This window comes from Nisaea sp. (genome assembly GCF_039990255.1).
In the GTDB taxonomy this organism is placed as follows: domain Bacteria; phylum Pseudomonadota; class Alphaproteobacteria; order Thalassobaculales; family Thalassobaculaceae; genus Nisaea.
On sequence record NZ_JBDXGG010000022.1, the window covers coordinates 343,141 to 393,720 of the forward strand.

Sequence of the window (50,580 nt, forward strand, 5' to 3'; positions counted from 1 at the left end):
GCCGACGATCCGCACCTTATGCAGGGGCTGAACGTTCACTGTGGTGATATCACCTACAAGGCGGTCGCGGACGCGCATGGCATGGCGTTCAGGACACCACAGGAAGCACTTGGGCTGTAGAGGGTATTCCGGACAGCGTTTATTTCGACAGCCCGAGCACATCCCTCATTTTGAACCAGGCCATGCCTAGGGCAAGCAGGGCTGTGCGGGCGGGGCCCCCGGGGAAGCGTAGATTGGGGAGGCGGGCGAACATATCGAGCCTTTCGGCATCGACCGCCACTGCTTCGGCGATGATCTTGCCCGCAAAGCCGGTGAGGGCCAGGCCGTGCCCGGAGAAACCCTGCGCGTAGTAGATATTGTTTCCGACCCGCCCGAAGTCGGGCATCCGGCTGGTGGTGATGGCGATTTTTCCGGACCAGGCGTGGTCGATCGCAACCTCGCTCAATTCCGGATAGACCTTGCCGATCTGCCGGCGCAGTGCATTGGCCGCATTTGTGATCGGGCGGCCTGAATAACTGGCGATCCCGCCGAATAGCAGCCGGTTGTCGACTGTCTTACGGAAATAGTTGAGTGCAGTATTGCAGTCTGCGACGGCCTCTTTGCCGGGCAGAATACGGGAGGTCTGATCGGCGCTCAACGGGGCCGTGGCGGCAACGGCGCTGAGCACGGGGGCAACGCGGTAGCTGATTTCCGGCACGAGTTCGTCGAGATACGCATTGCCGGCCAGCACCAGTATGCGCGCTTTGACCCGGCTGGTATCGGTTTCGATTGTGACTGTCGCGCCCTTCCGGATTGCGATGGCCCGGCTTTCCTCGAAGAGTCGGGCTCCCGCAGTCTGAGCAGCTTGTGCCAGGCCGTAGAGGTAGCCGAGCGGGTTCATGTGCCCGCTGCCGTGTTCCAGCAATGACGCGCAGTAAAGTTGTGAGCCGGTTGCCGCTTGCGTCTCGGCGCGGTTCAGCATTTTGAGATCGGTGAAGCCGTAGGTTTTCGACCAGGACTCGGCCATCTCTTCTAGGCCGCGCTCCTGCCGGTTGTTGAGAGCTGCGTGAATATAGCCGCGCCGGTAATCCGCCTTGATGGCGTGGCGGGCAATGCGGACCTGTATATCCTCGATGGCCTCGTTGGCCATAACCCAGAAGCGCTGCGCCGCCTCAAGCCCGGCTGCGCGTTCGAATACCTCCATGCCGCTGCTATAGCCCATGCAGATCTGACCGCCATTGCGGCCCGACGCCCCGTCGCCGATCCTCCCGGCTTCCAGCAGGACCGCGTCGTATCCGCGCTCCGCCAGATGCAGTGCGGCGGACACTCCCGTCAAGCCGCCGCCGATAACGCAGATATCGGCTTCTATTTCATCTGTGAGTCGCGGACGCTGCTCGTGTTGGGATGTGAATGCGTGGTAATAGGTTGCGGAAGTCATCGCACTTGCCCGTTCTCGGTATATCGGAGCCCTACCATGCTTGTCGGCCCTGGGCGAGCTGCATGATCATGTCGAAACGGCTTACGGAGCATCTATGTCAGTCGATCTTAAATCCTGGATCAGTGATAGGCGGATAACGGAAGTCGAATGCATGGTTTCGGACCATGCCGGTATCCCCCGCGGCAAGATCCTGCCTGCGGCTAAATTTCTGGACGGGATTGGAGAACGCGGTCTGCGCTTGCCGGAGGGCATCTTTGGTCAGGATGTGACCGGCAGCTATATAGAAGAGAAGGATTTGGACCCGCGCCGCAGTGATGTGTTCCTGGTGCCGCAGGCGGATACTGTGCGCGTGGTCCCCTGGTACAAGGAGCCTACGGCCCAGATTATCAACGACGCCTACTATCAGGACGGTCGTCCGGTTGATATATCGCCGCGCATGGTGTTGAAAAAGATCCTGCAGCTTTATGCGGATAAGGGCTGGCGGCCGGTCGTTGCACCGGAGCTGGAATTCTTCCTCGTAAAGGTGAACCCCGATCCGGATTATCCGCTCGAGCCGCCGGTCGGCCGTTCAGGGCGTCCAGAGACTGCGCGCCAGGCTTTTGGCATTGACGCAGTGAACGAGTTCGACCCCCTGTTTGAGGATATCTACGACTATTGCGAGGCGCAGGAGATCGACATCGATACGCTGAGCCATGAATCCGGCGCCGCGCAGATGGAGATCAATTTCAACCATGGTGATGCGCTTGACCTTGCGGATCAGACCTTCCTGTTCAAGCGGACGGTCCGGCAGGCGGCGCTGGACCACGGCGTCTACGCCACCTTCATGGCAAAACCCATGCAGGACGAGCCGGGCAGTGCGATGCATGTGCACCAGAGTCTCTATGATGTGACCAGCGGTCGGAACCTCTTCGCGAATGAGGATGGCAGCCATTCCGAGGATTTTCTGCACTTCATCGGCGGTTTGCAGAAATACCTGCCTGCGGCCCTGCCGTTTCTTGCGCCGTACGTGAATTCATACCGGCGTCTTATCCCGGACAGCGATGCGCCGATCAACATGCATTGGGGCGTCGATAACAGGACCACGGGCCTACGTGTGCCTGTCTCGCCGCCAAACCAGCGGCGTGTGGAAAACCGGGTCGCCGGTGCGGACGTTAATCCCTACCTGGCATTGGCGGCTTCCCTGGCGTGCGGCTATCTCGGACTTGTCGAGAAGATCGAGCCTTCCGCGCCAATTGAGACCAGCGCCTATTCGCTTGCCGCGAAATTGCCGCGCCATCTGGAAGACGCATTGTTGCGGCTGAACCGGGCCAAGCCGCTGAAGGAAATTATGGGGCAGCGTTTTGTCGATGTCTTCACGTCCGTGAAGCTTGCGGAATCAGCAGCCTATCAGAAGGTCATCAGTGCCTGGGAGCGGGAGTATTTGCTCCTCAATGTCTGATTCAGGTGAATTGGGGCTGGTCCCTACAATTGAAAGTACTGGCGGTACAGAAGAGGTTTCCGAGATGGCGGACGGGGTCCGGATCCGCATCGCCCGGTTCCCCGAGCCGAAGGGGAAAGGGGCTGGCACTGTTCTGATGCTGGCCGGCTTCACCGAGTTCATCGAGAAGGGGCTGGAGAGCATCGCGGCTCTCCGCGCGCGCGGTTACGGTGTCATAACGTTCGACTGGCGCGGGCAGGGACTTTCCGACCGGTTGTTACCCCATCGCCGCAAGGGCCACATCCCCGATATGCAGCATTTCCTCAACGATCTGGAGGAAGTCATACGGATTACGCGGTTTGCGGAGTTGCCGGGGCCGCATGTGATCATGGGGCACTCCATGGGCGGGCATCTGGCCTTGCGTGCGGCACACGATCATCCGGATCTCTTTGAACGGGCTATTCTGTGCGCTCCAATGGCCGATATTCTTACCGGAACATGGCCGCGAGTGGCTGCCTACGGGGTGGCCAAAACGGCGGTACGTCTAGGTCTGGGGGAATGCTTCATTCCGGGAGCAGGTCCTTACGTGCCCGGACAGATGAGCTATGAAAACAATCCGTTGACCACGGATAGAGCCCGCTTCGAGCGAATTCATGAACAGATCAAGATCAACCCGGATGTTGCCCTGGGCGGGCCGACTTTTGCCTGGGTTTACTCGGCGTTCAGGTCGATCCGGTTGGTGAAGCGACCCTCTTATCTCTCGCAGATCCGCATTCCGGTGCTGATCCTGAGCGCTGGCCGCGAGCGGATCGTCAGCAATGCAGGGCAGAGGGATGTCGCGGCGATGTTGCCGGATGCTCGGCTCGTCAGCTTTGCCGAGGGTGCGCACGAGTTGCTGCTGGAATGTGATGCGGTGCGGCATGCGGTCTGGGCCGAGATTGACGGCTTCCTGGAGTGTTAATCTCAATCAGACTAACGCTTATGCTGTATGCGTTCCGGATCCACCGGTGCTCTTTCCAGTCAGGAGCGTCCCCATCGGTGCAAGAGCTAGTGCAAGCCCTGAAGCAGCGGTCCTGTTTGTCGACCTGATGATCGGAGACCTTCAGATCCGGCGTGTGATCGGTGTGCTGGGGGAGCTAACGGCGGATCAGATCACCAAACGGGCGCATACGTCTTTTGCCGCTTTTCTGGAGCTAGGCGGGATGCCTGAAGGAGCTTAATCCGTTTCAGATCATTGAACGGATTGTTCGCGAATAGGCTTAGGTACATGGCTTTCTCTTCGCCTGCCCATATGTTTTGATATCCGTGAGGGACGTACGAAAACGTACTACTGGAGGAAACGCCATGCTCTTGATCGAACGGGTATTCGTCAGATTCACGATCTGGCTTTGCGATCTTATGGACCTGACCCAGGTCGATATTGACCAGTACAAGCAGCGTGAATTGGGCATCAGGGCTGTGCCGAACCATGCTGAAAGTATGGAAGCCGCGAGACGGGCTCAGCTCGTCGTGCGCTTCAAGAGGTAGAGGAAGCACTCTTGATGTCCGCGGTTATGTTTATTTTTTGAATGGCGGTTGTGTTAAGACTTAAACTATTGATTGAGCGAAAATTTGAGAGGGCACAATAAATGACGATGCGCCCGCACGGTTATCGTGAAATCTGGACGGAAGGACGTATTTTCTTTTCTAGAAATTCGGGCCCCTTCAATTTGGAACTGTTTCAGAAGGCGGGTGAAGAGTCGCGCGCGGAGCGCATACGCCTTACGAAATCGGGTCCATGGGGCTCTATAGCGATTGTGAACGACAATGTGATGTTCACGCCGGATGCGCTTGATTTGCTCAGGCGTAATCTAGCCGATCAAGAGCGCAATGCGAATCTCGTGGCTGCAGCTTTTGTTGTTCCTCCGGAGACGGAGGGACGGCTGTTCTGCGAGGGAATATTCTCTCCAATCTATGCCGGGGCCGGGGCGGAATTTCGACTCTTCGAGACGCTAGAGCCGGCCAAAACCTGGGTCACCGGGATGATCGAATCGGCGGCTGGTCGATAGCTTTCCAAACCAGTGATTTATTACCGAGTGCAATCTCACCATTCGACGAACCAAACTCTTACCATAACCATCGCCGGATCATTCGAAACGCGAGCGGTGCCAAGATGACGATGAAGGCAATTCGGAACAGATGGTGGGTGGCAACAAAGGCCACATCTTGCCCGATACCCAGAGCGACCATGCTCATCTCCGCCAGTCCGCCCGGGGCGTAGGCCAGCACCAGAACGTACCAGGGCAGACCGGTAATATCCTGCAAAAACAATCCGGCTCCTACGGCTGTAACCAGCAAAATGACCGAGGCGCCGAAAGAGGTTCGGATGATCTTCAGGACTTCACTGACGGCCGTGCCGGCGAAGCGGCAGCCAACGCCGGTGCCGAGGACAACCTGAGCAGCGGCAATGAGCATGCTCGGCGGCGCGCTTTTGCTGAGTCCGGTCAGATGGATGGCCATGCTCAGCACCATGGCGCCAAGTAGTGGTGCTGCTGGAAGCTTCAGGCGCATGGCGATGATCGGTCCGATCACCGCGCAGCCGGCCATCAAGGCCCATTCATGGAGTGGCAGGTCGAATCCGGAACCGGGCGGCAGCATGCCGGTCTGCGGGGTATAGCCGCCGAACATCCGGAACAGGAACGGAATGATCATCACGACAATCAGGATACGGGAGGCATGGGTCAGGGCAATGATCCTGTCATCCCCGCCCATCGCTTTGCCGACGATCACCATTTCGTTCAGGCCGCCGGGGGATGATGAGAAATACGCGGTGACCGGATCATATTTGGCATAACGCCGAAGAAAAAGCAGGACCAGAACCAGCGCAACCACGCCATAGACGAGCAGGCCGGCCACGGAAATCGCCCACTTACCGATATGGTCCAGCAAAGACGGCGAGAAAGCGCTTCCGAGCATTACCCCGAGAATGGCGACCATGGCCATGCGCAAGCTGGACGGCAGGCTGATCTTGAGGCCGGCGATGGAGCCAATCGTCGTCGAGACCATGGCCCCCATCATCCAGGGCAGAGGCAGCTTCAGATAAGCGAAGAGGAAACCGCCCGCACTTCCGATAGCGAGGGCTAGCAGCGCGCCGGGCAGATCTGTCGGTTTTCTCTCTTTGTGAGGGGAGTCTTTGACGGAATTGTGGGCTGGTGCGTCGGGCGCCTTGGCTTCGGTCAATTATTAACTCGCTTCGGCAGTGGCCGAACGCTTTCTTGAAAGTCTGTGTATTTACATAACGGGGCGGGACAGCAATCTTAGAGCCATTCGTTGTCTTTATTCAATAAATCGACCGAGTCTGACTGCTGTCAGGCCGAGGCTCAGGCGCCTGGACGGCATGACAAGGACGCAATTGTCATGCGGCGTTCGTATGGATTTGTGGCCGTCGACACCGATTTCCGTGCCTGCCTTCGGGATAACTTCCATGCCCATATAATCGTCGTGGAAAGAGAAGGACTCCGTCGTGACCGTTATCAACTCTGTGATCTCGATAACGGTTTGAGAAGGTGCGACGGGCTGGACGACATGGCGTTCCAGGAGGGCGTCGTCGATCATCTCCATTGCATGCAGAAAGCGATATGTGACATCTACTGCGACATTGGCGGCGGAGCGGGACCAGTGCTGCCCACATTCGACCAGTAGGGATGTGCGCGGGTCTGCGTGATCGTCGAAGAAGGTGTAATCGCGCATTCTGCGGCCGGAAGCGTGGCCTGCGTCGTGAACGATCAGGCGCGGTACGCCGACCTTTTCGGCAAGACGTCGCCCTTTCTCATGGCGCCCGGCCAGAACAAGCGGTTCGGTTGCGTTCTGCATGGAGTGAATGTCCAGCAGGACATCGGCTTCATCGACGATCGGGCGGATCTCGCGCGCTCTTGCTCTTTCAAGGCTGTGGCTGTCTCTATCCAGAATATCAAGATCCCAGACTCGATTAAAATCTTCGTCAATGAATCGAGAGAATGCCGGGTAGTCGGCCCGGAATTCAGCATTGGCCGCCGCGTTGCAAAAGCCGAGTGTGAGTGACCCGACGAGCGGTCGAACATCGTTCCGGAACAGGTGATCCAATGCGATAGCGCCGCAAAGCTCGTTGCCATGCACAAGGGCGGTGATCAGAACGTTCGGCCCGGGAACGCCGGATTCGAATGTGGTGAAATAGGGTATTCCGCGATTGCCGTCTCTGTATGAGGAAATATCCGGAGCCTCTATTTCCACGGGATAGTGGATCGGGGCGGTTGCCGGGACTACGTCAAACATACGCGATTTCCTTAATTGGTGCGCTCCGAGCAGGCATCCGGTTTACCCTATGATGGTAAACCGAAGACTTTCCCGGCGGCAAGTTGTCAGGGGCTGATTTGGTGTGTCCAGCACTCTTGCCGCATTTCCCTTTATGGGCCATTCTCCCCGGATCAAATGGCACCGGAACAATATCAAACCGGGGCAAAATCAAATTGTGATGTTGAACAGGAGGCAGGGATGAAGGCACTGCGCAAGCTAGGCCTTGCGGCCGTGGCGTTGTCCGCGATGACCGCAAATGTGATGGCGGCCGATATCGTTATTGGTATCCGGTCCGAGCCGTCCTCAATGGACCCGTATTTTCACAACCTGACACCGAACAACGCCATGATCGGTCAGGTGTTTTCTCGTCTGGTTGACTTCGATGCGAAGCAGCAGATTTTTGGCAGCATCGCCGAGTCATGGAAGCCGGTGAATGATACCACTTGGGAATTCAAGCTGCGTAAAGGCCTGAAGTTCCACGATGGTTCTGATCTGACGGTTGACGACGTTATCTATTCCTTCGAGCGGGCTGATGGGTACGAAGGCGGTAATTCCAGTTTCCGGACCTATACCAAGGGCAAGAAGCTGGTGAAGGTCGACGATCTGACTTTGCATATCGTCACCGAAAGGCCGTATCCGCTGATGGCTAATGACATGACGACAGTCATGATCATGTCCTCGGATGCCAAAGGCACGGATAGCTCCGGCAAGAACAAAGGGATATCCGCAAAGGACTTCAACGACGGTTTGGCTACAATCGGTTCGGGTCCCTACAAGTTCGTTGAGTGGAAGAAGGGTGAGCACATCATCCTTGAGAAGTTCGACGGATATGTTGGTGAAATCGCCCAGCCGTGGGACAAGGTGACCTTCAAGTTCATCAAGTCCGAGCCGGCTCGCGTGGCGGCCCTGCTCGCGGGTGACGTCGATGCCATCGACAATGTGCCGACGATTGATGTCGAGCGCATGAAGAAGGATCCGCGGGTTACCGTCAGTTCCGGTATCTCGAACCGTGTGATTTACCTGCACATGGATCAGTTCCGCGAAGACTCGCCGTTTGTGACTGCCAAGGATGGCAGCAAGATCAAGAACCCGCTGCTGGATCCGCGTGTCCGCAAGGCACTTTCCAAAATGATTAACCGGAAAGCGATCGTGAAGCGGGTGATGGAAGGCGTTGCTATTCCTGCCGGCCAGTTGCTGCCGGAAGGTTTCTTCGGCGTTTCACCGAATCTTGACGTTGAAGCCTATGATCCGGCTGGCGCCAAAAAATTGCTGGCGGAGGCGGGCTACCCGGATGGCTTTGCTCTGACAATTCATGGCCCGAACGACCGCTACATCAACGACGCCAAGATACTCGAGGCGATTGGCCAGCTGTTCACCGGTAACGGTATTCCGACCAAGGTCGAGACCATGACCAAGAACGTCTTCTTCAAGCGGGCGTCCTCTGGTGCAGAAGGCCTGCCGGAATTCAGCTTTGTGCTGGTCGGTTGGGGCTCCGGCACCGGTGAAGCGTCTTCTCCGATCAAGTCGCTTCTGGCAACGCACGACAAGTCCAAGGGTATGGGGGCGTCCAACCGTGGCCGTCATTCCAACCCGAAGATGGATGCTCTCTTACTTGAAGCTCTCGCGACGGTAGACGATACGAAGCGCGCTGAGCTTCTGGCGAAGGCTACGGACATGGGCATTGGTGAAGACCAGGGCATCATTCCGTTGCACTATCAGGTTAACACTTGGGCCACGAAGAAGGGCCTGAAGTACAATCCGCGCACTGACGAGCGTACGATCGCTTCGGACTACGTGCCGGAATAAAGGAAATACGAATTGCAGCCGGGTCATGTGACCCGGCTGCGTTCTTCAACATGCTGGTGTCGGGATAAAGAATGACCGTTTTCGTCATTCGTCGCCTTTTGCAGGCGGCTCTAGTTGTACTTATCATGTCGCTGCTTGTGTTCGGCGGCGTGTTTCTCGTCGGCGACCCCGTAGAGATGCTGGTCGCGGACGACGCTGACCAGGCGGAGCGTGAGGCAATCATCAAGTCCATGGGGCTGGATCTGCCGTTCTACATGCAATATCTGCGGTTTGTGGGGAACGCCCTGCAAGGGGACATGGGGAATTCCTTCGTGTTCCAGGAATCGGCAATGCATCTGATCGTAGAGCGCATGCCGGCCACGTTCGAGTTGGCATTCACCGCTTTGTTTATCGCGGTCGCCTTCGGTATTCCGCTCGGGATCTATGCCGGTCTGAACGCAAATTCATGGATTTCCAAAACCATCATGACGACGTCGATCCTCGGCTTCAGTCTGCCGACTTTCTGGGTCGGTATTATGATGATTCTGTTTTTTGCCGTGATCATGGGCTGGCTGCCGTCTTCTGGCCGGGGCGACGCAGTGGAGGTGTTGGGCATTCCTATAAGTCTGCTCACGCTTGACGGCTTGTCGCATGTCATTTTGCCAGCGGTTAATCTCGCTCTTTTCAAACTCTCGATGGTTATTCGCTTGGCCCGCGCCGGAACCCGAGAAGTCGTGCATCAGGACTATATCAAGTTCGCCCGGGCCAAGGGGCTCAGCGATACACGGATCATCGGGGTGCATTTATTCAAGAACATTATGATCCCGGTGGTGACGGTACTCGGGCTTGAGTTTGGTGGTCTGGTTGCCTTTTCGGTTGTGACCGAAACAGTTTTCGCCTGGCCGGGAATGGGGAAATTGTTAATCGATTCGATCAATTTCCTCGATCGACCAGTGATCGTCGCTTACCTGATGTTCGTCGTGGTGCTGTTTGTCGTGATCAACCTTATCGTCGACGTTCTCTATTCGGTTCTTGATCCGCGTGTGCGTCTCCAGGAGATGAAATCATGAGCGCCGTTCAGGAGAATACAGCCCTTGAGACTTCCGGGACCACCGCTCAAGCGGTGGAAGTGGAAACACCCTTCCGCCGTTTCGTCGCGGATTATATGGAAAACAAGATTGCCGTATTTGGAGCGGTCAGTGTTTTTCTTGTGGTCTTGATCGCATTATTCGGCCCGTTAATCTCGCCGACCGATCCGTACGATCTCGCGTCTGTCACGTTCATGGACAATAAGCTCGAGCCGGGTGAGCAAATGGGCAGTGGCGTGATTGCGTTGCTGGGCACCGACGGTCTTGGCCGGGACATGGTAAGCGCGATGATCTACGGCTTGCGCATCAGCCTCGGTGTCGGGATTGGCAGCGGTGTCATTGCCTTGTTCATAGGCGTGACATTCGGGCTCTGTGCGGCTTATTTCGGCGGCAAAGTCGACACCGTGATCATGCGTATCGTCGATATCCAACTTAGCTTTCCGGCCATCCTCGTGGCTCTGGTTCTACTCGCTACTTTGGGCAAAGGCATCGACAAGATCATCGTCGCGCTCGTTGTAGTGCAATGGGCCTATTACGCTAGAACAGTCCGCGGTTCCGCTCTTGTAGAACGCCGGCGTGAGTATATCGAGGCGGCGACCTGTCTCGGTCTGTCCAAGCCCCGTGTCATTTTCCGGCATATGCTTCCAAATTGCCTGCCGCCCCTGATTGTGGTTGCCACCATGCAGGTTGCGCACGCGATTTCGCTGGAAGCGACCTTGTCCTTCCTCGGTCTCGGCTTGCCGGTGACGGAGCCATCGCTTGGTCTGCTGATCGCGAACGGCTTCGAATACATCATGAGCGGTATGTACTGGATCAGCGTCTATCCCGGGCTGGCCCTGTTGTTCACTATCGTAACGATCAATCTTGTTGGTGACCGTCTCCGTGACGTTCTCAATCCCCGTCTTCAAAAGTAGGCCCAGGTCAGATGAGCGATCAAGCGACCCTTGAGGTCCGTAATCTCCAGACCCATTTCTTTACCAAAGCCGGTGTCGTCAAAGCGGTCGACGATGTCAGTTTCTCTGTTGGCAAAGGCCAGATCCTTGGCCTTGTGGGTGAGTCGGGTTCCGGCAAAACCGTGACTGGATTCTCGATACTCGGCTTGGTGGACGAGCCGGGCCGGGTGGCAGGAGGCGAAATCCGCTACCGCGGTGAAAACCTTGTCGGCGCAAGCGACGAGCGGATGCGGAAGCTTCGTGGCAACAATATCGCCATGATCTTCCAGGATCCTATGATGACGCTGAACCCGGTCCTGCGGATCGATACGCAAATGATCGAGGCGATCAAGGCGCACCACAATGTGAGTGACGACGACGCCCGCCAGCGCGCCCGAGATGCCCTTGGCCAGGTTGGTATTCCGGCTCCGGATGAGCGACTGAAGAGTTATCCGCATCAGTTCTCCGGAGGCATGCGCCAGCGTGTCGCCATTGCTATTGCGCTGCTTAACAAGCCAGACCTCATCGTTGCTGATGAGCCGACCACGGCTCTTGATGTCACCATTCAGGGTCAAATCCTCTACGAAGTGCAGAAGCTTTGCGCTGAGACAGGCACAGCGATGATCTGGATCACCCACGATCTTTCCGTTGTTGCCGGGCTCGCGGATGAGGTGGCGGTGATGTATGCGGGCCGTGTTGTTGAATCCGGCAAGGTGGATGACGTGTTGGACTCGCCGCAGCATCCCTATACGGCGGGTCTCATCGGCTCGGTTCCCAGCCGGAACGCGCGCGGCAAGCGTCTGCAGCAAATCCCGGGCATGACGCCGTCATTGCTCAATCTGCCCGCCGGCTGTGCCTTCACTGCGCGCTGCAGCTATTCCACGCCGGCCTGCGAGGCAGCGCCGGTTTTGTCCGAGGTAGCCGGGGACCGTCAGGTCCGGTGCCATCACCCGCTCGCGACCGAGGCGGCCTAGATCCATGACAATACAAATGAAAAACAATGCTGCAGCGAATGATGCACCGATTCTTCGACTCGATGGCATTTCCAAGCGTTTCGTGAAGCATCTCGATTTGGCTGGGAAGATAGGCCAGAGGTTGGGTGCCAATGTGCGCGAGGAAACCGTGCACGCAGTCGATAGCGTGTCTCTCTCCATTGCTGATGGAGAAGTGGTCGGTTTGGTCGGCGAATCAGGTTGCGGGAAATCAACACTCGGCCGTGTTGTCGCCGGAGTGCATGAGCCGAGTGAAGGTCACATGTTCTATCGTGGTCAGGACGTAACCGAGCTTAGTGTGGCAGATGCTCGTGAGACACAACTCAAGATCCAGATGATCTTTCAGGACCCGATGAGTTCTCTCAATCCGCGGCTGCGGGTGCTCGATATCATCGGCGAGGCGCCGCGTGTGCACGGTATTGTCTCGAAAGGCGAGATTCAGGAGTATGTTGAAAGCGTGATGCTGCGCGTCGGTCTCGACCCAAGCTATGCAAAGCGCTATCCGCACCAGTTCTCCGGCGGCCAACGGCAGCGTATCGGGATCGCTCGCGCTCTTGCGGTGAAGCCTGATTTTCTGGTCTGCGACGAGTCTGTCGCTGCCCTTGATGTTTCTATCCAGGCCCAGGTCCTGAACCTGTTCATGGATTTACGCGAAGACCTCAATCTCACCTATCTCTTCATCAGTCACGATCTGGGTGTGGTTGAGCATCTGAGCGACAGGGTTGTCATTATGTATCTCGGCCGGGTGGTCGAGAGCGCGCCGACGGACGAGCTTTTCCGTGAGCCGAACCATCCCTATACCAAAGCTCTTCTCAGCGAAGTGCCACGGCTGGACACGCGTAAGCGTAAGTTCGTTCCGGTCAAGGGTGAGATCCCGTCGCCGATCGACCCGCCGCCGGGGTGTCACTTTCACCCGCGCTGCCCGAACGCCATCGAGCGCTGCCGAGTCGAGCAACCGGCACTCCGTGAAATCGCACCGGGCCGAATCTCTGCCTGCCATCTGAATGATGGCCTCTGAGACGCGGGAACCAATCAGGATCCGACGATTAGATGGCGTTCTGACGGAGCGCCATCCTGTTTCCGTGACGGTGCCGATCCTATTCGACTCTCCCCACTCAGGTCGCACAATTCCGCATGATTTCGTCACCGGCGTGAGCCTGGCGCAACTCAGGACCGGTGAGGATGCGTTTGTGGACGAACTGGTGTCGGGATGCGTTGATTACGGCATCGGGTTGGTTCAGGCGGAGTTCCCGCGAACCTATATTGATGCCAATCGTGCGGTCGACGACATCGACGAGAGCCTGCTGGCCGAACCCTGGCCCGACGGGGCCGATCCGACGGATAAGAGTGCTCGGGGAATGGGGCTGATCCGCAAGTATATCCTGCGCGATGTGCCGATTTACTCCGCCCCTCTTTCCGTGGATGAGGTCTCTGCTCGAATTGCGAACTTTTACCAACCCTACCACGATGCCGTCCGGGATAACCTTGACCGGCTCCACACCGCTAATGGAGCGGTCTGGCATGTCGACTGGCATTCAATGAAGCCTTTTGGCAATCCGATGAATGTGGATGACGGGCAACCGCGTCCGGATTTTGTGGTTAGTGATCGTGAGGGGGAGACGGCGGATCCCGACCTTGTTGATGCCGTGGCAGGCTGGTTCAGCGCGCGAGGCTATGCTGTGTCGGTGAACGATCCCTATAAGGGCGCGGAGATGATCCGCCGGTATGGTGTACCGTCGGATGGCCGCCATTCCATTCAGATAGAGATCAACCGGAGGCTTTATCTCTATCCGGACCGGATGACCAAGACAGATGGGTTTATCCGTCTTAAAGAAAATCTGGATGCATTCTCCGCGTGGCTCGCGGGGTATGTGCAGCCCGTTGAGGAGGCGGCCGGAGTCGCTCCCTGTCCGGAGATTACTTCTTAGCCAACGCCTTGCGGTGTGCTTCATCGATCTGTTGAAGCTTCTCAATGTGCTCCTGGGCCTTTTTTGCGGTCCGCAAATATCGTGCGGCGCGCCTTTTGCGATCCTTTATATAGGCCTCAAGATCTTCTTTGCTCGTGGGCGTACTCTCGTAACTATCCCAATAGTCGGTCATGACTCTTCCCCACAAGGCTCATGCCATATTTTTTTAGGTTTAGTCGGGTTGGTATTCTGACTTGATGGTAACCATTTGGTTAATTTGCCTCAGGAGAGCGTATTTTTCCAATAGAATAAATTTTCAGGCGAATTTTTTAACTATCTGATTGATATATAGATTTTTATGTTAATCGCCTTAAGGTGGAGCTATGCGGTCATTCCCGCGTCCTGTCTGGCGAGGACGCCCATTGCTGCGGAAATCAACCCTGCCGTTGCCAGTCCGCCCAATCCATCGATGTCCGCTTCCGGTACATATTCAACGAAATCCATCGCGGCGATGCGGCCGCACCGTGCCGCTCCCGCGATCAAGTCCAACACGTGATGATATGTGAGGCCGCCTGGGGAACGCCCGATGACACCCGGCACGATGGACGGGTCGAGGGCGTCGACATCGATACAGAGGATAATGTTCGCGCCGTCAGGGATGCGTGCCAATGCTGGTGCGACACCTGATCGAAGAATGTCGTGTGCCGTGAAGAACTCGACGCCCCAGGCGACAGCATCGGCATGGTCGTCGGAATGGGCGGAGCCAGTGCCGCGGGCGCCGACCTGAACAATGCGCTCAATATGAGGCATTTCTGACGCGCGGCGCATCGTCGAGGAGAGACCGAGATCTTCGTCCATATGGGACTTGCGCCAATCGATATGAGCGTCGATCTGCAGCACTGTATAGATCAGTCCAGTGGTCGAAAGCGCTTCCAGCATAGGGATGGGCACGGAGTCATCACCACCGACAAGGATTGGGACGGTGTTTTTGCCAACGATTTTCTTGACGGCGTCCTGAATGACTGTCCGGTTCCGTCCGAAGTCAGTTTCGTCGAATGGCAGATCGCCGCAATCGACGGCTCTTCGCGTGCCGGCGGGAAAAACCGGCCCTCCCAGGTCAAAGTTATGCCGGTCTATATTTGCCGTTAGCGATGAGGTGGCGTTCCGCAAGGCCTCGGGCGCATTTCGGCAATAGGCGCCGACGCTGCCATATGGTGTTGCGCCGGGCGCGCCGATGAAAGCCGAGGATGCGTCAATACGGTCCAGATCGTCGCACTTCTCCAGTCCGAGAAATGTTGAAGTGGGTGTCGCGCCGAAAAGGGCGCCGAGATCTGGTTTTCCGGTCATGGCAATGTTCCGTAAGCTGGCAGGCTGCGAACGAGAAAGATCTTCAGGGAGCAAACTGCTCTTTGAGAACCCGTTCCTCGAGATTGTGCTGGGGGTCGTAGAGCAAGGTCAAGGCGATGGTCCGGTCCTCGCGGACGCGGACACGGACGATATCCCGCACTTCGGTCGAGTCCGCTGTAGCGCTGGTCGGGCGTTTTTCGGGATTAAGAACCTCGAACTCGATCTTCGCCTCATGTGGCAATAGCGCGCCGCGCCAGCGCCGGGGGCGGAAGGCACTGATCGGAGTAAGAGCAAGAACACCGGCGCCGAGTGGCACGATAGGGCCGTGGGCGGAAAGATTATAGGCAGTGCTGCCCGCTGGCGTAGCTATAAGCACGCCGTCGCAGACCAATTCTTCCAGCCGGACGATCCCATCGATGGTGATCCTAATCTTCGCGGCCTGGGCTTTTTGTCTGAGAAGCGAGACTTCGTTGATCGCGAGTGCCTGGGTTACCGTCCCGTCCCGGGATTCGGCATCCATGCGGAGAGGGTGCAGTGTGACCTGTTGCGCGGCTGCGATACGCTGTTCCAGATCCTCTTCCAGATACTCATTCATCAGGAAGCCGACTGTGCCGCGGTTCATGCCGAAGACTTTCAGCGGTCTTTCGAAATTATCCCGCAGGGTTTCCAGCATGAGGCCATCACCTCCAAGTGCGACAATGACATCCGCATCTGCGGCGGGATAGTTCCCGTACCGCTTGGTCAATATGTCGAACGCATCCTGCGCGTCCGGTGCCTTTGAAGAGGTGAAGCAGATTTTCATCCGGGCCAATCCGATTGAAAGCCGGTCAAAGCGGCGAGGAGCGATAAGGAAGAGCGCTTCGAGCTTTATTCATCCGGCCGGACTATGCATGATCCAACAATGCGCGACCACGGAAAGATGGGTCGTCTCAAGAAAGAGTAACAGGGAAATATGGCATGAAAAGCCGACGACTGCTCCGCCTTATGGCTGCCCTCCGGATCGTCGTGGCGCTGCCGGTATTGACTTTGCTTGGGTCCGTGGCCGATGCCTCGGAAAGGCACGCAGGATACTACTATCCGGAAAGCGTGACCGAAGAGCGCTATGTCTCACATGCCCAGAAGATCCCTGCAGCCACGCGCGAAAGCCGCCTGGCCTTCGTCTCCGGAGTGGCGAAAAGCGCCAGTGAGCGCCCGTACCCGCCGCAGCGCGCCATGTTTGCCAAGGGGGCCGATGCCAGCAAGCTGATCATTGTGAGCCTTTACGATAATCATATGACAACGCTCGCGCAGGCGCGCGCCATTCTGGCCTTGATGACGGGGGTGGCGCGGACCACCAAGATTCTGCGTGACCTGCAGGTAGAATCGATCTTCAACTTCCTCGATTTCTGCAAGATGCTCGGTTTCAGTGAACTGACGATCAGTGACGGTCGTACTTACGCGCACCGCTTTGTTCTTGAGTGAGCTGCTGGATATACGGTCCGGGTGTCTGATGTAATCGCAACGGAGGCTTCGGTTTCGGAGCATTAACCGGCTGGTTTATCCGCCGGTCACGCTCATATGGCGGCTGACCGCGGGGCCGTTATGGCGCCTGTCGATGATGAAATCATGGCCCTTTGGCTTGCGACCGATGGCTTCCTCGATTGCGGCGACCAGGGGGGCGTCGCTCTCACTCGTCCGGAGCGGCGCCCGCAGGTCTGCAGCATCATCCTGGCCGAGGCACATATAGAGCGTGCCTGTGCAGGTAAGGCGCACCCGGTTGCAGCTTTCGCAAAAATTATGGGTCAGTGGTGTGATGAAGCCTAGTCGGCCGCCGGTCTCACCGACGTCGACATAGCGGGCAGGGCCGCCGGTTTTGTATTCGTTGTCCGTCAGGGTGAAGCGCTCTGCGAGCTTCGCCCGGACCATGGAGAGCGGCAGGTACTGATCGACGCGATCCTCGCCTCCGATATCGCCCATCGGCATGACCTCGATCACGGTCATGTCGTAACCATTGTCGCCACACCATTGCAGCATGTCGCCGAGTTCGACGTCGTTCACACCCTTGAGCGCAACGGCATTGATCTTGACCTTCAGGCCAGCACGCTTGGCGGTTTCGATGCCTTCCAGCACTTGATCCAATCTGCCCCAGCGGGTGATTGCCCGGAACTTTTCCGGATCGAGCGTGTCGATGGAGACATTCACCCGGCGCACGCCGCAATCGTAAAGTTCATGCGCGAAACGGCCGAGTTGGCTGCCATTTGTTGTGACCGTGACTTCTTCCAGCGCGCCGCTTTCGAGATGGCGCTGCATGTTCCGGAACAGGCTCATTATATTGCGGCGGACCAGAGGCTCGCCTCCGGTGAACCGTAGTTTGCGGACGCCGAGGCCGACAAAGGCCGAACACATACGGTCCAGCTCTTCCAGACTGAGAATGTCTGACTTAGGCAGGAAGGTCATGTTTTCGGACATGCAATAGACACAGCGAAAATCGCAGCGATCCGTCACTGAAACCCGAAGATAGCTGATGTCACGCCCAAACGGATCGAGCATTGATCCTCCCTAATGGTCGCCTGAGTCGTTTCCGGTGACCGATATGTCCCGTCTGATATAGCGCTCAGCGTTCCCGCCTTCAATATCGCGCTGAATTTCTCCGGCGTCGACAGGATGATTTACCGCGATGCGGATTGCCTGGATCGTGCGGTCTGCCCATAGTTAGATCATGAAAGATGATCTTCCAGAATACCTTGTCGGGCCGCGGCCCAACGATCCACGCCTGACACGGCGCCTTTCCGGCCTTGATCATGAGGGCAAGGAGCAGGAGATATCCGTCATCATGGAGCGGCCGCTGACGATCTTTCTGAACGGCCAGGAAATCGTGACAGCCATGACCATCGGTGACTTCCCGGATTATCTCGCCGTCGGTTATCTGCTCAATCAGAACATGCTGCGCCAGGACGACCGGGTGAACGGGATCGATTACGATGATGACCTTGAAACCGTCGTAGTTCGTACCGAACGCGAAACGAATTACGAAGAGAAACTGCAAAAGAAGATTCGCACGTCGGGCTGCGCCCAAGGCACTGTTTTCGGCGATCTTATGGAAAAGTTCGAAGATATTGTGCTGCCGCAGGATGCGTCACTTCGTACATCCTGGGTCTATACTCTTTCCAGGCTCATCAACAATACGCCGAGCCTCTACCTCGAAGCCGGGGCAATTCATGGCTGCGTTCTATGTACGGAAGACAAGCCGCTGATTTATATGGAGGATGTTGGCCGGCATAATGCTATCGACAAGATTGCCGGCTATATGTTCCTGAACAATATCGAGGCGGGCGACAAGATCTTCTACACAACCGGACGTCTGACCAGTGAGATGGTGATCAAGACCGTGCAGATGGGAATTCCGATCCTGATTTCCCGCTCCGGCTTTACGGCCTGGGGGGTGGATCTGGCGCGCGAGGCCGGGCTGACCTTGATCGGCCGGGCCAAGGGTAAACGCTTCATTGCCCTCTCCGGTGACGACCGGCTGATCTACGATGCTGATTGGTCGGCAATTGCGGATGAGCCGCGACGGAGCGGCCGCAAAGCCGGTATGACATCTGATGGCTATTGATATTGGTGAGGTCGTCGGCGTGCTGCTCGCCGGTGGGCAGTCCCGGCGCATGGGCGGTGGTGACAAGTCTCTGAAAAGTCTCGGCGGGCGACCGATTCTGGAGCATGTTCTGGAACGTGTCAGAGGGCAGGTCGGCCGTTTGGTGCTGAACGCAAACGGCGATCCGGAACGCTTCGCGGAGTATGGCCTGCCGGTCGCCGAGGATGTCGTCGATGGTCAACCCGGGCCTCTTGCTGGCGTGCTGACCGGAATGTCCTGGGCCCTCAAAAATGCACCGGACGCTCAATGGATACTGACGGTCGCGACGGACGCACCTTTTGTGCCGACGGATTTGGTTACGCGGCTCGGTGAGGTTATCGAGCGGGAAAATGCTGATCTCGGATGCGCATCATCCGGTGGGCGCCATCATCCTGTCATCGGTCTTTGGCCGGTTGCCCTTGCCGGTGCGCTGAAGAGTGCGATTGAAACAGATGGTATCCGGAAGGTGGATCGGTGGACGGCCGGATATCGTCTCGCCGTAGTTGATTATCCCAACGAACCGGCAGATCCGTTTTTCAATGTGAACAGGCCTTATGATATAAAAGAGGCCAAAATATTGTATAAAAGTTATTTTATATAGTTTGTATATTTTCGGATTTTAGTAGAACGACTTCTATTCTTGAGTGCTTAGGAGTAAGGTCCGATCAACTAAATTGTCTTTCACTATGGTGATCGGTACTCAAGTGACGCGCTTAAATTTAACAATGTTAACCATGGCTTTGCTTGTGGGGCTGACCGGCTGTTTCGGAGAAGAAGAGAAGCCGGGTCCGAAGATGGACTTCATAAATATCAGAAACGATTCCTCCACAGAGGTCAGCGTCAGGGTCAAGCTCTGGACCAAGGAAGCGCTTCCCATACAAGCTGGCGATTCCGGACGCATCGAGTTCAAGGCCGGATCCCGGACTGTTCAGGTCGATGCGCGCAGCCGAAAACAGTGGGACGACTGCTGGGTCACCATGCAGATCGGGGAAACTCTTGTGGTCTTCAACGCGACCGAACGGATCGGTTGTTCTGTGGAGTAAACGTTGCGTCGTTTGAGGTGTTGCCCCTGTAGCAGCTCTAATCGGCAGACAGCACGATCTGTTCACCAAATTCCTTGAATGCCTTAACACCGCCGCCGCTTGCAATCGCCGATCTGACTGCGTCACGATCGATAATTCTGAACCCGGCCAGTTTCTTTATGCCATAGGCATGAAGTGTGGGTGTAAGCGGGGTGCCGGGACCAACCAGCGTTACGGGTACCTCTCTCGCCAGCCTTAAGAGGCCTGGCAGAGTTCCGTTGCACCAGGCTGAAGCGGTAATCAAAAGTTCTCCCGCGCCTGGAAGGACATGCGGTGCGGCGCCGGCGGGCATGTCTTCCGGTCCTGGTGACATCTCCAGCACGATTGCATCCGGCCTCTTAGTTTGCAGCGCTGGGAAGCGCCCGACAATCACCGTCGTCCGATCCGGATCAGCTTCGTCAGAAAGCAGACCGTCCCCTGGCACCGCGTCCGGCGAGGGGGGGATGGCTGCATTCACAGCGGCACAAGCGATGGTTCTCCGCATTCCAACCAGCTCTCGGAGCCCTGCCGCAGCTTTGTTGAGAGGCATTCCGATCATGCTCATTGGGTCGACGCTTTCCGCTTGATCCGCAGGGGGGCCCATCGGATGCGTCATTGCGGCGAGCCCAATGCTCTCGCTCGTTTCGACAATGGCCCAGTTACGGCCGAGTGTGACCGACGTTATTGGGAGTGGAGGGGTTGTACGGATCAGCTCTTCATCCATTCGCTCCGGTCCCCACCAGTGCGGCAGGTCGCCCGGGGTCAAGAGCATCGGTCTCAGGAAGAGCTGTTTACTCATCTTGGTGATCAGCTCTGCCGGTCCGTGAAACAGGATGGGAACGGACTGTTTGAGGGCGTTTCCGATAGTTTCATCGAGAGCGGCCGGAATCTTCTCTGTTGTCAGGTCTACAAAGAGAAGGTCGCCAGCGTCAGCGAGATCTCTTGAAGTGCCTGGAAGGCGCAGCACGTTCCAGCGGTTGTTGGACAGGCGTGCAACGAAAGCATCAAACGATGCATCCTCAGGATCATTGGTTTCCGATATAAGCCAGCCTGGCTGAAGGCGAGGGAGAGGTAAAATCATAGGCCTGCGGGGCTCTTCGTGTCCAAGTCAGCCCATGCGTGCAACGCGACGTTCTTCGACAATGTCATCTGCGGCAATGAGATCGACTTTGGAACTGTTGATCAGTTGTTTGCCGCGATGTTCGAAATTTACCGTTATTCGGTCACCGACCACAGATTGTATCTGCCCAACTCCCCAATCGGGCTCATCGGCCAGCAGCACGAAACTTCCAGGTAGCAGAAAATGGGGCATCGCATCCTCGGTCGCGGTTGCGTTCCAGTGCTATCAAGCCAGAAAAAAATTCGCTCGATTAATGAATTGTGAAGGAAAGCGGAATCAAACTTCAACAGATTTTCATGCGGGGCTATTCATAAGCCGAGAAAAAGTACGTGATCCGACTTAGGTTACGTTGGAAGCGCCGCTAATCAGATCGAGGATTGATTGTGCATGCCTGACCATATGACATTGATCGATATGCTTTTATCGCGTCTTTTCCATGACCTGATCAGCCCGGTAAGCGCGACTGTAAATGGAGCAGAGCTGATTTCGGATCTTGGCGGGAGCGGAACCGAACTCGAAGAAGAAGCGCTCGCACTTATCGGGACCAGTGCCCGGCAGGCATCGGAACGGCTTTCTTTTTTCCGAGTCGCATTTGGTGGGGCCGGTTCGAACAATGATCACTCTCTTGCCGACGGGGCCAAACTTGCCGCTCCCTACCTGAAAGCGCGAAAGATCGACTTCAGCCTCGATTGCCCTGTTGAACCCAAGCTGGTGCGCCCGGCACCCGGTGGGGTTAAGGTCATTCTCGGCCTGATATGCTTTTTGTGCGAATGCTTGCCGCGTGGCGGAAGCATCGCTCTTAACTCTGTTGGCGAACAGGGTCAGAATTTCGTCCTGAGTGCTGATGGTGACGGGGCAAATGTGCCTCCTGACGTGAGATCGGCCCTTGAGCCGAACGTCACCGCGAGCGAGCTGACCAGCAAATCAGTCGTGGCGCATGTCGCGGCCGTTAATGCGGGCCGCTTCGGATTCCGGTTCGCGGTGGGAGAAGAACCTGGCCGGGTCACAGTCAATCTGAATTTCATCTGAAAGAGGCGGGAAATACATTCGCCATGAATTGTTCCCGCGTCGTAAATGGGTTAACGCTTTCTTTAATGGTTTGGCCTAGGTTGTGATCGAATAGCAGAGACACTAACCGCTCGGCGCAGTGATGCCTGCGGGCCATCTACAGGATGGTCGTCGAAGAACGAGGTAGATTGGGGTAATACGTATGGATGAGCTACTAAGCGAATTCCTCACGGAGACTTCCGAAAACGTTTCGGAACTCGATGTAGAACTGGTCCAGTTGGAGCAAAATCCAAACGATCAGGGTCTGCTCGGGAATATTTTCCGCCTGGTCCACACTATCAAGGGGACTTGTGGTTTCCTTGGGCTTCCCCGGCTTGAAGCAGTTGCACACGCGTCGGAGAACGTTCTCGGCAAGATTCGTGATGGAAGCCTAGAGGTTTCTGCCGATGCGATCACGCTGATCCTTGAATCCTTTGATCGTATCAAGTGGTTGCTCTCTTCGCTTGAGGAGAATGAAGTCGAGCCCGAAGGGGATGACCAGGACCTGATCGATCGACTCAATCACGTTGCCGAGGGCGGTACGCTCGATGACGTTGCGGCGCCGGAGGCTGCTGCCGAGCCAGAGCCGGAGCCGGAGCCGGAGCCCGTAGAGGAGCCTGCTGCTCTTCGGCCGGGTGAGGTCAGCATGGAAGAGCTGGAGCGCGCCTTTTTGGAAGCGCCCGGACCCGATGATATGCCGTCCGATGAACCGGAGGCCGATGCGGTTGAAGAAGCGCAGGCCGAAGAGGTCGCTGAACCTGCTCCCGCACCGCCGGAGCCGAAAAAAGAAGTGGCGGTTAGTTCTCCGAAAGCCGTCGCGAAGCAGCCGGATAAGGACAAGCAGGTCCGTGAATCCGCAGTTGCCAATCAGACTATCCGTGTGAACGTCGATCTGCTTGAGAACTTGATGACGATGGTCAGTGAACTGGTGCTGACCCGTAACCAGCTCATGCAGATCTCACGTAATGAGAAAGACAGCGAATTCACTGTGCCGTTGCAGCGTTTGAGCCAGGTAACCTCGGAGCTGCAAGAGGGCGTGATGAAGACGCGCATGCAGCCGATTGGGAATGCCTGGTCGAAATTGCCGCGTCTGGTTCGTGATCTTTCGATCGATCTGAGCAAGAAGATTGATCTGCAGATGCTCGGCGCCGATACCGAACTTGACCGTCAGGTCCTTGAGCTAATCAAGGATCCGCTGACCCATATGGTTCGCAACTCGGCCGACCACGGCATCGAGGACGGCCCGTCACGTTTGGCGGCCGGGAAGTCCGAAACCGGTACTGTAACCCTGAACGCCTATCACGAAGGCGGCCATATTATCATCGAGATCAAGGATGACGGTAAGGGGCTCGATCCTGAGAAAATCAAGGCGAAAGCCGTTGCGAACGGGCTGGTCGCGGAATCCGAAGCGGACTCGCTCTCGGAACAGCAGATCCAGCAGTTCATTTTCCGGGCCGGGTTCTCGACGGCAGCGGAGGTCACCTCGGTTTCCGGACGTGGCGTCGGCATGGACGTTGTTCGGACGAACATCGAAAAGATCGGTGGTACGATTGAGCTGAAGTCGGTTTTCGGCAAGGGGTCGACCTTCATCATCAAGATCCCGCTGACGCTCGCGATTGTCTCTGCGCTGATCGTCGAAGCTGGCGGCGAACGGTTTGCCATCCCGCAGCTCAGTGTCGTCGAACTGGTCCGTGCTTCGAGCAACAGCGAGCACAAGATCGAAGAAGTTCACGGCACGCCGGTCTTGCGCCTGCGAAACCGTCTGCTCCCACTCGTTTCACTCCGGCGCTTGCTGCGCCTGGATGAAGGCGACGAGGAAACCCCGCAGGAAGCCTTCATCGTCGTTCTGCAAATCGGCACTTATTCGGTTGGCATCATGGTCGACCGGGTGTTCGACACCGAGGAAATCGTGGTCAAGCCGGTCGCACCGATCTTGCGCAACATCACGCTCTTCTCGGGCAACACCATTCTCGGCGATGGCAGCGTGATCATGATCCTCGATCCGAACGGGGTCGCGGCCGCCAGCGGAGAGCTCAAGATGGTGGATGAGGACGGACAGGATACGGCCCGTCACCTGACGCACCGTACCGATGTTTCATCGCTGCTTCTGTTCCGCGCCGGTGGGCAAAGCCCCAAGGCTGTGCCGCTTGCTCTGGTCGCCCGTCTGGAAGAAATCGACCTGGCTTCGGTCGAGTATTCCGAAGGCCGACCGCTGGTGCAGTATCGCGGTCAGCTAATGCCGCTGGTTGCGATGGACGACGACGTCAAGCTTGAGAGCGAAGGCCGTCAGCCGGTACTGGTCTTTACAGACAACGATCGGTCAATGGGACTCATTGTTGACCAGATCGTCGACATCGTCGAAGACCGGATCAACATCGAGGTGAGTCCGGACGCTCCATGGTTGATGGGGAGTGCGGTTATTGCCGGTAAGGCGACTGAAGTGATCGATGCCGGCTTCTACTTGACCCAGGCCTATGGCGATTGGTTCGGTTCCGCCGATGCGGATAGTCAGGAAGCGTCCGATCCGCGGCGTGTTCTGCTGGTGGATGACAGTGCTTTCTTCCGCAATCTGATCAAACCGCTGCTTTCAGTGGCGGGCTACGACGTGACCGCTGTGGATCACGCCGAGGCTGCGCTTGAGTTGTGTGAAGGTAACGCCGAATTCGACGCCATCATCAGCGACATCGAGATGCCGGGAATTGACGGATTTGAATTGACCCGTCGCCTGCGTGAGATCGCCCGCTGGGAAGATACGCCGATCATCGCCTTGTCCTCCCACACAGCTCCGCGTGACCTGGATAGGGGCAGGGAAGTCGGTTTCACGGATTATATCGCCAAACTCGACCGGGATGCGCTGCTCGAGACGCTAGCGCAAACCATTGACGCGTGAGGGAATGATGTCAGATTTACCAGCTACACAATCCACCGGGCAGAGCGTGGTCGCGCTTGGCGAGTTGAAACAGTTCGTTTCGATCATGATCGGCAAGCAGCTCTTCGGTATTCCGGTGCTTCAGGTTCATGACGTGCTTGGTCCTCAGCGGATAACACGGATACCGCTGGCACCCAAAGAGGTCGCAGGATCGCTCAATCTGCGCGGGCGTATTGTGACGGCGATCAATATTCGCAGCCGGCTCAACATGCCGCCTTACGAGGGCGATCACGAAGGTATGAGCGTCGTTGTCGAAGATCAGGGCGAGCTTTATAGTCTGATGGTCGACTCTGTCGGCGAGGTGCTGTCGCTTGATGAGGCGATGTTTGAGCAGCATCCCGCGACGCTGGACGGGAACATCCGCGAGGTTTCGACGGGCATCTACCGGCTCGATAAAAGTCTCCTGGTTGTATTTGATGTTCGGACTTTGCTTCGCTTTCAGGGCGAAGAAGCAGCATAGTGTGCAAAGCCTGCAACCTGTGTGACAATTGACGCGTGAAGATTCGCGGAGCTTTAAATGAAAACCTGCTTGATTGTGGATGATTCAAAAGTCGTCCGAATGGTGGCTCGCAAAATTCTAGAAGAATTGAAATTCGAGACCATTGAGGCGGAAGACGGCCAAATAGCGCTTGATTCCTGTAAGGCCGAGTTGCCGGACGCTGTCCTTCTTGACTGGAATATGCCGGTCATGAGCGGGATTGAGTTTCTGCGAGAATTGCGAAAGCTGCCGGAAGGCGATACGCCTCTGGTGATATTCTGCACCACTGAGAACGACATGGCACATATCCAGGAAGCGCTGTCTGCCGGGGCGAATGAATATATTATGAAGCCTTTCGACAGCGAGATTATCGAAACTAAATTTTCTCAAATCGGATTGCTGTAGATGCGTGGACAAAGTGCGTCTGCGGATGCCAAACCGCGGTCGTCGGATCCTTACAGGGTAATGCTTGTTGATGATTCAGCGGTGATCCGCGGGCTCTTCACGCGATTTCTGGAGGCTGATCCGGACGTGAAGATCGTCGCCTCCGTGGGCGACGGTCAACGTGCTATCGATACGCTGAAGAATAGCGATGTTGAGATTATTGTGCTCGATATTGAGATGCCGCGGATGGATGGAATCACCGCGCTGCCGGAATTGCTGAAAGTGAATCCGAGCGTTCAGGTCGTCATGGCCTCGACTCTCACGGCCCGGAATGCCGAGATTTCCCTCCGAGCGCTCGCGCTTGGTGCCCGTGACTATCTCACCAAGCCGAGTTCCACGTCGGAGATGACGGGAGCCGCAGATTTCCCGAGTGACCTTCTGAGCAAGGTCAAGGCCTTCGGGGCCCAGCGCAGACGCAAGGCCGGCGCTGCCGCTCCCTTGGCCAGCGCGACGAGAGTTTCTCCGAAGAGTGCTCCCGCTGCGGCCCGTTCGACTGCGAAGCCATCTTTGGCAGCGCGTCCAACGGCAACTGCACGCAACGAATTTGCATTGCGTAAGCCGAGTGGCAGGCGGGCCGAGGTGATTGGTATTGGAAGTTCCACTGGTGGGCCGCAGGCGCTGTTTCGTGTGCTCACGGATCTTACGAAAACCATTAAGCAACCCATTCTTGTGACACAGCATATGCCTCCGACCTTTACGACAATCCTAGCGGAGCACATCACGAAAACGTCTGGATGGGTTTGTGCCGAGGCAAAAAGTGGTGATGTCGTATCACCGGGGCGGATTTACCTTGCCCCAGGCGGCTATCACATGACTGTGAAAACCGATGGTGCCGAGAAGGTGATCGCGTTGAATCAGGACCCACCCGAAAATTTTTGCCGGCCTGCGGTTGATCCGATGATGCGAAGCTTGATCAAGTCGTATGGGCGTGTCCTCGCGGTGATCCTGACCGGTATGGGACATGACGGGCGTGAAGGATGTCGCGCTGTTGTGGAAGCGGGGGGCGATGTGGTTGCACAGGATGAGCATAGCAGCGTGGTCTGGGGTATGCCGGGCGCGGTGGCCCAGGCAGGGTTATGTTGCGAAGTTCTCCCGGTTTCGGATATTGGCGCCAGCGTTAGTCGGCTGGCGAGGGGGTAGACAGGTATGAACAGCTCTGATTTCGAATTCCTGTCCAGCCTGTTGTACAAGCAATCAGGCTTGGTATTGACGCCGGACAAAGGCTATCTGCTTGAGACAAGGTTGCAGCCGGTTGCGCGCAGCCACGGTCTCGTTTCCATTGAGCAGATTGTCTCCACACTCAAAACGCGACGGGATGAAAAACTCGTCGCCTCGATCACTGATGCAATGACAACGAACGAGTCATTGTTCTTCCGGGATCGAACACCGTTCGATCAGTTCAAGACGGTTGTTTTACCGAGCTTGCTGCAATCCCGGGCTGCGAAGAAGTCGATCCGGATCTGGAGCGCAGCATGTTCTTCCGGTCAGGAGCCCTACTCGTTGAGTATGGTTCTGGACGAGCTGGCATCCAAGCTTGTTGGCTGGAAGGTAGAGATTGTTGCTACGGATATTTCGACGGAGATGGTTGCCCGGGCTCGCTCCGGCGTCTACTCACAGTTCGAGGTTCAGCGCGGCCTTCCGGTTCAGCTCCTGGTGAAGTATTTCCAGCAGGATGGTGATCGTTGGCAGCTCAGTGAGAAGATCCGCCGTATGGTCACCTTCCGCGAGTTCAACTTGCTGCAAGACCCGCGTCCGCTGGGCAATTTTGATATCGTCTTCTGCCGGAACGTCCTGATCTACTTTGATCAGGATACCAAGCGGAAAGTCCTGGAAGGGGTTTCCCGGCAGATTGCGCCGGATGGATACCTTTATCTCGGTGGCGCCGAGACGGTGATCAGCATTACGGACAAGTTCCAGCCGGTAAAAGGGCAGCGCGGAATGTACCAGCCGACTGCCAAAGAAGGCCAGAAAGCAGCAATCTGACGCGAGGCCTGCTAAGGTCAGAAGCTGAATGAGGCGATAATAGAAAAGGGCTGAACCATCTACTGGTTCAGCCCTTTTTGCGGGGTCTTGTAGGCCTAAATGCCAGCAACGCTTATTCTGCCGGTTCCTTGACCTTCTCGGCTGCTTTGGACGCGGTGTCTTCGTCTGCGTCGCGCAGCACGTAGCCGCGTCCCCATACAGTCTCGATGTGATTATTGCCGCCGGTGGCCTTCGAGAGCTTTTTGCGGAGCTTGCAGACGAACACGTCGATGATCTTCAGTTCCGGCTCGTCGATCCCGCCATAAAGATGGTTTAGGAACATTTCCTTGGTCAGGGTCGTACCCTTGCGCAGGGAAAGCAATTCGAGGATGGCGAACTCTTTGCCGGTCAAATGTACCGGCTTTTTGTTGACTTCCGCGCTGCGGGTGGAAAGGTTTACGGCAATCGGGCCGGTTTCGATTACCGAATCAGAATGTCCCTTGGAGCGGCGGATAATTGCCTGCATCCGTGCGATCAGCTCTCGGCGGTCGAACGGTTTTGTCAGATAGTCGTCCGCACCAAAGCCCAAGCCCTTGATCTTGTTGTCCAGCTCCGAAAGGCCGGAGAGAATCAGGATTGGCGTCTCTACCTTGGAGCTTCGCAAACGGCGTAGAACTTCATATCCATCAAGATCCGGGAGCATAAGATCGAGGAGAATGATGTCGTAGTCGTACAACCGACCAATCTCGAGACCGTCCTCTCCATGTTCCGTTACATCAACCACGAATCCTTCTGCCTTCAGCATGAGCTCGATGCTCTGGGCTGTGGCGAAATCGTCTTCTACTAAGAGTACACGCATTGGACTCTCCCTCTGTGACCTTAGACTAAAAGTTAACGGGGTAAGATAAACAAACCGTTAACCTGCCTTGGCGCCCGGTCGAAAGCGTGCCAGGCGTTCTCAATGGTGTTAAACTCATAGTGTAGAGCAGTTAACGGCGCACTCAAAGTGCTCGCCGAGTTAAGGAGTGTATACGGGTGGTCACTGCCCTCGGAAATCTGGCTTCGGAAGTCGACAAGATTGCTGAATTTCGGCTTTACGGTCGGGTAACCGCTGTTCTCGGCATGATGGTCGAGGTTGGTGGTGTGGACAGGGCACTTTCCATTGGAGATCGCTTGCATCTCCAGGCCCGGAGCGGGACGCGAGTCAGTTGCGAGATTGTCGGCTTCAAGGACGGCCGCGCCTTGGCCATGCCATTTGGCGCTCTCGACGGGATCGGTATCGGGAGTCGGGCCGAGATTTCGGACGCGGCACCAGTGATTTTTCCACATGAGGGATGGCTCGGACGTGTTGTTAATGCAATGGGCGATCCTGTTGACGGCAAGGGACCTCTGGGCGACGGCCCCCGCGGATGCCCGATAAAGACACAGCCACCAGCGGCGCACACACGGCAACGGGTCGGTGAGAAGCTCGACCTTGGTGTGCGTACCATCAACACATTCATGTCGGTCTGTAAGGGCCAGCGCATGGGGATCTTCGCCGGCTCGGGCGTGGGTAAATCCATGTTGATGTCAATGATCGCCCGCTTCACTCAGAGCGAGGTGAACGTCATTGGCCTGATCGGAGAGCGTGGCCGGGAGGTCCAGGAATTCATCCAGGACTATCTTGGTGAAGAAGGCCTGGCTCGCAGCGTGGTCGTTGTTGCGACATCAGACGAATCTCCGCTGATGCGGCGTCAGGCGGCTCACATGACATTGTCCGTCGCGGAGTATTTCCGCGACGAAGGCAGGACCGTCATGTGCATGATGGACAGCGTGACCAGGTTCGCCATGGCGCAACGTGAAATCGGCCTCGCCACCGGGGAGCCGCCAGCTTCCAAAGGTTATACGCCGACTGTGTTTGCCGAGCTGCCGAAACTGCTGGAACGGGCGGGGCCCGGTGCGGGAGAAGGCACAATCACTGGTCTTTTTACCGTTCTCGTTGAGGGTGACGACCACAATGAGCCTATCTCGGATGCGGTGCGCGGAATTATCGACGGTCATATCGTGCTGGAGCGGGGGATCGCAGACCGGGGGCGGTATCCGGCCATCAATGTGCTGCGCAGTGTGTCTCGGACCATGCCCGATTGTAATTCGGCCGAGGAAAACGCGCTGGTCCGCCGCGCGCGTTCTTTGATGGCCTCTTACGACAACATGGCCGACATGATCCGCTTGGGCGCTTACCGCAAGGGGAGTGATCCAGAAGTTGACGAGGCAATAATGTATCATGCCTCGCTCGAGCGATTTCTATCCCAGGACAAGAACGAACCCGCGTCTTTAGAATCCGGTTATGCCCAGCTCGATGCCATTCTTTCCATGGTTGGAGAGAGCGTGGAAATTGCGGAAGAGCAGGCTGATCAATGAGCCAGTTCGAGCAACTCATCCGGCTCCGGACCTGGGAGCTTGACGAGAAGCGCCGTGCGATGGGCGTGCTGCTTCAAGAAGAGGCGGGGCTGCTCGCCGAATCCGACGCAATGCAGCGCGAATTCGATCGGGAGAAGCAGGCCGCCGCCGGATCACTGGAAGCTCGCCGAACTCTTGAAGCCTATATGCAGCACTTCAAGGCCCGGGTGCATGCCCAGAACGAGCGGATCGAGGCGAAACGCCGCGAGATTGATGCAGTGAATGAAGAAGTCCTCGACTCCTATCAAGAGCTTTGTAAAGCAGAGGCCGTTCGGGATGAGTACAACGCCCGCGAGGCGGAGCGGATCGGGCGCCTTGAACAGATGGAGATCGACGAGATCGCCCTCAACATGATGAAGCAGCGCCGCGGTTAGACTAGGCCACCATCAGGTGAACCGATTTTCAGGCATAGACATCCGGGTTCTGTCGACCATCCGGCATGAGATCGGCGATGGGCAAGGGCGGGAATTCCTTTTGCACCTTAAAGCTCACTGCGCCGGACATACCGGTACGTCCGGCCGCTTTGTCGAAGATCTCTATGATCTCCGCCCGCATCTCTTTTGGCAGGGCACGCCGCGTCCGGATAAGAAGCGACATTGATTGTTTGGCAACCGATCCGTCGATCTGAAAGGGGCCGAGACCACTGAGCATCAGGTCGACGACGAATTTGGTCTCCCCCTCGCCACCGCTTTCGTCGTTCTCGCCATTTTCCACATCACTCTCATCGCCAGTGTGTTCGAACGACGGCGGCAGGATGAAAAGCCGCATCTGCTCAAGTGCGTCCTGGGTCTGAACTGGCATAAAAAACGCGCGCCATCCGGCAGTGTCTGGCCCGCCTTCGCTTGCCCGTGACATGGATTGGAAATCGCCGGAGAGGGTCGAAAGCAACCGGCCGTGTGATTTTTCGAGAGCCTGACCCGCGTCTTTTCCCAGCCACCCGCCAAGGGAGCCACCGCGTACCGCAGCCAGAAAAAACAGCATGGAAGCGGTCAGTTGCGGGCCCGGCCGTGCGATCGTTGCGGCAAACTGCGCCGCGCTCTGCGGCGCCGACATCTCAAGGGCGCGGAGGCTTTCTTCCAGCGCAGGCCATTCCCGGGAGAGAATGGAGAGCGGTGTCTGACTTTGCCCATCGATCCGGCCGCGCATGTCGCTTTCCGAGCGGCCTAGTATTTCCATGCGGATGGCCGATTGCAGCTGCCCGCTCTCTGCGCGCGCCGCGACATCGAGCAATCCGACAGACGAGTTCACAATGGCCTGGCCGTTTCCGCCGGTGGCAACGATTGTTCCGGATATCACGGTACTCCCGCTGCCCGGTTGTGACGGCAATGCGTTGCTTGTCTGCGCACCTACGGACAGAACCCGGACGGGAAAATCCGTCCCGGGAGGGAGCGCAGTTCCTGGCTTGGGAGCAGAGGTCCCAGCAGTGGCGGATGTCGTTACCGCTTGTCCGGCAGGTATTGTGCCTGCTTGTGCTGACGTTGCTCGGCTTTCTGTGGCGCCCTGAGTTGCTGCCAAAGAAGACTGAGGCGGTGCGCCGCTTTGCCCGACCGTTACCGGACCGCTCGTTGCGGCTGGTACTGCAGATACCGATGCGGTTTTTGTCGCAGGGGCTTGTGATGATTGCGATGCTGCAGCACCGGATGATGTCTGTGCCTGAGTAGGCGCAAGTGAAGGTGGTCGTGTCGTGACAGGCGCGTTTTGCTGGACAGCCTCCGACTTCGCTGCCGGTTGTTGTGTTGGCGATGTGGTGGTGGGAAGAGGTTGGCCGCTAACGGGGAGCTGCGGTGAAGATGATATTGCTGCAGTGGCGCTTTGCGAGGCTGACGGTAAGGCACTGGATGGCTTCAGATACGGGCTGGAGGCGAGCAGATACCTTGCTGCAGCCTGGGCAGCCTGTTGAGGCGTGATGCCGCTTGCCGTCTCTGGGATCGGGCCGGCGGAGGCGCTCTGCGGCAACGAGGTCGGACGCAACACGATAGCACGGGCAATTTGCCCATCGGTTAGTGGCGGCAATGTCCGTTGGGTGGGGGCCGTTGTGGCAGGCGCGTTGCCCGTTGCTCCGGACGCGGCTTGCTGGGCGCCGGATGCTGTACTTGTTTGCGCCGAAGAGCGGGGTTGGAGGAGCGCCTGCAGTCCGTTGTCTGATCGCTGCAGGATCAGGCTGACAATTGTTCCTGGGCGTACGAAGGCCGGAATTTGCCGAGGGTTGATCTCTATCGTCGCTTCGCCCGAAGCTGCTCTGACACTAACGGTTCCGTCAGTTCTAACCCGCGTGACGGTAACATCCTGGGCCGTTGGCTGTTGAGCCTGAGGCTGAGCCGGTTGTTGGGGTTGGGATGTTGGGGGTTGAGGTGCGGGCGCAGGCGTTGACGTCGCGCGGCCTTGCCCGGATGCGCTTTCGGCAGGCGGACGGGCAGAGGCCTGAGATGCGGCGCTCGGGGGCGCGGAGTTTTGCGCAGGCGGTGGTGCAGACGATTGTGAAGGCGACGATTGGCGGGGCGCTTGAGAGACGGGGGCTTGCTGCCCTTGTGCTGGTGATCCTTGAGGCGGCTGCCCTTGGGAGTGTTGTCTCTGAGTTTGCGGAGCCTGTCCCTGTGAAGCTTGCACCTGAGCAGATTGCGCTGCTGAGCCTTGAGCTGCCGGCCCTGCCTGATTGCCCGATTGGAGTGCGGCTGCGCCACTGGTCACCCGTCCCGCAACCGGCGCATTGGCCGGCTTTGAGGAACTTGTCGCCTGCGGGGCAGGCGCGGTGGGTTGTACGGTGCTCAATATTCTCTCTTTGACCGCTATAGCAGGGCGTCGACGATGGCCTCCACGTCGGTCGCCGCCGGGGCCGCCGGGTAGCGGCTCAGGATCGGACTCTGATGCCGGATCGACTCGATGACCTTGCGGTCACGGCGGATGATCCCGAGCAATTTCGGCTCGAACTTAAGAAAATTCATCGCCGCCTTGCGCAGCGTATCGTAGGTTTTCCGACCGTCATTCACCGAATCTGCGCTGTTCACCACGATAGAGACTTCGCAATTAGGATCGCTCTGGTGCGCGACTTTGACAAACGCATAGGCATCGGTAAGCGATGTCGGCTCTGCGGTCGTGACAACGATGACTTTGCCGGCCCGCGCCGCAAGCATGCGGACAGTGCGGTCAAGACCGGCTCCGAGGTCCATGACCACGCGGTCGTAGGTATCGGAAAGTTGAACGAGTTCGGTACCCAGAGATTGCAGTCGGTTCGAGGGCAGGGTCGCAAGGCTGCCGGAGCCGGAGCGACCGGCAATGATGTCGAAATTGCCGGCCTCATAGTGAATTTTTGCCTGCGCAAGGGACAACCGACCGGCGATAACACCGCCCAAATCGCGTTGGGGCATCAGGCCGAGCTGGATATCGACATTGGCGAGGCCAAGGTCGGCATCGAACAGCAATACCTTCTGGCCCATTCTGCTGAGCCCGTGAGCGAGGGTCACCGAGAACCATGTCTTGCCCACGCCGCCTTTGCCGGAAGCGATGGCGAGAATTTTCGCGCCTTTGGTCACAGAACCGTTGGCCGTGGTGGGGCGAGGATTGTCTGCGGGCGACATCATTTGATTGATCCTTGGGTCCGTTCCATCATAGCGACCTCAACCATAGGCGCCTCGTGCCGTTTGCTGTTCGTCGTCGAAACTCTCCACCACTGATTTGGGGAGCAACAATCGTGCCAGTGTCACGGGGTTCATGGGTCTGAGGCCGTCGGCCACACTGGGGCCGACACCCACTTCGGTCATTTGCAATCCTGTCAGCGCGGCTGCGCTCAGATAGGATCCGAAGCGGCGCGTCATATCTATTCGGGTAAGAAGGAGGCGGCGCGCACCGAGCTCTCGGTAAATGCCTGCTATCTCGGCAGCTTCCATTGGGTCGACGCCGCCCGCCATAACCAGAACCACATCCGCGTCTACTGCCTTTATCAGGCGTGCTTGCCTGTCGATATCGTCATTGTCGAACGGGTTTCCGCCAGGGCAGTCGATCAGGATATGCCCGCGGCCTTCGGCTCCGGCAACGGCGGTCCTCAGCTCCCCGGGGGTCCCCGCGCTGATCAGGTTCAGCTTCAGGATCTTTGTGAAGGCTTCCAGTTGAGCATAGCCGCCAGCGCGGACTGTGTCGGTGGTAATGACACGCACCGCTTTCTTCTGCATCACAAGCCGCGTTGCCAGTTTGGCGATGGTAACGGTTTTCCCGGCGCCGGGCATGCCAACCAGCAGAATTGGCTTGTCTGCCGTGCCGAGCGGCATCGGCGAGAAGGCAAAATACCGATCAAGAGCGCCAGCCAGGGCGAGGATCGGGTCGTCCATCGAGATTTCTTCGGCGGCGCTGATCAACTCGTCGGATATCTGCGGCGGTACGCCGTTATTGAGGAGAGCGTCCGTGATGATCTCGACAGGATCATCATAGGACTCGTCGTAATTGTCTTCCTCGAACTCGAATTCGTCTTCGACCTGATCGATGGCGGCGGTTATACGAACGCCGACGCCATCCTCACCGGTCTGGGTCGAGACGATGATGGCCTCTTCGCCGAAATGCTCTTTAACGAGCATCATGGCTTCGTTCATCGTGTCTGCGGAAAAGGTTTTCAGGCGCATGGAGTTCTCATCAGCAATGCGCTCCCGTTATGCGCCCTAGACAAAAGCTATACTTGGCCAAGAGTCTTGATCCGTGCCTTGGGGTGAATTTCATTCTGAGACATTACCACAGTCTGCGGCCGGAAACGCTCGACGATCGAGCGTACATAAGGCCGGATACCGGGTGAGGTGAGTACCGTCGGGAATTCACCAACCTCTGCAAGCTGATCGAGCGCGTTTCGGAGCGCTGTAATGAAGTCCTGGAGCTGGCTTGGCGGCATGGAGAGCTGCTGCTCTTCGCCTTGCCCGATGATTGAATTTGCGAAAGCCTGCTCCCAATCCGGAGATAGAGTGACCAGATGGATGACGCCATCATCCGCGGTATTCTGCTCGCTGATCTGACGTGCGAGGCGGGTGCGGACATGCTCGGTGATCAGGGTGATATTGCGTGTGAAGGTGGATGCTTCGGACACACCTTCCAGAATTGTGGGCAAATCCCTGACGGAAACGCGTTCGCTCAGCAAGTTTTGCAGGATGCGCTGAAGGCCGCCGACGGAAATGTTCGACGGCACCACGTCTGTGACCAGTTTCTGATATTGATCCGGCAACTCGTCGAGCAACTTCTGGGTCTCGGTATAGGACAGCAGATCGCGCATGTTGTCGCGAATCAGTTCCGTCAGATGTGTGGTGACCACGGTTGAAGGGTCGACCACGGTATAGCCCTTGAAGAGAGCTTCCTCGCGCTGCTCGGGGCCAACCCACATGGCGGGCAGGCCGAAAGTCGGCTCCCGTGTGTCGGTCCCGGCAAGATCGATCGGATTACCTCCGGGATCCATAACCAGCAGACGGTTAGGCCGGATATCGCCGCGCCCGACTTCGATCTCCTTGACCCGGATGACATAGGTATTGGCGGGGAGCTGCAGATTATCCTGGATGCGGACCTGCGGCATGATGAAGCCGCTTTCCACGGCGAGCTGCCGGCGCAGCGCCCTGATCTGATCTGTCAGACGTTGGCCCTCGGTAGTCTCGTTAACCAGGGGCAGCAGGCCATAGCCAAGTTCCAGCCGGACAAGGTCGATATGCAGTGCGGCCGAGATAGGCTCTTCAGGTGGCGGTGCAGCTGCTTCATCCACCTCGGCTTGGACCACAGCGGCCGCGGCAGCTTCATGCTGGCTGTAGATCAAGTAAGAGAGACCGCCGACGACTGCGGCAAGTGCCAGAAAGATCAGCGTCGGAAAGCCAGGAAGCATCGAAAGAATAACCAGCAGCACTGCACAGAGCGCGAGCGCTTTGGGATACCCGCCGAGCTGCCCGAACACGGCTTTTTCGGTGGTGCCTGTGGTGCCGCCTTTGGTGACCAGCATACCGGCGGCGGTCGAGACGATCAGGGCAGGGATCTGGCTTACCAGACCATCACCGACGGTCAGCAGCGTATAGGTGGAAAAGGCGTCGGAGAAACTCACACCCTGCTGGGCGATACCGATGACCATGCCGCCAATGACATTGATCACTGTGATCAGCAGACCGGCTACGGCGTCTCCGCGAACGAACTTGGAGGCACCGTCCATGGCGCCGAAAAAGGTGCTCTCCGCGCTCAGTTCCTCGCGCCGGTTCCGGGCCTGATCCTCATTGATCAGACCGGAGGAAAGATCGGCGTCGATTGCCATCTGCTTGCCGGGCATGGCGTCGAGACTGAACCTTGCGGCGACTTCCGCAATACGTCCTGAACCCTTGGTGATGACGATGAAGTTAACGATCACCAGTATGGAGAAGACGATGATGCCGATGGCAGCATTGCCGCCCATCATGAAGCCGCCAAAAGCCTGGATGACGTCACCGGCGGCATCGGTGCCGGTATGCCCCTCCGCAAGGATCAGGCGCGTCGACGCCAGGTTAAGGGACAGTCTCAGCATTGTCGCGATCAATAGGATCGTCGGGAAGGCATTGAAATCAAGTGGTTTTTCGATGAACAGCACAGTCATCAATATGATCACTGACAAGGCGATCGATATCCCGAGAAGGATATCGAGCAGCACTGTCGGAACCGGCAAAATCAAAACCGAAAGGATGCCGATCACACCGAGAGCGAGATAGATATCGCCCCGCTGAGCAGCGGATTTCAGGCTTTCAAAACTGAAGGATGGCAAGGCTGTGCCTGATCCGCCGCCTTCCGGCTGCGGAGGTTGATTGGAGGCGTCGGTCATTCAATGCCTCTCATTATGCTTGCTCTTATCTCCATTGCGGATTGCCTGACATTGTCCGGCCGGGTGTCAGACTGTCGCCCGATCGGCTTCACCCGGCGGCGGCACATTAACGCCTTCCTCGGAATAGGCCTTCAGTTTGTTTCGCAGTGTCCGGATGGAGATGCCAAGGATATTGGCGGCATGGGTCCGGTTGCCGAGGCAATGGCTAAGGGTATTGATAATGAGCTGGCGTTCGACATCGGCAACGGTGCGACCGACGAGATCCCCATTGGCTTCGCTGTCCGGTGCTGCCGGGGTGGCAGCCTGTGGCGGAGGTGTGGGCGCTGCTTCCGGCTCGTCAAAAGCTGCCGGTTGGAATGTCGTGGGGGCCGCCGGAGCGATTGGCTGCGGAGCTGGTGTTGCCTGCAAGGGCGGTGCTTCCTGAGCAGCTGGTGTCATCTGCTCCCCGGTCAGGATGATCGCGTCTGTCCCGATCTCGTCGCCTGAAGCGAGCAGAACGGCCCGGTGCAGAGTGTTTTCCAGCTCGCGCACGTTGCCACGCCAATGATGGCCTTGCAGGCGGGCAACGGCCTCATCGCTGAGCGGCCTTTCCGCAACGCCATTGGCTTCGGAATATTTTTTAGCGAAATGGCTGGCGAGCAGCTTGATGTCTGCCGGACGCTGGCGCAGCGGCGGAAGTTGGAGATTGAAGACGTTGAGTCGGAAATAGAGATCCTCGCGGAAATTGCCTTCCCGAACGTGACGCTCAAGATCCCGGTTTGAGGTCGCGAGGAGCCGGATGTCTACTTTTACCGGCTGGCTGCCGCCGACCCTGTCGATCTCGCGTTCCTGGACCGCCCGCAGCAGCTTGGCCTGCAGGCGGATATCCATTTCGCTGATTTCATCAAGCAGCAGGGTGCCGCCGTTTGCTTCCTCGAACTTGCCGATGCGGCGGGCCAAGGCACCGGTAAAGGCGCCTTTCTCATGGCCGAACAGTTCAGACTCCAGGAGATTGTCCGGGATCGCCGCGCAGTTCACCGATACGAACTGCTTATCCGACCGTTTGCTTTTCTCGTGCAGGTACCGGGCGAGAACTTCCTTACCCGTACCGGATTCACCGGTGATCAGAACACTGGCATCTGACGGTGCAATCTGGTCGGCGAGTTTGAGCACAGCGCCCATGATCGGGTCCTGAAAAATCACCGAGCTCTGTTCTTCGGCAACGGCGGCGAGCACCGCGGCAATCAGCTCGGCGTTCGGGGGCAGGGGAATGTATTCTTTTGCGCCGGCCTTGATTGCGGCGACGGCCGCGTCAGAATCATTTTCCAGCCCACAGGCGACAACCGGCGTGTTGATCCGCTCCTGGCTCATCGCCCGGAGCAGTTTTGCTACCGGTTGGGCCACGTCGATCATGACGAGGTCAGCGCCCTGGCCGCTGCGCAGGGCATGCATTGTACCCTCGACATTGTCGAGGTGACTTACTTTCGCGCCCTTTTTCAGGGCGATCTGACCGGCTACGCTAATATGTCCGCCAAGTGTGCCGACGATCAGCAATCGCATCTGTCAATTCTCCCGTTTGGGCGGCTATGTCCGTGCCGCCCCTAATCTTCAATCGTAGTAGTCGAGCCGCTGCGAAGACGGCAGTTTGGTATTCAGCATCCGCTCGAGAAGCCGCGGGTTCTCTTGCCGGGCGATTGACATCGCACAGGCATGATAGATCTCGCATTCGAGCAATTCTGCTTCCGCATTTCGTTCCAGCTTGGCCGCAATAGGCGCCAACACCATGTAAGCGAGGATGGCACCGTAGAAGGTTGTAAGCAGGGCGACTGCCATAGCCGGTCCGATAGAGCCCGGATCATCAAGGTTTCCGAGCAACTGAATGAGGCCGATCAATGTGCCGATCAGGCCCATGGACGGTGAAACTTCGGCGGCTCTTCTGAGCACACCTGCGTGACGATGGCGAATGTCCTGAATAGCATCGATTTCCTGAGCGAGTACCTGATCGATCTGGTGCGGCGTTGCGCCATCCACCGCCATCGCCACAGCGCGCTGCAGGAAAGGCTCGCTGTCGACGGACGGAATTACGGCGTCGAGAGCAAGCACCCCGTTGTCCCTGGCGATCGCTGCGAGATTGAGCGACCGTTCGCCGGCGAGCCGCAAGTCATGACGCTGCGGCAAGAGCGTTCCCAGAACGGCAGCCATTGCGCCGAACAACTCTGAGATGCTGTAGGAGACGAGGGTCACGGCAAATGTGCCGATGAGAACGATCAGGACTGCGGGGAGATTGTAAAACGAACCGACAGACCCGCCAAGAACCAGTGCGGTCGCGACCAAGCCGAAAGCGACGGACAATCCCAGGATCAAAGCGATATCAAGTGTGCGTCCGCTCGCTGGAACGTCGAACGTTCTGGTGCGTGCCGGGCGCGGACGGGCCCCGCCATTCTCAACGGTCGCGCGATCTGCCATAGACTTTTCCCGATCCTGCCGCTTAGCCGGTTCTGTCGGATTTGATGATTTCCGTCATAGTCACGCCAAGGCGTTCATCGACGATAACGACTTCACCACGGGCCACGAGACGGTTGTTCACATAGATGTCAATCGCCTCGCCAACCTTGCGGTCCAGTTCGACGACGGCGCCACGGCCGAGTTTGAGGAGCTGGCTGACCTGCATGCTGGACTTGCCAAGCACAGCAGAGACCTGCACCGGGATATCGTAAACGGCTTCAAGTTCTCGTGCGCTGATCTGCTGACGGGATTCCTCCGGGACAACCTCCGGCGGTTCCTCCGCGGCCTGCTGTTCCATGGCAGCGGCCATATCCAATTCTTCGAGATCTTCGAAATCGACGTCGCTTTCGTCGGACATATCATTCTCCTCTGGCGGCCAGGCGGCGCTAGTTCTGGATCAATTCAGCTTCGCTGGGATCACCGTCCGCGTCCATACTCTCTTCAAGCGTTTCCGGGACTGCGTCGGATAGGTCGTGGGCGGGTATATCGTCTGCTGCATGCTCTTCGATTGCCGGATCACTCGTGGTCTCGGGCATGGAGACGGACTGTTCTTTGGCTGCTATCTGATCGTCTATCTCGACTTCGATATCGCCGGTGGTTTCGCTGGCCGGTTCCGGCGGCGTGTCCGAGCCGATATCGGAACGGGCAGGTAGGGAGGATAGGGTGCGCTCCACCATTTCGTCGATCTCGCCCCAGGTTTCGTCCAGCGCGCGCTCAACCGCGCCCGCCGCCCAAGAAACGCGGCAATCAGTTGCGACGAGTTCCGGATCGCCGACCAGGACCACCTCGCCCTCGTAGCCGACGCGGGAAGCCATCAGCTGGACCTTGTCGCGGAGCGGCGCTTCAAGTTCGGCAGCGACACGGATCATGACCTTTGGCTGCTCTGTCAGAAACTGGAATGCCTGATTGATAACATGCTCGATCTGCGGAAGTTCCGTTCCGCGCGTCAGTTCGGGTGCCATCTTGCGCATAATGGTGGCAGCGAGACGAACCGCATCGCGTTGAATTTCCGCCGTCCATTGACGGTGTACCTGGCTGAGTTCGCCAACCTTGCTCAGCACCCCCTCAAGCGAAACGGAGACCTGTTGTTCAATCCCGGCCATTGCTGAGGACATGCCCTCCTGTCGGCCAAGCTGGTAGGAAGCTTCTTTGGCCTCGTCGACCTCTTCCTGGGTGTAGGTCGGCGGTGCGTGCTCTTCGGCTTCAAGCTCCGCCATGCGCGCGGCCTCGGCCGCGCGGCGCATCTTCTCCTGATATTCCTCGTCGAAGATGTTGTCGAACAGGAACCGTGCTTTCTGCGTTGTCATGCCACCTGACCTGTTAGGTATGAAGCAACGAAAGCGTTATTAATGATCGTCAACCGCCGCCTCCGGCATTGCCTGCTTCCTGGTACATCCAGTTGCGGATGATTGCGACAGCTTCCTCTGGGTGTTTCTCGACGATCTCGCCAATTTTTTTCAGGGAGGATGCGCGAACCCGGCCTTCGACCTGATTGATGTCAATCATCTGGTCGAGCAGGCTTTCTTCTTCGTCTTCGCCTTCCAAAAGTTCGGCCATGTCGGCGGTAGCGCCTGGGCCGGTCAACTGGGCGATAGCGTCCGCACCAGCGATCATCCCGCCCGGGCCGCCGCTGGCGGCGAGGGTCGTGGGCATGGATTCAAACAGGCGCGTCAATACAGGACGCACGACCAGCAGGATCACGAGAAGTCCGACAACGGCCAGAACCAGAACCTCTGCGAGTTGCAGGAATTCATCTTTGGAAATACCAAACAGGAGCGAGCCATCGCCAAGGTCGAGCGGCTCCAGTTTGACGAACTGCATGTTCACGACTTCGACCGTATCGCCACGGCTGCCATTGTATCCGACGGCGGAGCGAACGAGCGTGGCAATCTGTTCCAGCTCTTCCTCGGTCCGGGGTTGGTATACCTTGTCGCCATCCTCGTTCTCGACATAGCGCCCGTCTACCAGAACCGCGACGGAAAGATTTTGGATTTCGCCAGCTTCCTTGACGCGATTGCGGACAGTTCGGCTGATCTCGAAGTTCACAGTCTCCTCTGTCCGGGCAGATTCAGAGAGGGCCGAGAGATCGCCGGCTCCAGCGTTGGCTTCGGCCTCCGGGAGGTTGTTCTCTACTGAAACAGTGTCTTGATTGTTCCGTTCCTGAGAACTCTCGCTCTCTTCGATGGTCTGAGTTGAACGGGCGACCTGACTGTCCGGATCATATATTTCGGATTGCTCTGTGAACCGGTCATAGTCGATATCGGCACTGATTTCTGCCCGCACGCGGCCGAGACCGACAATGCGCTCGACCAGTTCTTCAACAGAGCCGCGTATGCGATTTTCAAAGGCCAGACGCATTTCTTCTGAGCTTTGGCCGGGGAGAGTCCCGTCCTCGTCATTGGTGCCCCGTGCGAGAAGCTGGCCCCTGCTGTCGAGGATGGAAATGTTCTGCGGTTCCATATCGGGAACAGCGGCGGCGACCAGATGCTGGATCGCCAGAACCTGTTCGCGCCCAAGGCGGCCGGCGCCCTGAACCTGCAGTACCACAGAGGCACTCGGCTTGCGGCGCTCGCGGCTGAAGAGTTCGCGTTGCGGCAGCACCAGATGGACACGGGCGCCGCGGACATTGTTCATCGCCCCAATGGTCCGTCCGAGTTCGCCTTCAAGCGCGCGGACCAAATTCACGTTCTGAACGAAATTTGTGGTTCCGAGGCCGTCGGACTTGTCGAAAATCTCATAACCCATAGTGCCGCCGCCCGGCACGCCTTGTTCGGCGAGGGTCACACGGAGTTTAAGGACCTCGTCTCCGGGTACGAAAACTTGCTGACCGCCAGCCTTTAGCTCATACGGAATATTGCGGGCTTCGAGTTCCTTGACGATGGCGCCGCTGTCAGCCGGATCAAGATCGCCATAAAGCAACGACATCCCGCCGGTTGAGAGACGGGAGGCAAGGAAAATGAAGAAGCCAAGGACCGCGACTGCTGTGCCTACAAGGGCGGCAATGCGGATAGGGCCAAGATTACGAATCAGATCCACGAGAGGATTCATGGGTTATAATCCCCGCAATTGCGAACAGTAGGTGCCCGAAAACAGTTTCGGAGGTTCTCGCCAATACATTGCATTTTATATGTATCTTTCGAAAATTGAAAGAACCTTCTGGGCAAAAACTGCCTAGTGAATATATCTGACAATGAATCGAAAGAGAACAATTAATTAGCGGCGGAACTTGTGGTATTGGTTAAGGAAATCTCGAGTGAGAATATCATTCCTCGAATTGATTTGTCCGTAGTGAGCGCCGTGGAGCAACGATAATGGCGAAAACTGAATCTCCAAAGCAAACGCCCAAGGGTTCGCAAACCGGATTGCCTTTCAGGGGGGCGGTGGATATTTCGCGTACCCGTCACATAACCATGGCAAACAAGGCGACTCATTTCTTGAGCGCCGGGGACCTTGAGTCAGCCCGAAAATTGTTCACGGAAATCCTGAAAGAGAACGAGGACGATGTGTACGCGATGCATGGCGTTGCCCTCGTTGCGCGCGATATGGGGCGGTTGCCGGTGGCTGTTGAGTTGATGAAGAAGGCACTCGCCCTGGAACCGAGAAATCCAATGATTTCCAGCAATCTTGGGACCATTTATGATGCGATGTCCGATTATGAGACGGCGCTGGTCAGCTATAAAAATGCGATAAAATGGGGTCTCGATGATGGCGTTATCCATAATAATCTAGGCAGCGTTCTGTCAAAACTTGGACGTCGGACAGAGGCTTTGATCTCTTTTCGCAAAGCCCTGAAAGCAGGCGCCGAATTTCCAGAAGCCATGACCAATTTGGCGACGATGCTTGGAGATCTCGGTGATTATGAACAGGCAGGATATTATTTCCGTCGTGCGCTAGAGCTTGATCCGGAAGACCCACATACGCATCATAATTTTGGTGTGATCTTGCTGCGTCAGGGTGAATGGGAAGATGCTTGGTACCATAGTGAGTGGCGCATGCTGGCAACGAACAAGGGGGTTCCTTGGCGTAAGTTTTCGCAACCGCTCTGGAACGGAAACCAGTTTCAGGGAGCGCGTCTTATTCTCTATGCGGAGCAGGGCATTGGTGATGAGCTCAGACATGCGAGCATGCTCCCAGAAGCGATCGCACGGGGTGGTGAGGTCGTGGTTGAATGTGCGCCGCGTCTAGTCTCGCTCTTTCAGCGCTCTTTTCCACAAACGAGGGTGGTTCCGGCTAAATATTGGCCGGCGGAAGAGGGGGTTGAGCCATTTGATATTGCCTGCCCGCTTGGCACGCTTGGGCGGTTGTTTAGGAATAGCAAAGAGAGTTTCCCGATGCATTCCGGCTACCTCAAGCCGGACCCGCGACTGGTCTCGATGTTTAAGGAACGTCTTAAGGAGGCGGGACCGGGGCCTTATGTCGGAATATGTTGGCGTAGCGGTGTTTTGGGGGCGTACCGGGCTGAACATTACTCGACGATTGAAGATATGAGGCCGGTCATGAAAGTGGACGGGGTGACCTACGTGAATTTACAATATGACGCCAAATCTGAGGAATTCGACATTGTGAAGTCGGAGTTTGGTGTCGATCTTGTCGATTGGGACGACGTCGACCTTAAAATGGAGCTTGAGAAAGCGGCCGCGCTCACGAGCTGTATGGATTTGGTGGTGAGCCCTGGAACATCGGTTGCGGTCATGGCTGGGGCGCTCGGTGTGGAAACCCTTGAGTTCAGGCCATTTCCGATACCTGAGACCTATTTTAAGAACGGCCGTTGCCCATGGTTTCCAAGCGTCCGGTTTTTCGCAAAACGACAGTCGGAGAAATGGAACAAGCTGTTCCGAAAAATCGCTGCCGAGATCGAGGCCCTTAGAGCTGCGTCAACTGTCTGACCGAAGCCTCCTAGAAGCGCGACGATAGTCCTGAACGCGCGTAGCGCGCAGGGCTCGGGTTCCATGTGCCTTGATCAATTCCCGCCAACTTGCGAACTCCTCACGGCTGAGACTGTATCGCTCGCAAGCCTGCTCAAGTGTAATCAGATCATCTTCGACAGCTCGAACGACTTGGGCTTTCCTACTGACGACCCAGCGCTTTGTGCTTGCAGGCGGCAATCGAGCAAACGGGTCATCCGATGTCTGAACGGGCTCTGTTGAGTTATCGTTCAATTTCTTGTCCTGATGTTTGTCTGCGGTCATCTTTTCAACGCATCATAAAAATGCCGGTTATTCGAAGTTAATGGCTGCTCCCTAAAGAATCCTTAAGACCCAGCGCTTTCCGAGATGGCTTCGAGTAAAAAAAAGCCCCGGCAAAAATGCCGGGGCAAAAGAAAATCGGTAGAAAGTGAACGGTGACAGCGTTTACCGCTTGATACGGATAATCTCGTCAAGCAGCTCGTCACCGGTTGTGATTATGCGTGTTGCGGCAGAATATGCCCGCTGCGTTACAATCAAGTCAGTAAACTCGGTCGCGATGTCAGTGGTAGAGTTCTCGAGTGCGCCCGACTGAATTCGACCAGTGCCACCGTTGGTCGGGATGCTGAGAACAATGTCACCAGAGGTTGACGTGACGCCATATGCGTTGCCGTTCAGTCCGCTCAATTCAGTCGCGGCTGGAACTGTGCCAAGTGGTAATCGATAAATGATCCTCGATTGTCCATTGGCGAAGTTTGCTGCTACGAGCCCATCCTCAGAGATTGAAACGCCTGTCAGAGCTGACGGGCCGGAGCCATCCTGGTTCAACAATGAGGTTTCGAATTCGCCGTTGAATTGAGACATCCCGGTCGGTTGTCCGAATGTTCCCCAATTAAGGGTAATAGTGGCTGAATCGACCGATCTACCGAATTGGGTCGAACTTATCGTTAAGGTCTCAGTTGCGGGATTGTTGGCCGTGCCTGCGGTGCCGGCGCCAACAGCATTCAGGCTGCCATCGGGGTTAAAGACCATGGTTCTCGACGGCGTTCCGACTGCCACGGAGGCTGCGGCGGCCGTGCCGGGGTTGCGGATCAGGGTGTAGTCATAGGTCCAGGTGTTCGCTGCAGCAGACTTGGTCCAGGTGGTCCGCAGTAGGTAGTCGAACCCTTGGGAATCATAGATAGTAAGATTCGTTACGACCGTTGCGCCCGCGGTGGTGTCGGCAGGCAGGTTGGCATTGATCGTAACATCGTCCGTCGCATTGGCTATTTGTCCGAATTGGGACAGATCGACTGTCTCGAGGCTGGTCAGCAGATCACGTGTGTCCTGGTTGACGATATTACCCGCGACATCGGTGCGCCAGCCCTGCAGGTAATAGCCGGCAGTGTTGACCAGGCGGCCGTTTTCGTCGGTGTTGAACGCACCAGCCCTGGTCAGCAGGTATTCGTCGTCGGCACCCGGCTCAGCAGAGCCATTGACGACGAAGAAGCCGTTACCATCGACGGCGATGTCCGTGGTGCTCGTCGTTCCCTGAAGAAGACCCTGCCGGCTCGGATCCGTAAGCGGCTTGCTCTGCACGCCGCCAGGCGTGAAGGCCGTTGCGGTCGGGCTGCGGGTGACCAGCGTCTGGAACCGCGCTTGCGTCTCTTTATAACCGACGGTCTGCGAGTTCGCGATGTTGTCAGAGATAATCCCGAATGCGGTTGCTTGCGACGCGATCGCCGCAACCCCCGCAAAAAGTCCACCGGTAACACTCATGTTAAATCTCCATTCACATGACCAGGGTGTGACCGCTGGCCGGTTCTACCGATGATGCCGGTCTGGCATCGTGGCCGGGGGCTTCTCTATGGCCGCCCGGTCCTTCCGCCTTAAATGGCGGAAACGCGTGTAATTTCATTCATTTCAACGATGATCTTTCCGACCATCAGGCTCGGCCCTTCGGCTCCGGTGACGACACCGGTTACGAGGCCGACAGCCTCAACCTCGGCGGTTATGCCTTCGTTGTCGGCGTCAAGCGCATTGATCTGAATTGAATAGGGGCCGTTCGGCAGCTTCTCGCCATCTTCGTTGGTGCCGTCCCAGTTGAACTCAAAGCGTTCACCGGAACTGGTTGAGCCTTCTTCCGAATAAACCAGGTCACCGGCCGCGTTGAAGACATTGATGGTGGTCGAGTCCGCTTCGGATGGAAGCATGTAACCCCAGCTCGCACCGTCATCGGTGAGATTGGTGTTGTTGCCATTAAAGATGACGTGCTCGCCGATATAGTTCACCGCCGTGGCATTCGTGTTTGCTGCCTGTGCGGAAACCAGAGATGCGAGAGATTTGTTGGTTTCGATCTGCTGTTCGACGGCGGTGAACTGGACCAACTGGTTGGTCATTTCGTTCGTGTCCATCGGACTGGTCGGATCCTGGTTCTGCAGCTGCGTCAAAAACAGAGTCAGGAACTGATCGCGCTCGTCTTCGAGCCGTTCCTCAGTCGTCTGTGCCTGCGCAAAGATACTGGCGCCGCTTGTGCTTGAAACTGCGTCCACCATGTTATCAGCCTCCTAGGCTACCAGGTTCAGCGACCCGTCGTCGCCGATACCGTCTTGTTCCGAACCGGTGATGTCCGTTGTCAGCTGCTCTTCGCTGCCTTCAAGGTCACCGCCATCTTTCGAGAGGGCCCCGTTTCCGGAACCAGCTTGTTGTTGTCTCTCGTTGGTGTCTCCACCTCTCATCTGAAAGTCGAGGCCATCGCCACCGGTCTTGAGTCCTGCGTCTTGCAAGGCCCGTTCCAATTGCTTTGCGTCACGCTGCAAAAGATCCATTGTTTCCGGTTTGTCGGCGATCACCGTTCCCCGAATCGCGCCGTCAGAGCCGATTTCCAGGCGAACTTCCACTTTTCCGAGTTCAGACGGGTTGAGCTGGATTTTGATTCTGTCGAGCCCGCCCAGCGCAGCTTTGACCAGCTTCACCTTCACCTGTTCGGTTGCCGGAGTCGGCAAAGTCTGCCGATCTTGGGTGGCCGCCGTACGGTCGGCCGACGCCATTCTAAGCGAGTCGGTAAAGCCACTGCCGGTGCCTTGCGCCGGAAGATCGGCCGGGCGTGAGGTGTTCGATGTCGTGGCAGACTGATCCACTTGCCCACGTTGCGTGGAGGATGACTGTTGCCGGACTGATACCAGTTGTTCAGGTGTCGCGACAGCGCTCTGAGCCTGCGTGGCTGCGGTGAATGCTGTCGCTGCCGGGTTTGTCTGCACTGTTTGGGTGACGATAGCCGAATTCTGCTGACCCTGGTTCGCCGTCGCCTTCGTGCCGTTGTTCTCGTTAGATGCGGTTACCGCATTGCTGCGCTCCACATTGGAGCGACCAAGAGCGTTTGACTGCGCGGGGCGACTGTTCAGGGCCGTTGCTGCCGCAATTGTTTCGCTTGGGGTCGGAAGAATAGCGGGTTTGGCCGATCCTTCCGCCGACGCGGTTCGACTATTTGCGATGAGGGCTGTATCGGTTGCGACGGTCGGTTTGGCTGGTTCCTGTGAGACGATCTCTATCTTCGGAACGGTCTCTCCGGTTGCCTTTTGTGACGCCTGCTCAGCAACGGCAGCCGCCTGGTTGGTTTGCCCAGGAGCTCCCACCTGAGGATTTCCAGAGGCCTGTTGGGGCGTGGGGACAGCCTGGCTTGCAACGCTGGACTGTTTCGCTTGATTACTGCCCTGCGTCGTCTCGGATTGGGTCTGCGGGGGCCATGGAACCGGCAATTTAAAAGCCGTCGTATCATCGCCCGATACGGAACGAGGCGTTGCAGCCGTGGTCGCAGCGCTTTGTCCCGTCTGCGTTAGTTTTTCAAGAGCGGCGAGTTTCGCGTCACGAGAAGTAGTGGCCGGTCCTGCTCCTGTTTTCTGGCTTTCCGTAGGAGCAGCAGTGGGCAGTACCTTTGAGGTCTCTGCCTGCATGACGTTACTAGCGATGGTGGCCGCTTCGGCCGGCGCTGTCGCGTCCTGGGGCGCTGAAACCTCGGATCCTTCAAGCGATTGGTCGGTGACTCCTGAGTCTGCATTTTCAGAGTCTTGAGCAGACGTATCTGCTGACACAGCTTCAGTCGGCTTTTCGGCTGACTTGGACGTGTTTGTGTGAGCCGCGATCTCCTGCGTCTCTATGCGGGCCGGTGTATGTTCCGTTTTGGCTTCGGCAACGCCGGACGCATCGGTTATTGCGTCCTTGGCATTAGTGTTGTCCGGCTGGCGCTGGCTCTGTGGAGTTTCGGTTTTGCGATCCGACTTGGATTGCTTGCTTTCCGTACGCGGAGGCTCTGCTTCCCTTGGCTCGTTCGCTTCATAATCGTCGAGCCTGAATTTGGGGCGGTCAGGATTGCGAGCAGCGATCGGATCGAAGCCTAGTCCGGCACCGTGCTTACTCGTGTAGCCGATTGTTGGATCGTTTGATGTTGATACGGGAGACATCTTTCGCCCTCTCGCGTTGTTCTGTGTCGTGACAAGCAAGGAACGGGCCAAAGAATTACGGCAGAACTTGCCGGTTGAGGGTTCATTGATGCGTCAAGGGCTGTGTCATGAACTGCCAGGGAGGCAAAAACTTCCGGGTTGGCGTGATGTTGCCGGTATGCCGTTTTTTCCTTTTGTGCGTGTAAGAGTTTGTCAGGGAGGCAGAGGTGGATGGCATGATAATTGATGTGTTTTGGGTGCTTGCGTTTGGAGGGAAGACGGGCGTTGGTTTTGGTTGTCTTGTAAGCTATTGAAAAACAATAAAAAACAATTTGAATACAATTTTAGATTTTTTATTGACAATGTTTAGGTAAATGTGGATTATATGTTTGTGGGCTATGCCCGCTGTCAGCAAAAAGCTGACTTAACCTGAGCCCTTAGAAAGAGGACTTGAAAAAAAATGGCTATCCAAAACTCTATTTTGACCAACCCGTCTTCCTTTGTTGCCCTTCGCACCCTGAATGGCATCAATCGCTCGCTGGATACAACTCAGAACCGTGTCTCCACGGGCCTGAAGGTTGCGGGTGCTTTGGACGACGCTTCCAACTTTGCGATCTCACAGGGGATTCGGGCCGAACTTAAGGCTATCGATGCGGTTACCCAGGGGCTGAACAACGCCAAAGGTATCGGCAACGTTGCAATCGCTGGTGTGACCGGTGTTTCCAACCTGCTTTCCGACATCCGCGGTAAACTGACCGAGCTTGCTAACGAAGGTATCACAACGACTCAGCGGAATATTCTTCAGTCTGACTTTAACGAGTTGGTTTCTCAGGCAGCCAACTTTATCGCCAATTCATCCTTCAATGGCGTGAATCTGATCGAGTCAGGTGCAGGGAATATTAACACACTCTCCAACTTGGCTGGAGGTTTGCTTACGCTGACGTCGCAGAGTGCTGTTAACACGCAGGTGGGTAGCCTTGCCGGTGCGACACTGACTTCGGCTACCAACGCTCAGAGCGTGATTGCGAACCAGTATTCCAACCTCGAATCGGTCGTTAATACCGCTCTCGGTTCTCTGGGCGCAGAAGTTCGTGCCCTCAATCTGCAGACGGAGTTCCTTGAGGAAATCAGGGACGCAACTGACGAAGGTCTCGGCAACATTGTTGATGCCGACCTTGCTCGGGAATCGGCGCGGCTTACATCGTTGCAGGTGCAGCAGCAGCTGTCCACTCAGACACTGGGCATCGCGAACCAGCGTCCGCAGTCTCTGCTTGGTCTGTTCGGTTAAGGTCAAAACAAACACCTCTTGCGGAAGGGCGGCTTCGGCCGCCCTTTTTGTATGTGCGTTTCCAATTGCGATTTCAGGCTTTATCTTGGCTGCTTAAGAAAAAGCAATTTCAAATTCAGCGACTCGCGCGTGAATTTCCATATATTTCAATAATATAAATTGCCGCGTCCATATGCTCTCCATACGTCCGCGAAACCCGTCACTGACATTGAGCTTTCAGCACATCTTTTGTGTGCTAATGTACGATATCCGCTCGAAGAAGCGGTATTGCTCTGGGGGCTTGCCCCCTAATTACTGCGGAAAAAATTCCGCTGTCCTTAGAAAGAGGAGGCCAAAATGGCTGTTCAAAATTCTATCCTGACGAATTCGTCAGCATTCACTGCGCTTCGTACCCTGAATACCATTAA

The 50,580-nt window shown here is 56.9% G+C and carries 51 protein-coding genes (1 of these 51 only partly in view); 28 read left to right on the forward strand and 23 right to left on the reverse strand.

The annotated features are described in order from the left end of the window. On the forward strand, window positions 1–120 hold the 3' portion of the coding sequence (gene ald, locus ABJ076_RS20885; RefSeq protein ID WP_348193416.1) for an alanine dehydrogenase. The gene continues 999 nt to the left of window position 1, outside the view; 120 of the gene's 1,119 nt are visible here — the last part of the coding sequence; its start codon lies beyond the left edge, outside the window; the stop codon is at window positions 118–120. Between the two features lie 19 nt (window positions 121–139). Here ald and ABJ076_RS20890 read toward each other — a convergent pair whose 3' ends face one another. Beyond that, window positions 140–1,417 carry an FAD-binding oxidoreductase gene (locus ABJ076_RS20890; RefSeq protein ID WP_348193417.1) on the reverse strand — a complete coding sequence of 426 codons (1,278 nt, stop codon included), beginning with the start codon at window positions 1,415–1,417 and terminating at the stop codon, window positions 140–142. A 94-nt stretch (window positions 1,418–1,511) separates the two neighbouring features. Here ABJ076_RS20890 and ABJ076_RS20895 point away from each other — a divergent pair, with 94 nt between their 5' ends. The 5 genes from ABJ076_RS20895 (at window position 1,512) to ABJ076_RS20915 (ending at window position 4,882) form a co-directional block, all read left to right on the forward strand. Beyond that, the gene (locus ABJ076_RS20895; protein WP_348193418.1) at window positions 1,512–2,855 is read left to right on the forward strand and encodes a glutamine synthetase family protein; all 1,344 of its coding nucleotides are present in this window, start codon (window positions 1,512–1,514) and stop codon (window positions 2,853–2,855) included. Next, window positions 2,848–3,795 (forward strand): alpha/beta hydrolase, encoded by a 948-nt coding sequence (locus ABJ076_RS20900; RefSeq protein ID WP_348193419.1) that lies wholly within the window; start codon window positions 2,848–2,850, stop codon window positions 3,793–3,795. Before ABJ076_RS20895 ends, ABJ076_RS20900 begins: the two co-directional genes overlap by 8 nt. A 46-nt stretch (window positions 3,796–3,841) precedes the next feature. After that, window positions 3,842–4,054 (forward strand): hypothetical protein, encoded by a 213-nt coding sequence (locus ABJ076_RS20905; protein ID WP_348193420.1) that lies wholly within the window; start codon window positions 3,842–3,844, stop codon window positions 4,052–4,054. Between the two features lie 124 nt (window positions 4,055–4,178). Continuing rightward, the gene (locus ABJ076_RS20910) at window positions 4,179–4,361 is read left to right on the forward strand and encodes a hypothetical protein (RefSeq protein WP_348193421.1); all 183 of its coding nucleotides are present in this window, start codon (window positions 4,179–4,181) and stop codon (window positions 4,359–4,361) included. A gap of 101 nt (window positions 4,362–4,462) precedes the next feature. After that, the gene (locus ABJ076_RS20915; protein WP_348193422.1) at window positions 4,463–4,882 is read left to right on the forward strand and encodes a hypothetical protein; all 420 of its coding nucleotides are present in this window, start codon (window positions 4,463–4,465) and stop codon (window positions 4,880–4,882) included. Between the two features lie 58 nt (window positions 4,883–4,940). On the opposite strand, the gene ABJ076_RS20920 is transcribed toward ABJ076_RS20915, so the two are convergent. Together ABJ076_RS20920 and ABJ076_RS20925 are read right to left on the reverse strand one after the other, a co-directional pair. Further along, window positions 4,941–6,053, reverse strand: coding sequence for an AbrB family transcriptional regulator (locus ABJ076_RS20920; RefSeq protein WP_348193424.1), 1,113 nt, complete (start codon window positions 6,051–6,053; stop codon window positions 4,941–4,943). A 96-nt stretch (window positions 6,054–6,149) separates the two neighbouring features. Continuing rightward, window positions 6,150–7,124 carry a succinylglutamate desuccinylase/aspartoacylase family protein gene (locus ABJ076_RS20925; RefSeq protein ID WP_348193426.1) on the reverse strand — a complete coding sequence of 325 codons (975 nt, stop codon included), beginning with the start codon at window positions 7,122–7,124 and terminating at the stop codon, window positions 6,150–6,152. Window positions 7,125–7,343: 219 nt separating this feature from the next. Between ABJ076_RS20925 and ABJ076_RS20930 the strand changes: the two genes are divergently transcribed. The 6 genes from ABJ076_RS20930 to ABJ076_RS20955 all read left to right on the forward strand — a co-directional run bounded on the left by ABJ076_RS20930 (window position 7,344) and on the right by ABJ076_RS20955 (window position 13,870). Next, window positions 7,344–8,951, forward strand: a complete 1,608-nt coding sequence (locus ABJ076_RS20930) for an ABC transporter substrate-binding protein (RefSeq protein ID WP_348193428.1) — start codon at window positions 7,344–7,346, stop codon at window positions 8,949–8,951. A gap of 71 nt (window positions 8,952–9,022) precedes the next feature. Then, window positions 9,023–10,000: an ABC transporter permease gene (locus tag ABJ076_RS20935; protein WP_348193430.1), complete on the forward strand. Its 978-nt coding sequence runs from the start codon at window positions 9,023–9,025 to the stop codon at window positions 9,998–10,000. Then, on the forward strand, window positions 9,997–10,932 hold the full coding sequence (locus ABJ076_RS20940; RefSeq protein ID WP_348193431.1) for an ABC transporter permease: 936 nt from the start codon (window positions 9,997–9,999) through the stop codon (window positions 10,930–10,932). Before ABJ076_RS20935 ends, ABJ076_RS20940 begins: the two co-directional genes overlap by 4 nt. 11 nt (window positions 10,933–10,943) lie before the next feature. After that, window positions 10,944–11,924, forward strand: coding sequence for an ABC transporter ATP-binding protein (locus ABJ076_RS20945; RefSeq protein ID WP_348193433.1), 981 nt, complete (start codon window positions 10,944–10,946; stop codon window positions 11,922–11,924). A 16-nt stretch (window positions 11,925–11,940) separates the two neighbouring features. After that, entirely contained in the window at window positions 11,941–12,960 is a 1,020-nt protein-coding gene (locus ABJ076_RS20950; protein WP_348193435.1) for an oligopeptide/dipeptide ABC transporter ATP-binding protein, read from the forward strand. Between the two features lie 64 nt (window positions 12,961–13,024). Further along, window positions 13,025–13,870, forward strand: coding sequence for an N-formylglutamate amidohydrolase (locus tag ABJ076_RS20955; protein ID WP_348193437.1), 846 nt, complete (start codon window positions 13,025–13,027; stop codon window positions 13,868–13,870). Here ABJ076_RS20955 and ABJ076_RS20960 read toward each other — a convergent pair. The 3 genes from ABJ076_RS20960 to ABJ076_RS20970 all read right to left on the reverse strand — a co-directional run bounded on the left by ABJ076_RS20960 (window position 13,860) and on the right by ABJ076_RS20970 (window position 15,998). Further along, a complete protein-coding gene (locus tag ABJ076_RS20960; protein WP_348193439.1) occupies window positions 13,860–14,042 on the reverse strand; it encodes a hypothetical protein in 183 nt (60 codons plus the stop codon). The two genes, ABJ076_RS20955 and ABJ076_RS20960, sit on opposite strands and share 11 nt — an antisense overlap. Before the next feature lie 188 nt (window positions 14,043–14,230). Next, window positions 14,231–15,196, reverse strand: a complete 966-nt coding sequence (locus ABJ076_RS20965; RefSeq protein WP_348193441.1) for an arginase family protein — start codon at window positions 15,194–15,196, stop codon at window positions 14,231–14,233. A gap of 43 nt (window positions 15,197–15,239) precedes the next feature. After that, the gene (locus ABJ076_RS20970; protein ID WP_348193443.1) at window positions 15,240–15,998 is read right to left on the reverse strand and encodes an NAD kinase; all 759 of its coding nucleotides are present in this window, start codon (window positions 15,996–15,998) and stop codon (window positions 15,240–15,242) included. A gap of 155 nt (window positions 15,999–16,153) precedes the next feature. Between ABJ076_RS20970 and ABJ076_RS20975 the strand changes: the two genes are divergently transcribed. Continuing rightward, entirely contained in the window at window positions 16,154–16,657 is a 504-nt protein-coding gene (locus tag ABJ076_RS20975) for a molybdopterin-guanine dinucleotide biosynthesis protein A (RefSeq protein WP_348193445.1), read from the forward strand. Window positions 16,658–16,732: 75 nt separating this feature from the next. Here ABJ076_RS20975 and moaA read toward each other — a convergent pair whose 3' ends face one another. Beyond that, window positions 16,733–17,725, reverse strand: coding sequence for a GTP 3',8-cyclase MoaA (gene moaA / locus ABJ076_RS20980; protein WP_348193447.1), 993 nt, complete (start codon window positions 17,723–17,725; stop codon window positions 16,733–16,735). Between the two features lie 169 nt (window positions 17,726–17,894). Here moaA and fdhD point away from each other — a divergent pair, with 169 nt between their 5' ends. From fdhD to ABJ076_RS20995, 3 genes are all read left to right on the forward strand, one after another. After that, on the forward strand, window positions 17,895–18,788 hold the full coding sequence (gene fdhD / locus ABJ076_RS20985) for a formate dehydrogenase accessory sulfurtransferase FdhD (protein WP_348193449.1): 894 nt from the start codon (window positions 17,895–17,897) through the stop codon (window positions 18,786–18,788). Then, complete coding sequence (gene mobA / locus ABJ076_RS20990) at window positions 18,778–19,407, forward strand: molybdenum cofactor guanylyltransferase MobA (protein ID WP_348193451.1); 630 nt, start codon at window positions 18,778–18,780, stop codon at window positions 19,405–19,407. Before fdhD ends, mobA begins: the two co-directional genes overlap by 11 nt. A gap of 133 nt (window positions 19,408–19,540) precedes the next feature. Beyond that, window positions 19,541–19,849, forward strand: coding sequence for a hypothetical protein (locus tag ABJ076_RS20995; RefSeq protein ID WP_348193453.1), 309 nt, complete (start codon window positions 19,541–19,543; stop codon window positions 19,847–19,849). A 37-nt stretch (window positions 19,850–19,886) separates the two neighbouring features. Here ABJ076_RS20995 and ABJ076_RS21000 read toward each other — a convergent pair whose 3' ends face one another. Then, window positions 19,887–20,948 (reverse strand): DUF364 domain-containing protein, encoded by a 1,062-nt coding sequence (locus tag ABJ076_RS21000; RefSeq protein WP_348193455.1) that lies wholly within the window; start codon window positions 20,946–20,948, stop codon window positions 19,887–19,889. Between the two features lie 27 nt (window positions 20,949–20,975). After that, window positions 20,976–21,179, reverse strand: coding sequence for a DUF3553 domain-containing protein (locus ABJ076_RS21005; RefSeq protein ID WP_348193457.1), 204 nt, complete (start codon window positions 21,177–21,179; stop codon window positions 20,976–20,978). Window positions 21,180–21,374: 195 nt separating this feature from the next. On the opposite strand from ABJ076_RS21005, the gene ABJ076_RS21010 reads away from it, so the two are divergent. The 6 genes from ABJ076_RS21010 (at window position 21,375) to ABJ076_RS21035 (ending at window position 27,868) form a co-directional block, all read left to right on the forward strand. Beyond that, the gene (locus ABJ076_RS21010; RefSeq protein ID WP_348193459.1) at window positions 21,375–22,016 is read left to right on the forward strand and encodes a histidine phosphotransferase family protein; all 642 of its coding nucleotides are present in this window, start codon (window positions 21,375–21,377) and stop codon (window positions 22,014–22,016) included. Between the two features lie 181 nt (window positions 22,017–22,197). Further along, window positions 22,198–24,924, forward strand: a complete 2,727-nt coding sequence (locus ABJ076_RS21015) for a chemotaxis protein CheW (RefSeq protein ID WP_348193461.1) — start codon at window positions 22,198–22,200, stop codon at window positions 24,922–24,924. 7 nt (window positions 24,925–24,931) lie between these two features. Then, complete coding sequence (locus ABJ076_RS21020) at window positions 24,932–25,423, forward strand: chemotaxis protein CheW (RefSeq protein WP_348193463.1); 492 nt, start codon at window positions 24,932–24,934, stop codon at window positions 25,421–25,423. 57 nt (window positions 25,424–25,480) lie between these two features. Beyond that, complete coding sequence (locus ABJ076_RS21025) at window positions 25,481–25,846, forward strand: response regulator (protein ID WP_348193465.1); 366 nt, start codon at window positions 25,481–25,483, stop codon at window positions 25,844–25,846. Then, window positions 25,847–27,025 carry a chemotaxis response regulator protein-glutamate methylesterase gene (locus tag ABJ076_RS21030; RefSeq protein ID WP_348193467.1) on the forward strand — a complete coding sequence of 393 codons (1,179 nt, stop codon included), beginning with the start codon at window positions 25,847–25,849 and terminating at the stop codon, window positions 27,023–27,025. 6 nt (window positions 27,026–27,031) lie between these two features. After that, entirely contained in the window at window positions 27,032–27,868 is an 837-nt protein-coding gene (locus ABJ076_RS21035) for a protein-glutamate O-methyltransferase (protein WP_348193469.1), read from the forward strand. A gap of 112 nt (window positions 27,869–27,980) precedes the next feature. Here ABJ076_RS21035 and ABJ076_RS21040 read toward each other — a convergent pair whose 3' ends face one another. Next, the gene (locus tag ABJ076_RS21040) at window positions 27,981–28,706 is read right to left on the reverse strand and encodes a response regulator transcription factor (RefSeq protein ID WP_348193471.1); all 726 of its coding nucleotides are present in this window, start codon (window positions 28,704–28,706) and stop codon (window positions 27,981–27,983) included. A 176-nt stretch (window positions 28,707–28,882) separates the two neighbouring features. Between ABJ076_RS21040 and fliI the strand changes: the two genes are divergently transcribed. Beyond that, window positions 28,883–30,247, forward strand: coding sequence for a flagellar protein export ATPase FliI (gene fliI / locus ABJ076_RS21045; RefSeq protein WP_348193473.1), 1,365 nt, complete (start codon window positions 28,883–28,885; stop codon window positions 30,245–30,247). Further along, window positions 30,244–30,660 carry a flagellar FliJ family protein gene (locus tag ABJ076_RS21050; RefSeq protein ID WP_348193475.1) on the forward strand — a complete coding sequence of 139 codons (417 nt, stop codon included), beginning with the start codon at window positions 30,244–30,246 and terminating at the stop codon, window positions 30,658–30,660. Before fliI ends, ABJ076_RS21050 begins: the two co-directional genes overlap by 4 nt. Window positions 30,661–30,688: 28 nt before the next feature. On the opposite strand, the gene ABJ076_RS21055 is transcribed toward ABJ076_RS21050, so the two are convergent. Then, a complete protein-coding gene (locus tag ABJ076_RS21055) occupies window positions 30,689–31,582 on the reverse strand; it encodes a hypothetical protein (protein ID WP_348193477.1) in 894 nt (297 codons plus the stop codon). A gap of 134 nt (window positions 31,583–31,716) precedes the next feature. Here ABJ076_RS21055 and ABJ076_RS21060 point away from each other — a divergent pair, with 134 nt between their 5' ends. Together ABJ076_RS21060 and ABJ076_RS21065 are read left to right on the forward strand one after the other, a co-directional pair. Then, window positions 31,717–31,947, forward strand: coding sequence for a hypothetical protein (locus tag ABJ076_RS21060; protein WP_348193478.1), 231 nt, complete (start codon window positions 31,717–31,719; stop codon window positions 31,945–31,947). A gap of 675 nt (window positions 31,948–32,622) precedes the next feature. Further along, the gene (locus ABJ076_RS21065) at window positions 32,623–33,069 is read left to right on the forward strand and encodes a hypothetical protein (RefSeq protein WP_348193480.1); all 447 of its coding nucleotides are present in this window, start codon (window positions 32,623–32,625) and stop codon (window positions 33,067–33,069) included. Window positions 33,070–33,072: 3 nt separating this feature from the next. Here ABJ076_RS21065 and ABJ076_RS21070 read toward each other — a convergent pair whose 3' ends face one another. The 8 genes from ABJ076_RS21070 to fliF all read right to left on the reverse strand — a co-directional run bounded on the left by ABJ076_RS21070 (window position 33,073) and on the right by fliF (window position 42,611). After that, on the reverse strand, window positions 33,073–33,864 hold the full coding sequence (locus ABJ076_RS21070; protein WP_348193482.1) for a MinD/ParA family protein: 792 nt from the start codon (window positions 33,862–33,864) through the stop codon (window positions 33,073–33,075). 36 nt (window positions 33,865–33,900) lie between these two features. After that, a complete protein-coding gene (locus tag ABJ076_RS21075; RefSeq protein ID WP_348193484.1) occupies window positions 33,901–34,896 on the reverse strand; it encodes a hypothetical protein in 996 nt (331 codons plus the stop codon). A gap of 47 nt (window positions 34,897–34,943) precedes the next feature. Then, entirely contained in the window at window positions 34,944–37,079 is a 2,136-nt protein-coding gene (flhA, locus tag ABJ076_RS21080; RefSeq protein ID WP_348193486.1) for a flagellar biosynthesis protein FlhA, read from the reverse strand. 66 nt (window positions 37,080–37,145) lie between these two features. Beyond that, window positions 37,146–38,618: a sigma-54 dependent transcriptional regulator gene (locus ABJ076_RS21085; protein WP_348193487.1), complete on the reverse strand. Its 1,473-nt coding sequence runs from the start codon at window positions 38,616–38,618 to the stop codon at window positions 37,146–37,148. A 48-nt stretch (window positions 38,619–38,666) separates the two neighbouring features. After that, window positions 38,667–39,524 (reverse strand): MotA/TolQ/ExbB proton channel family protein, encoded by an 858-nt coding sequence (locus tag ABJ076_RS21090; protein WP_348193489.1) that lies wholly within the window; start codon window positions 39,522–39,524, stop codon window positions 38,667–38,669. A 22-nt stretch (window positions 39,525–39,546) separates the two neighbouring features. Next, entirely contained in the window at window positions 39,547–39,921 is a 375-nt protein-coding gene (gene fliN, locus ABJ076_RS21095) for a flagellar motor switch protein FliN (protein WP_348193490.1), read from the reverse strand. 28 nt (window positions 39,922–39,949) lie between these two features. Then, window positions 39,950–40,870, reverse strand: coding sequence for a hypothetical protein (locus ABJ076_RS21100; RefSeq protein WP_348193491.1), 921 nt, complete (start codon window positions 40,868–40,870; stop codon window positions 39,950–39,952). Between the two features lie 49 nt (window positions 40,871–40,919). After that, the gene (gene fliF, locus ABJ076_RS21105) at window positions 40,920–42,611 is read right to left on the reverse strand and encodes a flagellar basal-body MS-ring/collar protein FliF (protein WP_348193493.1); all 1,692 of its coding nucleotides are present in this window, start codon (window positions 42,609–42,611) and stop codon (window positions 40,920–40,922) included. Between the two features lie 263 nt (window positions 42,612–42,874). On the opposite strand from fliF, the gene ABJ076_RS21110 reads away from it, so the two are divergent. Continuing rightward, window positions 42,875–44,449, forward strand: a complete 1,575-nt coding sequence (locus ABJ076_RS21110) for a tetratricopeptide repeat protein (RefSeq protein WP_348193495.1) — start codon at window positions 42,875–42,877, stop codon at window positions 44,447–44,449. Here ABJ076_RS21110 and ABJ076_RS21115 read toward each other — a convergent pair. From ABJ076_RS21115 to ABJ076_RS21130, 4 genes are all read right to left on the reverse strand, one after another. Beyond that, window positions 44,438–44,752, reverse strand: a complete 315-nt coding sequence (locus ABJ076_RS21115) for a DUF1153 domain-containing protein (protein ID WP_348193497.1) — start codon at window positions 44,750–44,752, stop codon at window positions 44,438–44,440. The genes ABJ076_RS21110 and ABJ076_RS21115 overlap by 12 nt on opposite strands. A 162-nt stretch (window positions 44,753–44,914) precedes the next feature. Continuing rightward, complete coding sequence (locus ABJ076_RS21120; RefSeq protein ID WP_348193499.1) at window positions 44,915–46,225, reverse strand: flagellar hook protein FlgE; 1,311 nt, start codon at window positions 46,223–46,225, stop codon at window positions 44,915–44,917. Window positions 46,226–46,335: 110 nt separating this feature from the next. After that, the gene (locus ABJ076_RS21125) at window positions 46,336–47,001 is read right to left on the reverse strand and encodes a flagellar hook capping FlgD N-terminal domain-containing protein (RefSeq protein ID WP_348193501.1); all 666 of its coding nucleotides are present in this window, start codon (window positions 46,999–47,001) and stop codon (window positions 46,336–46,338) included. A 12-nt stretch (window positions 47,002–47,013) separates the two neighbouring features. Beyond that, window positions 47,014–48,906, reverse strand: coding sequence for a flagellar hook-length control protein FliK (locus ABJ076_RS21130; RefSeq protein WP_348202651.1), 1,893 nt, complete (start codon window positions 48,904–48,906; stop codon window positions 47,014–47,016). A gap of 439 nt (window positions 48,907–49,345) precedes the next feature. On the opposite strand from ABJ076_RS21130, the gene ABJ076_RS21135 reads away from it, so the two are divergent. After that, window positions 49,346–50,173, forward strand: a complete 828-nt coding sequence (locus tag ABJ076_RS21135) for a flagellin (RefSeq protein WP_348202652.1) — start codon at window positions 49,346–49,348, stop codon at window positions 50,171–50,173. Window positions 50,174–50,580 lie beyond the last annotated feature (407 nt).

Coding starts and splice junctions, on each gene's coding strand:
- ABJ076_RS20890 (WP_348193417.1), bottom strand. CDS start 1,417: ATGACTTCCGCAACCTATTACCACGCATTCACATCCCAACACGAGCAG.
- ABJ076_RS20895 (WP_348193418.1), top strand. CDS start 1,512: ATGTCAGTCGATCTTAAATCCTGGATCAGTGATAGGCGGATAACGGAA.
- ABJ076_RS20900 (WP_348193419.1), top strand. CDS start 2,848: ATGTCTGATTCAGGTGAATTGGGGCTGGTCCCTACAATTGAAAGTACT.
- ABJ076_RS20910 (WP_348193421.1), top strand. CDS start 4,179: ATGCTCTTGATCGAACGGGTATTCGTCAGATTCACGATCTGGCTTTGC.
- ABJ076_RS20915 (WP_348193422.1), top strand. CDS start 4,463: ATGACGATGCGCCCGCACGGTTATCGTGAAATCTGGACGGAAGGACGT.
- ABJ076_RS20925 (WP_348193426.1), bottom strand. CDS start 7,124: ATGTTTGACGTAGTCCCGGCAACCGCCCCGATCCACTATCCCGTGGAA.
- ABJ076_RS20930 (WP_348193428.1), top strand. CDS start 7,344: ATGAAGGCACTGCGCAAGCTAGGCCTTGCGGCCGTGGCGTTGTCCGCG.
- ABJ076_RS20935 (WP_348193430.1), top strand. CDS start 9,023: ATGACCGTTTTCGTCATTCGTCGCCTTTTGCAGGCGGCTCTAGTTGTA.
- ABJ076_RS20940 (WP_348193431.1), top strand. CDS start 9,997: ATGAGCGCCGTTCAGGAGAATACAGCCCTTGAGACTTCCGGGACCACC.
- ABJ076_RS20945 (WP_348193433.1), top strand. CDS start 10,944: ATGAGCGATCAAGCGACCCTTGAGGTCCGTAATCTCCAGACCCATTTC.
- ABJ076_RS20950 (WP_348193435.1), top strand. CDS start 11,941: ATGAAAAACAATGCTGCAGCGAATGATGCACCGATTCTTCGACTCGAT.
- ABJ076_RS20960 (WP_348193439.1), bottom strand. CDS start 14,042: ATGACCGACTATTGGGATAGTTACGAGAGTACGCCCACGAGCAAAGAA.
- ABJ076_RS20965 (WP_348193441.1), bottom strand. CDS start 15,196: ATGACCGGAAAACCAGATCTCGGCGCCCTTTTCGGCGCGACACCCACT.
- ABJ076_RS20970 (WP_348193443.1), bottom strand. CDS start 15,998: ATGAAAATCTGCTTCACCTCTTCAAAGGCACCGGACGCGCAGGATGCG.
- ABJ076_RS20975 (WP_348193445.1), top strand. CDS start 16,154: ATGAAAAGCCGACGACTGCTCCGCCTTATGGCTGCCCTCCGGATCGTC.
- moaA (WP_348193447.1), bottom strand. CDS start 17,725: ATGCTCGATCCGTTTGGGCGTGACATCAGCTATCTTCGGGTTTCAGTG.
- fdhD (WP_348193449.1), top strand. CDS start 17,895: ATGAAAGATGATCTTCCAGAATACCTTGTCGGGCCGCGGCCCAACGAT.
- mobA (WP_348193451.1), top strand. CDS start 18,778: ATGGCTATTGATATTGGTGAGGTCGTCGGCGTGCTGCTCGCCGGTGGG.
- ABJ076_RS20995 (WP_348193453.1), top strand. CDS start 19,541: ATGGCTTTGCTTGTGGGGCTGACCGGCTGTTTCGGAGAAGAAGAGAAG.
- ABJ076_RS21000 (WP_348193455.1), bottom strand. CDS start 20,948: ATGATTTTACCTCTCCCTCGCCTTCAGCCAGGCTGGCTTATATCGGAA.
- ABJ076_RS21005 (WP_348193457.1), bottom strand. CDS start 21,179: ATGCCCCATTTTCTGCTACCTGGAAGTTTCGTGCTGCTGGCCGATGAG.
- ABJ076_RS21010 (WP_348193459.1), top strand. CDS start 21,375: ATGCCTGACCATATGACATTGATCGATATGCTTTTATCGCGTCTTTTC.
- ABJ076_RS21015 (WP_348193461.1), top strand. CDS start 22,198: ATGGATGAGCTACTAAGCGAATTCCTCACGGAGACTTCCGAAAACGTT.
- ABJ076_RS21020 (WP_348193463.1), top strand. CDS start 24,932: ATGTCAGATTTACCAGCTACACAATCCACCGGGCAGAGCGTGGTCGCG.
- ABJ076_RS21025 (WP_348193465.1), top strand. CDS start 25,481: ATGAAAACCTGCTTGATTGTGGATGATTCAAAAGTCGTCCGAATGGTG.
- ABJ076_RS21030 (WP_348193467.1), top strand. CDS start 25,847: ATGCGTGGACAAAGTGCGTCTGCGGATGCCAAACCGCGGTCGTCGGAT.
- ABJ076_RS21035 (WP_348193469.1), top strand. CDS start 27,032: ATGAACAGCTCTGATTTCGAATTCCTGTCCAGCCTGTTGTACAAGCAA.
- ABJ076_RS21040 (WP_348193471.1), bottom strand. CDS start 28,706: ATGCGTGTACTCTTAGTAGAAGACGATTTCGCCACAGCCCAGAGCATC.
- ABJ076_RS21050 (WP_348193475.1), top strand. CDS start 30,244: ATGAGCCAGTTCGAGCAACTCATCCGGCTCCGGACCTGGGAGCTTGAC.
- ABJ076_RS21060 (WP_348193478.1), top strand. CDS start 31,717: ATGTCGTTACCGCTTGTCCGGCAGGTATTGTGCCTGCTTGTGCTGACG.
- ABJ076_RS21065 (WP_348193480.1), top strand. CDS start 32,623: ATGTTGGGGGTTGAGGTGCGGGCGCAGGCGTTGACGTCGCGCGGCCTT.
- ABJ076_RS21070 (WP_348193482.1), bottom strand. CDS start 33,864: ATGATGTCGCCCGCAGACAATCCTCGCCCCACCACGGCCAACGGTTCT.
- ABJ076_RS21075 (WP_348193484.1), bottom strand. CDS start 34,896: ATGCGCCTGAAAACCTTTTCCGCAGACACGATGAACGAAGCCATGATG.
- flhA (WP_348193486.1), bottom strand. CDS start 37,079: ATGACCGACGCCTCCAATCAACCTCCGCAGCCGGAAGGCGGCGGATCA.
- ABJ076_RS21085 (WP_348193487.1), bottom strand. CDS start 38,618: ATGCGATTGCTGATCGTCGGCACACTTGGCGGACATATTAGCGTAGCC.
- ABJ076_RS21090 (WP_348193489.1), bottom strand. CDS start 39,524: ATGGCAGATCGCGCGACCGTTGAGAATGGCGGGGCCCGTCCGCGCCCG.
- fliN (WP_348193490.1), bottom strand. CDS start 39,921: ATGTCCGACGAAAGCGACGTCGATTTCGAAGATCTCGAAGAATTGGAT.
- ABJ076_RS21100 (WP_348193491.1), bottom strand. CDS start 40,870: ATGACAACGCAGAAAGCACGGTTCCTGTTCGACAACATCTTCGACGAG.
- fliF (WP_348193493.1), bottom strand. CDS start 42,611: ATGAATCCTCTCGTGGATCTGATTCGTAATCTTGGCCCTATCCGCATT.
- ABJ076_RS21110 (WP_348193495.1), top strand. CDS start 42,875: ATGGCGAAAACTGAATCTCCAAAGCAAACGCCCAAGGGTTCGCAAACC.
- ABJ076_RS21115 (WP_348193497.1), bottom strand. CDS start 44,752: ATGACCGCAGACAAACATCAGGACAAGAAATTGAACGATAACTCAACA.
- ABJ076_RS21120 (WP_348193499.1), bottom strand. CDS start 46,225: ATGAGTGTTACCGGTGGACTTTTTGCGGGGGTTGCGGCGATCGCGTCG.
- ABJ076_RS21125 (WP_348193501.1), bottom strand. CDS start 47,001: ATGGTGGACGCAGTTTCAAGCACAAGCGGCGCCAGTATCTTTGCGCAG.
- ABJ076_RS21130 (WP_348202651.1), bottom strand. CDS start 48,906: ATGTCTCCCGTATCAACATCAAACGATCCAACAATCGGCTACACGAGT.
- ABJ076_RS21135 (WP_348202652.1), top strand. CDS start 49,346: ATGGCTATCCAAAACTCTATTTTGACCAACCCGTCTTCCTTTGTTGCC.